Origin of the sequence: Acinetobacter thutiue (assembly GCF_030385805.1) — a bacterium.
Classification (GTDB): domain Bacteria; phylum Pseudomonadota; class Gammaproteobacteria; order Pseudomonadales; family Moraxellaceae; genus Acinetobacter; species Acinetobacter corruptisaponis.
In genome coordinates this window covers 1,155,904-1,201,175 of sequence record NZ_JAUDZE010000001.1, presented here as the reverse complement: position 1 = coordinate 1,201,175, position 45,272 = coordinate 1,155,904, and the positions used below count along the sequence as shown (strand labels likewise).

Below are 45,272 nucleotides of genomic sequence, written 5' to 3'. Positions count from 1 at the left end.
GTTGTCCATCATTTGTATGAAAGAAGTGGTTAACCACTTCCAACTTAAACTCAACAGTACGTTTCAACCTGCTCATGAGTTACACCCCTAGTAGTGGATTTATGTCCAACTTTCGGGGTGCAGTTCAACAAGCGGGTTTTTTTATTGTATTGTGCCTCTATATTTTATATAACGATATTTCTAATATATGAAACTTGAAACCCATAATAAGAATGCTGAATTTTATATCGCTTCATTAGCCCTAGGAATTTTAGAGGGAATGAAACAAGGTGTTCTTTCTTCTGAAGTTGGAATGTGGTCTTTAGCAAGGCCGAGCTTTTCTAATCAAGTCTTAAAATCCACAATGATTTCTGATGATCTGAAATATATAGTCGGATGTTTTGATGAGATTGATGTTTTATCAGGCTTTGATGGAGGAGAGGTAAAACAAAAGCAAATGATTGATGAATTGAAAGAGAAATGTCTAAGATGTTTACAGATGATTGATTATAAAAGTATTGATATTAAAATGACATCTTCAATAAATAATGAATAGAATTTTATAGATCATGTCGATTGTTCCACCTACGAAGAAAGTGAAACAATCATAAATTAAAAAATATTTTGGGTTTTTAGAATTAAATATTCTTTTATATCTTTTGGATAATCCCGAATTAAATCTAAAAATACATCTTTATTGCCTTGATATAAGGCACGGGTTGCTTCCTCATAATTCGGCATATTGCCTAACATGGCAGACATAAAACGATCTGTAGCCTGCTTTGCCAACATCTTGTTGCTTTCTGAGTTCGGATCATTCAGTTCCTTGTCAATCAGCTTACGGATCACAGCCGATGCGCTTGAGCTTTGCTGATCAAGCCAATCCCAATGCTTCTGTTGCAAGGTAATTTCGCGTGAGATCACGCCAAGTTTAGGTCGTCCAACTTTCTTGACCATTTCAGGTTCAGCATAACGTTGTTGAATATCCTGCTTCGAACCCGAAACATCAAGGTCAATTTGTTTTCCTGTTTGATCATTAAAAATCAACACGGTGGAGTTAGACTGGTTTGCATATTGTTGGATGGCTGTTGCAACGTCTACCAAGAGGCCGCTTGCCAAACATTGCTCATCCAGAAAAGCGGTATAGGTCATTTGAGTGTTCATTTCTTTCAGATAATTTTATATGGGTAAAATTATATTATCAGGGTAAAACTAATTTTGCAAATTACTCATTTAATGTTTTGATGGACGCTCAATTCTGTTAAGGGAAGTACCAAAATTTTCCCAGCAGATGACAGATGAATACTGAGGATGAATATCCATTTTTAATTTTTATTCTGTTTTGCTATGGCTTTTATGAGACAATACTTCTTTAAGTTTGTATATAAGGACTCCCATGATCGAGCAATCTTCTGAATCTTTAAGCGATATCGAAATTTTAGACATTTTACAGTCGATGAAAAAAGATGAGCTTGATGTAGAAGCAAAAGAGATGATCCGTAATGGGGGAAAAGCAGGACGTCAGGAAGCGCACAAACAGGCGTTGGTTGCACTAAACACCAGTTTTGAAGAAAAGTTTGTGGAAGCGGTGACATTGGCGTTGGGTTTGAATTCAGGTCAGGCTAAAAAAATCCGTTATAAAAAAGACCGTATCCGTATTTTAAAGGCGCGTGGGATTGATTATCTGGCGATTGATGGTGCAGAAACGGCTCAGGTTTTGGCTCAGGTCGCACAGGCAATTGGTCGTGAAGATGCGATTGTCACGCATGATTTGCACAATATTTTTCCATTCTGGAAAGAGGGCTGGCCGATGGTTCAGTTTGACAATGTCTACAAGATTCTGGCGGAAGATATTGCCATTCATTATCAGGCAATGCTCGATGAATTAATTTCACTGTATGGTGGAAATTAAAATATAGTGGTGGTATCAAATTCTTTGTACTGCTCTTTGTTATTATTGCTTTGCTATTTTGGTTTGTTGCAAAGTAAAAAAAGCCCATTTAGATGGGCTTTCTGTTTTTTAGGATTAATTTTCCTGTGTGGGAGACTCTGTCTCTAGATTCGGCATAATTTGAGTCACAAGCAGTTGGTCAATTTTATAATGATCAATATCGACCACTTCAAACTTAAAACCCGCATATTCTACAGCATCGGCTGGACGCGGAATCTTCCGCAAGCGATACATGATAAAACCCGCAATGGTTTCGTAGTTTTCATTTTCTGGAAACTCTTCAATGGCCAGCGCATGTTTCACATCTTCTATTGGCGTGCTGCCATCAATAAACCATGAGTGGTTGTCCCGTTTGATGATCTGCTGTTCTTCCTCCATTGGTGTCACCCAGTCACCCATCACGGTAATCATGATGTCACTGAGGGTAATTACACCCACCACCAAGGCATACTCATTGATCACGACTGCAAATTTTTCTTTGGTTGAACGAAAACGGTCCAGCAGTTCAGACAGGGTGAGGGTGTCAGGAATAATCAGGACAGTACGAATGGTTGATTCATTCAGTTGAAGCAATGACTGGTTGTTTAGAATCCGAACCAGAATATCTTTGGCATCCACATAGCCAATCACCTGATCAATATGTTCATTACAGACAAGGAATTTTGAATAAGGGTATTCCGCCAATTTTTGCCGAATACTGTTTTCATTTTCTTTCAGGGTAAAATACACCACATTTTCACGTGTGGTCATACTGGATGGAACCGTACGTTCCTCAAGCTCAAACACATTCTCAATAAAATGGTGTTCCTGTTTTTGTAGAACGCCTGCTTGTGCACCTGCATCCATAACTGCTGAAATATCATCAAAGGTGATATTGTCGTCACGTATGGTGTTTACCTTAAACAGGCGGAACAACAGGTTGGCAATTGCATTAATTCCCCAAGCCAGGGGTTTACAGATTTTGATGAAAATCTGAATTGGCTCAATCACACTAATCGAAATCTTTTCGGGTGCAATCATCGCCAGACGTTTTGGCATGAGGTCGGCAAACAGGATAAACAGCGAAGTGACCAAGGTAAATGAGAGGGCGAAACCAATCGTTTCCAGCCAGGGTCCTGTATAGAACCGTGCAACAAACTCCACAAAATAGGGGCGAAACGCCCCTTCACCTAAAATACCACCTAAAATGGCAATCGCATTTAAACCAATTTGTGAGGCGGCAAAGAAGTCGGCAGACTGTTCCTGCAAGTCCAGAACTTTCTGTGCACGGATTTCGCCTGATTCCGCTAAAATCTTTAGTTTAACCTTTCGTGCACCTGCAAGGGCAATTTCAGTAAGTGATAGAAAACCCGCCGCAGAAATAAGCAGAATAATGACAATAATATTTTGGAAGAGACTCACACATCACCTGTGGTGCATATTATTATGAATATGTTGTAACACAAAAAAGTAGTGAGGTAATCAGAACATTACCTCAGTGTAACAATAGCGTTCGGCAAGCATACTCGTAGAATGCCAAGTATTATTATAAAACAATATGTTAATATTGTGAAAATTGCGAATTATTTAAAAGAAATTCACGATTTTCTTCTTCAATCATTTGCCGTGCCACAAACAGGATTAACTGTCTTAACCAGCGATGCGCTGGATGATGATGCAATAAAGGACACCAAGCCATCTTTAATTCAAATTCAGGAATATAAAATGGAGGATCCTTTATAATCAGTTTTGGATTCTGTGCCTGTAGACGTGCCATACGTGTTGGGAGTGTGGCAATCAAATCAACATTCTGTGCCAGAAGAGCAGGCATTTGATAATGACGGGTAAATACCGAAATTTTACGGCGTTGACCAATCCGTTCCAAGGCCTGATCAATCCAGCCTAAACCAGCCTGTTTGTCTGGGTTGACACCAAAGCCGACACCCATACCTGTCTTGGATACCCAGATATGCTGGGCATCTAAATAACTTTTTAAATTAAGATGGGTTACGGCAGGGTGTTTGTCATTTAAAATACAGCTAAAGCTGTCACGCCAAACTAATACCTGATGAAAGCTTTGGGGAATTTCATTAAAACGGTTAATTGCCAGATCAACCTTGCCCTGTTCCATATCGCGGTAGGACACGTCACTTGGAGTCAGGAAGTCCAAAACAACATTCGGCGCTTCAGAACGCAAGGCTTTTACAAGGCGGGGAACCAAAGTGGCTTCAGCATAATCGGAGGTCATAATGCGGAACACACGATTGCTGGTATAGGGTCTGAACTCGGTACGGGGTTCCAGAATCATGGAAAGGTCTGACAGTGCGTCACGAATACGGGGTTGCAGTTCCAGTGCCCGTTCAGTCGGTGTCATCCCTTCGGAAGATCGGATCAGGAGAGGGTCATTAAATAAGTTACGCAAACGGCGTAAAATATTACTCATTGCAGGTTGGGTAACACCTAATTGTTCCGCTGCGCGTGTGACATTTTTTTCACGAAGAAGTACATCAAGATAAATTAATAAATTGAGATCAACCCGCTCCAGATTCATAAAAAAAATACCGAAAATAAAATCCTTAAATTATGTTGAATTATGCCATATTTAAAGCTGTTTGTGTAACTTAATCCTGCAAAAAGCCTTGGCTATCAGTCCAATCAGGGAATCATTCCCTCATGAGAAAATTTCACTTTCATAAAGGGATAAAATTTATCTAAAGAGTGGGCTGCAAATGGCAAAAAATGTCAGTTTTGGAGGGGGTGGCAAGTCTTAATATTGTATTCAAATAAGTCAAATGTAAGCAAAAAGAGAATTTCATAAAAAATTTTAATCATTAAAAGCTTATGAATAACAATGGTTTGATCCGGTTTTTAATCCAAATAAAATGACCTTTATTCCTATATTTCATAAGAAAATACCGAAAATTACCCAATAATATTGGATAAATTGATTGCCACAGACTAAGCTGTGCAAAATATTGAAGAAGTGCTTGAAATCTCGCCTATAAAAAAGCATGATTTTCAGCGTCCATTCGATGCCAATCCCTCTAAAGGAATATATCATGTCTACATATTTAACAGCGATTGATGCAATTCGCGAATTAAAAGCAAAATTCGGCGACACTTGGCGCGATATTAGCCCAGAAGATGCTGCACGTATGCAAATGCAAAACCAGTTCAAAACTGGTTTAGATATCGCTAAATACACAGCTGCTATCATGCGTAAAGATATGGCTGAATACGACGCTGACTCTAGCAAATACACTCAATCATTAGGTTGCTGGCACGGTTTTATCGCGCAACAAAAAATGATTGCGAACAAAAAATACTTCGGTACAACTTCTAAGCGTTACATCTACCTTTCTGGTTGGATGGTTGCTGCTCTTCGTTCAGAATTTGGTCCACTTCCTGACCAATCTATGCACGAAAAAACTTCAGTACCTGCTTTGATCGAAGAAATCTACACTTTCTTACGTCAAGCTGATGCGAAAGAATTAAACGATTTGTTCCGTGCATTGAAAAAAGCGCAAGAAGCTGGTGACACTGCTAAAGCTGCTGAAATTACTGCTCAAATCGATGGCTTCCAAACTCACGTTGTGCCAATTATTGCTGACATCGACGCTGGTTTCGGTAACGAAGAAGCGACTTATTTACTTGCTCGTAAAATGATCGAAGCTGGTGCTTGTGCGCTTCAAATTGAAAACCAGGTTTCTGATGCGAAACAATGTGGTCACCAAGCTGGTAAAGTAACTGTTCCACATGAAGACTTCATCGCTAAAATCCATGCATTGCGTTATGCATTCTTGGAAATGGGTCTTGATGACGGTATCATCGTTGCGCGTACTGACTCTGAAGGCGCTGACTTGACTCAAAAAATCCCAGTGGTTAAAGAGCCAGGCGACATCGCTTCTCAATACATCAGCTACTTAGACACAACTGAAATTGATATCTCTGAAGCTCAGGAAGATGAAATCCTGATCAAACGTAACGGTAAATTACACCGTCCTAAGCGTTTAGCTTCTGGTTTGTATCAATTCCGTGAAGGCACTCAAATTGACCGCGTAGTACTTGACTGTGTGTCTAGCCTTCAAAACGGTGCTGATCTTCTTTGGATCGAAACTGCGACTCCAAACGTAGAAGAAATCGCGCACATGGTTAACCGTGTTAAAGAAACGATTCCAAATGCTAAGCTTGTTTATAACAACAGCCCATCATTCAACTGGACGTTAAACTTCCGTCAACAAGCTTACGACCGTTGGGTTGCTGAAGGTAAAGACGTTTCTGCTTACGACCGTGCTAAATTAATGAGCGCTGAGTACGATGCAACTGAATTAGCTGCTGATGCTGATGACAAGATCCGTACATTCCAGGCAGATGCTTCTCGTGAAGCTGGTGTGTTCCATCACTTGATCACACTTCCGACTTACCACACTGCTGCTCTTTCTACACATGAGCTTGCACAAGGTTACTTCGGTACTGAAGGTATGTTGGCTTATGTTGCTGGCGTACAACGTAAAGAAATCCGTGGTGGTATCGCTTGTGTTAAACACCAAGCAATGGCGGGTTCTGACATCGGTGATGATCACAAAGAAATCTTCTCTGGTGACAACGCTCTTAAAGCGCATGATGATGCTAAAAACACAATGAACCAATTCGCTGCTCACTAAGCTTTGAATTGATTTAAAAAAACCCTGCGTAAGCAGGGTTTTTTATTGGTGAGATAATTGTTTTTAGAAGCTCACTGGATATTATTCAGCCTCTTTTTTTAGTTGATATTTGTCTGCCAAGGAGCCTGTAATTTCATTGCCCTCAAGGTCCAGAGCTTTAAGATAACCCTCAGCAACAAAATATTTACGGCTATCACCAGCCTTGTCTAACTCAATAACAGAGCCATTGTTGCTGTCAAACTGGAAGCTACCTTTCGTTTCAAATGCTTTGCCATCACCCTTGCCAAGATAGGTTTCTTTAAGCTCGTAAGTTTTATCCTGGCTTAGCTCAAGCTTGGTTTCAATGCCTTCACAGTCAGCACAAGGAAGCACACCTTTATATGTGCCATCCCAGTCCAGTGAGTTTTCTGCTGTATGTTCACTATCCATTACAGGTTTAGTAGTGGCTTCTGTTGTTGCAGGAGGGGTATGTTCTTCAGTTTTTGGTTTTTCTGCTTTGTTACACGCTACTAGAAAAATAGATGCAAGAGAAATGGCAATAATAGATTTCTTCATACCTAATACAACCTTATGAAAATGTTGTTATCCAAGTTATGAAATTTTATAAAGAAAGTGTAGTAGGGGAATGTAAGTGTTATTTAACCTTTGGTAAAGCAAGCAAGGATTAACCTTGTCTTGCCTTAAAGCGAGGATTTGATTTGCAGATCACGTACAGCTTGCCACGACGTTTAACAATTTGGCAGTCGCTACTACGTTGTTTCGCACTTTTGAGGGATGAACAAACTTTCATTTTAAAACCTATTTATTTCATGTAATGTTATAATATTACATTTAGGTGGCCTTGTAAAGAAAGCATAAGAATATAGTTGAAGTGTGATGATAGAAGAAAACCTTTTAGATGTATTAAAATACTCATCGTAAATTGTAGTCTATAAAGTTAAATATCTGATTCAATTATTATTTTTTAGGTGGCATATTTTGAGGGAATACTGACACCCTAAATCTTGCAAATTATCCTTTTTCGTTCCATCACCATATTAAACAGTCATTGCAAAGATTTTAAATCATTCCCAATAATGCTTTAACACTGTTTGATCACTTATTCCTACAGAATATTGACACTTCAAACCTTGCGCACTATCCTTTCCCTGCTGGCCTACATTGCCAGGCGGTTTTGACAGACCGCTTACAAAGGAGCATTTAAAGAACACGTTTCTTTAAGTGTTTATACCCTCGCGCCCCCTCTGCGGTGGAACGGGAGGGGGACACCTTCGGGTGTGCTGGTTCCTTTGTACCAGTCTGTCAACCCTCTTTCGTTTCGCCACCATTATTTGACAGTAATGTGGTGAAACTTCTTTATGCACAAAGGAGTTCGTTATGCCTACTATTTCTGTTTTTTCATCGGCAATCATTGCCAAAGCCTTTATTCCCATACATTCCAGCAGACCTTTAATACTGTTTGATCGCCTATAGGTTTTACAAACTTTAGATCAAACCGACTAAAAAATCATATCGACAATAAAGCATCTGAGATGAGCCAAGGCACAGTCGTGTGTGGCCGTGTCATGCCTATTTTTTGCTATTCCTAAAGAGGCAGTGGCATTCTGATCTCATGCATATACAACAAAAAAACTTATGTTCAGTGGTGTGTTTATGCCAAATTTACAAATTTCCTCGCGAGCCTTGTCCGTGCTTGATTACTCAAGAAATCTTTTTAACTTATATGGATTTCAGCAGGTAGGTGTGGATCGGATTATTCGTGAAACAAATGTAGCGAAAGCAACATTTTATCGTTATTTTCAGTCTAAAGAAAAACTTATAGAGCTGTGCCTTGTTTTTCAAAAAGATACGCTAAAAGAAAAAATCAGGAGAATCAGGACCTGTTGCCGTCATTCAAATGTGGTTGATAAGTTGAGGAAAATTTATCTGCTCCATGTCGATTTAAATGGCCCGTATCATTTGCTGTTTAAGGCTATTTTTGAGCTTGAAAAGTTATATCCCAAGGCTTATCGAATCGCTGTTGAATACAGAAAATGGCTAATCAGGCAAATTCGGTCTTTACTTTTAAGAATGAAAAGCACCGCGACAATAGAGGATGCCGCGATATTTTTATTTATTGTTGACGGTTCTGTTATTGATCTTTTAAGAATGAATTGGGGGGAGAGTCAAGATAACCTGCTGGATTACTTTCTAATGATGATTTGATTCTAGTGAATAAAAAAAACAGGCCATATATGACCTGTTTTTATTGAGTTTTGGGGAGTTGGATAACTTAAAGCTGTATTTTTAGGGTTCTTGTTTGAACCCTTAATAAGTATAAAAGTCTATATTTGAGATTTTAAATTTATTCACTCTCTATTTTTATGTATTATATAGTTCATTTGTGATCTTTTAAGTTGAATAAGGTTTCAGATATGGACTATAAGAATAAATTTTTTCCTCTTGATGCTGAAATATTTATCAAGAATTTGAGTCATTTGATTAAAAAAAATCGACTGGAGAAAAATCTAAGGCAAATTGACTTGGCAGAAGCGATAGAAGTCTCATTATCAACCATTAAGCGTATTGAAAATGCAGATACCTCAGTTGAAACAGGCGCATTGTTGAAAACAATTTGGTATTTGGGAATCTTGGACCAATTATCACACGCCTTGCCACTCGTTAAAGATGATGAATTAAAGAATAAGCGTATTCGATTGAGTCTAGTTAGAGATGAGGATTTCTAATGAAGCAAACTATTTATGTATATATTCAGATTCCAAATCGAAATGAATTTACTGTACTTGGCCGTTTATCAGTAGAAAATGGGAAAGGCGAGTTTACTTATAGTCCGAATTATCCAGTTGATTGGGTGCCTGACGAAATTCTCTACCCTTTAGTAAGAGGGAAAACATACCCTGTTCGTGAAAATAGAGGGGTGCCCAACTTCATCATGGATATTGTGCCTGATGCATGGGGACAGTCTGTCTTAAAAAGAATTTTTGCAAAAGAAAAGGATACAGATTGGTCAGTAATTGACTATTTACTGTATTCAAATAACTCTGATCGTTTTGGTGCGCTATGTGTTGGTTCAATTAGGAAAGTAACTCAAAAGGCTGTAACGGAGAATTTTCAAGACTTTGTGAAGCTTGATGAGTTTCTGGATTTTGCAAATGCTATTCGTACAGGAGAGGAAATAAAGAAAATTAACCTAGCTTTGGCACAAACCACATCTTTAGGTGGAGCACGCCCCAAAATAACATTATATGATGACAAGAAACTATATTTAGCAAAACCAAAAGATATTAACGACCCTGTAAATATTCCTCGGGTGGAATATGCCTGTCTGAGTTTTGCTAAAAAAAAGGGATTCAATGTTGTAAACCATGACCTTTTATCTATTCAACATCATGGTCATTTAAAAAATATTTTAGTGTTGGAACGGTTTGATCGAGAATATGATGAAACGGCAGGGAATTTTATACGTTATCCAATGTTGAGTGGGCTTACACTATTACATGCAGAATGGGGTACAACTGATCATGGGAGATGGTCATATCCCTTGCTTGCAAATGAAATGCTTAGGAAAAAGATTGCGATTAAAGATATACATGAGCTTTATAGAAGAATGCTTTTTAATGCATTGATTGGCAATGATGATGATCATTTAAAAAATCATGCATTTATTTATCGTAATAAGAATTGGCATTTGGCACCGTTATTTGATGTTGTTCCTCAGGTTGCTTATAAACCACAAACGCTGGCAATGACAATTGGAACCTATGGTAATAAAATTAGTCGTGACAATCTGCTTAGTAGTTCCGCACATTTTAAAATCGATCCTAGGGATGCCGAGAATATGCTGGATGAAGTACTCGGTTGGAAAGATGAATTAAAAGAACACTATAGAGAATATTTAAGCGAAAATGATTTTGAGCATATTTGGAATCTTATCCCAGAGATATCGTAATATTTATTTAATCTAGGATATAAAAAAGCCCTAATCTTTCGATTAAGGCTTTTTTGAATTTTGGAGCGGGAAACGAGACTCGAACTCGCGACCCCAACCTTGGCAAGGTTATGCTCTACCAACTGAGCTATTCCCGCAATAGGTCGCATTATAGAGAGTTTCATCAAACTGTCAACTCTCTATGTTGCTAAGTGTTGATTTAATCAGCACGTCGCCAAATCGTTCCCTGACGGGTATCCTCAAGCACAACACCCTGATCCAATAAAGACTGGCGAATGGCATCCGCCTGAGCAAAGTCTTTGGCTTTTTTAGCATCAACCCGTTGCTGGATAAAGTTTTCAATTTCTGTGTCAGAAAGGGAAAGCGCTTCCTGACCAATATCAGATTTTAAAAACTCATCCACATCATGCTGAACCAAGCCAAGAATATTGGTTAAATAGCGTAAGGTTGAATAGAGAATGGTGGCATGTTCAGCAATTTCTTCCTTAACAGCACGGTTTAACTCTTTATTTAGCTCAAATAAAACTGCCATTGTTTCCGCAGTATTAAAATCATCCCGCATTGCGGCATTAAAACGTTCAACAAAACCTTGCTCTAAAGTCTCAACTGTTTTTTGCCCATACACTTGCTGGTAGGCTTTAAATGAATGATAAAAACGGCTGAGTGCGGTTTTCGCCTCTTTCAAGGCAAAGTCAGAGAAGTTGACTGGACTACGGTAGTGTGATGACACAATAAAGTAACGGATCACTTCTGGATGGAATTTTTCCATTACATCACGAATGGTAAAGAAGTTGCCTAAGGACTTCGACATTTTCTCACCATCGACATTGATGAAACCCACATGCATCCAATAATTGACATACTGTTCACCTGTTGAGGCCTCACTTTGGGCAATTTCATTTTCATGGTGTGGGAACATCAAGTCTGAACCACCACCGTGAATGTCAAAATGATTGCCCAGGCAGCAGGTCGACATCGCAGAACATTCAATATGCCAGCCTGGACGACCATTGCCCCAAGGTGAAGCCCATGCAGGTTCATTTTCCTTGGCGTGTTTCCAAAGGACAAAATCAAAAGGATGTTTCTTTTCAACTTCAACATCGACACGTTCAGAGGCGCCCGCCTGCATATCCTCAAGCTTACGGCCTGACAAGCGACCGTATTTGTCAAACTTGGTCACTTCAAAATAAACATCACCGTTGGCAGCAGGGTAGGCTGTACCATTATCCACCAGCGTACCAATCATGCTTTGCATCTGGTCAATATATTCGGTCGCTTTGGGTGCTTCATCGGGTGGCACACAGCCAAGGTTGGCTGCATCCTCATTCATTGCATCAATAAAGCGTGCAGTGAGTTGCTGGATGGTTTCGCCATTTTCATTGGCACGGGCAATGATCTTGTCATCAATATCAGTAATGTTGCGGATATAGCGAACTTTCCAGCCCTGACTACGCAAAAAGCGGATGATGTAGTCAAATGCAACCATAACCCGAGCGTGTCCAATATGACAATAATCGTAAACCGTCATACCACAGACATACATATCGATTTGTCCCTCTTTGCGTGGCACAAATTCAACTTTTTTACGTTGCTCAGAATTATATAGAACAAAAGGTTGCATAAGGGTTTTCAAACACTCTACAAAAATCGTTATTCATCATAACGTATGCATTGTATTTCATAAAGTTATCGGGCAAAAAATAATGGGCCAGATCAATTTTAATGATTATGTTGTTTGGGATGGGATGTTATCCCTGTTCTTGAAACATGGGTTTTAGTGTGGAGCGATAAGCATCTGGATTTTGCGGTTCATTGATCTTTATTTTTCTCCATTTTCCCAAGAATCTTACACATTTTAGAAACGTGCATAACTTATAGTTATGCTAGAATCTCGATCATTCTTTTGATTACAATCATCTATCTCCAATAGATCGCATATTATTTTGAGTTAAACCTGCATGTCACAAACGATAAATTTCCAAAAAAGTGCGCTAGAAACTTTGCGCATTGAACAACAAGCGATAGAAGTGCTTGCAACACAAATTGATGAACGCTTTGACCGTGCATGTGAAGTCATTTTGCAATGCAAGGGGCGTGTGGTTGTTACAGGAATGGGTAAATCTGGTCATATTGGCCGCAAAATGGCGGCAACCTTTGCCTCCACAGGTACACCTTCATTCTTTATGCATCCTGGTGAGGCGGGACATGGCGATCTGGGCATGTTGGTACGTGGTGATGTACTGATTGCAATTTCAAACTCAGGCAAGAGTGATGAAATTATGATGCTGATGCCATTGATTAAACACTTGGAAGTACCCTTAATCACCATTAGCCGTGATGACAAGGGGCCAATGCCACAGAATGCCGATATTGCTCTGACGCTGGGCGCGGCAGATGAAGCATGCCCACTGGGTTTGGCGCCTACATCAAGTACCACCGCAACACTGGTTCTAGGCGATGCTTTAGCGGTTGCATTGCTGGAAGCACGAGGCTTTACCGCAGATGATTTTGCCCGTTCCCATCCTGCTGGTGCGCTGGGTAAGCGTTTGCTGCTGCATGTGAAACATTTAATGCACACAGGTGCAGAGTTGCCAAAGGTAACTCCTGATACGCCGATGAATAAAACCCTGTTTGAGATTACCGAAAAGCGTTTGGGTTTAACCACGGTGGTGGATGAAAATGACATTCTGTTGGGTATTTTTACCGATGGTGACTTACGTCGTATGATTGACCATCAACAGGGTTTTGACATTAACCTGCCTGTTTCGGCGGTGATGACCAAAAATCCGATGACAATTTCACAGGAAGTTCGTGCTGTCAAAGTGTTGGAAAAAATGCATGAGAAAAAGATTAACCAGTTCGTTGTTGTTGATGATGCCCATAAAGTGATTGGGGTGATTAGCATGCATGATCTGATTGAAGCAGGAGTGAATTAAGTCATGGCATCGTATGCACTTTTAGAGCAAGCTCGTCATTTACAGGCATTGGTGCTGGATGTGGATGGCATTCTAAGCGATGGTTTTGTGACTTTGACCAATTCAGGTGATGAAATCAAGTCATTCGATATCCGTGATGGCTTGGGAATGAAGCTGGTGCAGCAGGCAGGTATGAAAGTGATTATTATCACTGGACGTAAAAGCCAGATTGTTGAAAAGCGAATGTCTGACTTGGGCGTGGATTTGGTGTTTCAGGGACGTGAGGATAAGGGTGTGGCGTTGCGTGAAGCCTGCGCACAGCTTAATATCCTGCCTGAGGACTGTGTCTATATGGGCGATGACTGGCCTGACCTGTCAGCGTTTGCAATTGCAGGCATGAGCATTACCGTGCCCAATGGTCATGAGGAAGTGCGCCGCCGTGCAAATCTGGTCACCCAGGCGATGGGTGGACGTGGGGCAGTACGTGAAGCCTGTGATATGTTGCTGATGGCAAAAGGTGTTTACCAAGAGCTACTTGCAAAATACCTGGCTGTACCACATTAATATCAATATTGAACTCCCCCAAGGTTAGGTCACCCTGTTTATGGATACCAAGGTTTTATATGTTGTTGCTGTAATTGTTGCTGCGATCAGTGGCGGCTATTACTATTACAGCGGCAAGGCAAAAAAGCTGGAAGTTGATTCAGCTAAAAATATGACATATTCAGCACAGGGCGTTCATCTTACACAAACAGATGAGCAGGGGAATTTATATATTCGTGCGGAAATAAAGCAATTACAGCAGGATATGCAACAGAAAACATCGCAGCTTGATCAGCTCAATGCGGTGATGTACAAACAGGGCAAGCCTGATGCGACCTTTTTTGCCAAACAGGCAAATGGTTACGATGACAATAGCAAAGTGGTCCTGACTGGAGATGTGGTTGCGACACAATTATCTGAACAGGGTAAAATGGAGTTTCATACTGATGAACTTACAGGCTATCCGAAAACCAGACAACTGGAAACGCAGCATCAGGTCATTGTGCAGTCACCAACGGCTGAGTTCGTGAGTCAGGGACTAAAAGCAGACCTAAATCAGGGTCAATATGAATTTTTCAAAGTTCGAGGAAAGTATGCGCCAAAACCTTAATCCCCAATATCGTTCATCTTTCCTGAAACAGGTGGCTTGTGTTGTGATGGTTGCACTCTCTTCTGCCTCAAGTTTTGCTTTACCGTCAGACCGTAACCAACAGCTTTCTCTGGCGGCTGAAAACGCGACTTATAATAGTAAAACGGGTATTACCACCTATACGGGCAATGTGGTGATCGAACAGGGCACCATGAAGCTTCAGGCGGACTCACTGGTTGCCACACTGAGCAGTAAAAACGAGATTCAGACCATTACCGCCAAAGGCAAACCTGCCAAGTTCCAGCAGCAAATGGAAGCCAACAAGGGGTTGGCACGTGGTGAGGCGCAGAATATTGTCTACAACGCAGACACAGGGATTATCACCCTGACTGGCAATGCCTATCTCTATCAGGATGGCTCCAGTATTCGCGGTAACAGTTTGAAATATAGTATGAACAAGGGCGATGTTGAGGCGCAGGGCTCATCATCCAATCGTGTTCAGATTATCATTCCGCCATCAAGTTCAAAAAGCTTTCCAGGGGCACGTGATTAATGGAACAGTCAGGTCAGCAACCACAGACATTGTGCATTAAGCATTTAGCCAAGAACTATAGCAAGCGCTGGGTTGTGAAAGATGTTTCTTTTACCATGCAAAGTGGTCAGATTGTCGGACTGCTTGGGCCGAATGGTGCGGGGAAAACCACCAGTTTCTATATGGTTGTTGGTCTGGTGCGTATGGACAAGGGCGAGATTCACCTTGATGATCTTGACCTGTCCGATCTGGCTATGCATGAGCGGGCGCGTAAGGGAATTGGCTATTTACCTCAGGAAGCGTCTATCTTTAGAAAGCTGACCATTGCTGAAAACATTATGGCGATTCTAGAGACACGTAAGGACCTGAATAAGCAGCAGCGCCAGCAACGCCTGACTGAGCTTTTGAATGATTTCAAGATCAATCATATTAAGGATTCACTGGGTATGAGTGTGTCTGGTGGTGAACGCCGTCGGGCTGAAATTGCGCGCGCATTGGCTGCCGATCCGAAGTTTATGCTGCTGGATGAACCATTTGCAGGGGTTGACCCGATTTCCGTGGGTGATATTAAGGATATTATCCAAACCCTAAAAGAACGGGGGATTGGGGTGTTGATTACCGATCATAACGTGCGTGAAACTTTGGCCATTTGTGAAAAGGCTTATATCGTGAGTGAGGGATCGGTGATTGCTGAAGGCACTCCACAGGAAATTCTGGATAATGAACAGGTGCGTAAAGTGTATTTGGGCGACGATTTTGTGGTTTAAATTTGAACAGTTGTTTATATCCTAAAGAACCTGCGGGTTCTTTTTTTATAATAAAAAATAAATGACAGATCAGGTGCCTGTTATTTTAATTAAACATAATTTATTGTATTATATAGATAATTATTATTAACTTTACTTTAAATATGCTGTATTCATTTAAATACTATTCTGAGAAAAGTGTGAACTACTTTACAAAAATAAACAGTTATCCAAGGGGGATTTATGACTTAAAACATGGTGCTTTCTGCAAGAAAATGATTAAAATGAATGTGCTTAAATGATAACAATACGAAAAGAATATGAAATTAAAGAACGATATAAAACTAAATCATGGAACGTGTAAAACAAGTATGGATTATAAGTGGTTACTTTGTGTAGCAACGCTAATCGTACCCGTCACACATGCAGCAACCCCTAGCGAACAATATCATTCCTTAAAAAATAATTTATCAAAGCTTTTTGTACCTCAAAGCAATGATGAATATAAAGTTGCCCAGATGCAAAAGCTGAGCAACTTTTCAGTCGATTCTTCATTAGGAGGTGATCTTCCTACGGTTGGATCAGGTCGCCCACAAGTTCCGAATCCATCAGCCTTTTGGCAAAACCAGCGAAAAGGCATTAAAGAGGCGGTGCAAATTGCGGTAGAGAGAAATCCAGATATTTCCCAGACACTTGCCACGTTAGCGGCGCAGAACGCCAATATTGATGTCGCCAAAGCAGGTTATTATCCACAACTTTCTGGGGGTGTCAGTACAGGCAACCTGGGTAAGAAAGGCAGCCGTGGTGAGCAGTTGCTGACACTCAGTGCGGCACAAATGTTGTATGATTTTGGCAAGGTCAGGTCAGGCGTGGACACCGAGAAAGCCAAGGTGTTTGTGGAACAGGCCAATGTGTTGGTCAAGATTGATGACATTTCACTGGATGTGGCACAAACCATTATTAATATTCAACGCTATCAGAAGCTTATACAGATTGCCAACCAGCAGATCGCAGGTATTAAGCGTATTCAGGAAATGGCGAATCTCAGGGCAAGGGCTGGCATCAGCAGTCAGGCCGATCCTGTACAGGCTCAGTCCTATTTGCAGTCGGCCCAGTCGGCCTTGATTGCCCAGCAATCCCTACTGAGTCAATACCAGCAGCATTTATATACCCTGTTGGGTTTTGATACGAGAAACACACAGTGGGCCATTCCAGAGGATTTGGTGAGGGAGTCTGATTTATATGCTGAACCCCAATTCAACACCATTCCTCAAATGATTGCGGCTCAGGCAGGTATTGAGGTTGCGCGTAATCAAAAATTACAGACAAAGGTTGGTAATTACCCGACACTGTCTGTAAAGGGTGAACTTAGCCAGGCATTGCATGGCCGCAATCCGAATAATGATAAAGATGGCGGTTTTGATAGTGCTATTATGTTGGAAGCGAGTAGCCAATTTTACCAGGGTGGGGCAACCGCCTCAAAAGTGCGGGCGGCAAGTTTTGCGGAAGAGGCTGCCAGAGCACAGGTAAATGCGGTTTATTTAAAAGTGCTGGATCAGATCAGAACCAGTCGAGAACAAATTGAAAATAAGCAGCGTCAGATGCAGGTGTTGGCTGGACAACAGGCAATCACCATTCGCACACGTGAGCTTTATCAGGAACAATATAAGCTGGGGACACGTACACTGGTCGATTTGCTCAATGCTGAACAGGCAATTCATAGCGCTAATTCAGAAGCAGAAACGGCACGTTACGATATCTATAGTAGTATAGCCCAATATATTGCAGCCACAGGGCGTTCTCGCCAAGCCTATGACCTGAATAATATTAAAATTCAAGGGTTCGAGGTACAACAATGATTACAACAATAAATTATCAGCCGTGGCTACAGGCGATCCTGACCATTGCCAAACACTATCGAATAGAACCATCGGAAGAGCGGATTCGTCTACAACTGGACTGGAACCAAAACCAGAATCTTGATGAGGTACTGGTTTTAATCAGCCGTCAGGTGGGGTTGACCTTAAGACGGGTCAAGTTCAGCGATGATGTGGTGAACCCTTGGCGTTTACCTGTCTTGGTCGAACTTGCAGATGGGCAGGTCGGTGTTATTGATAAGGCCGATGCTTCTGGGCATGTCAGTATCCAGTTAAGTGGTGATCACGGTTTATCACAAAAGTTTGCGGTAGGCGCGCTAAAGCATATTGTTAAAAATGTGTATGTGTTGCGCCCTGAAAAATCGGTTCCTGATGCCCGTGTTGATGAATATATTAAGCCTTATAAGGCGAGCTGGTTCTGGTCAATTGTGCTTCAGGACTGGAAGCGCTACATTGACATTATGTTTGCTTCGATGATTGCAAACATTTTGGCGCTGGCGACCATTATTTTCTCCATGCAGGTATATGATCGTGTGGTTCCATCCCAGTCCATTCCAACACTCTGGGTATTGGCGGGTGGTGTACTGATTGCCGCAATTTTTGAGTTTGTACTGCGTATTTCACGGGTTTACTTATCTGACATTATTGGTAAGCGTGCTGACCTGCGTATTTCAGATCAGGTCTTTGGCCATGCGCTTAGAATCAAGAACAGTGAACGTTCCAAGTCTACAGGTACTTTCATTTCCCAGATTCGTGAGCTGGAGGGTGTTCGTGAGCTGGTCACCTCAACCACCATGGGCGCTATCGCAGACCTGCCATTCTTCTTCCTGTTTCTGGTTATTTTTGCGCTGATTGGTGGCAACCTGTTTTGGGTGATGTTGCTGGTTGTACCTTTAATGATTGTACCTGGTTTATTGGTGCAGAAGAAACTGGCTAAACTTGCGCAGGAGGGAATGCGGGAATCTTCAATCCGTAATGCCATTCTGGTTGAGGCTGTACAGGGCATTGAGGATATTAAGTTACTACGCGCAGAATCCCGTTTTCAGAACCAGTGGAACCACATGAATGAGGTGTCTGCTGACATCAGTATGCAGCAACGCAAAATTGTGGGCGTATTGACGGCTTGGACACAGAAAATCCAGGGGCTGACCTATGCAATTGTGGTACTGGTCGGTTGTTTTGCCGTCATGGCTGGAGAAATGACAACGGGTGCCTTAGTGGCCTGTTCAATTCTCTCATCACGTATGCTGGCTCCGATTTCTCAGGTGACAGGCATATTGGGTCGTTTCCAGCAGGCAAAAGTGGCCAAGAAAAGCCTTGATGAATTGATGAAGAAACCTGTTGATCAGGCTGACCATGCCCACTTGGTGCATAAGGAAGCTTTACATGGTGATTATGAACTCAAGAATGTGGTGTTTCAGTACTCAGAAGATGACCCACGACCAAGTTTGGCCATTCAGCAACTCAAGATACGTGCGGGTGAACGCATTGCAGTTTTAGGCCGTAACGGTGCGGGTAAATCCACCCTATTGCAGATTCTTTCCGCAATGCAGTTCCCCAACTCAGGTTCGGTCCATCTGGATGAACTGGATATTAGCCTGATTGATCCCGCCGATGTACGCCGTGACATGGGGCTGTTAAACCAGAATGCACATCTGTTCTATGGAACCATTCGTGAAAACCTGACTTTGGGTGCGCCACTGGCCCGTGACGAAGATATCTTAAAGGCATTGAAAGTTACGGGAGCACTGGGGTTTGTACATGAAAAGAAAGAGGGGCTTGACCATCTGGTATTAGAGGGTGGTGTTGGTTTTTCTGGTGGTCAACGGCAGGCACTGTTATTGGCGCGTTTATTGATCCGCCAGCCGAATATCCTGTTACTGGATGAACCAACTGCCGCGATTGATGATGTGGCTGAAAAACAACTGATTGATCATTTAAGAAGTTGGTTGGGCTACCGTACCCTGATTGTGGCAACACACCGCCGCGCCGTACTGGAACTGGTTGATCGTATTATTGTTATGAATGATGGCAAAATTGTCATGGATGGACCTGTTGATCAAGTCTTGAAGCAAACAGCAATAAAACAAAAAATAATTTAATAAATAATAAAGAGGAAAATTCATGAGTGAGCAACAACAAACGAATAGTCGTCCCATGAATGTGACTTATAAGGAACCCAAGTTGCCACGTTCAACTTTGGTGGTTTGGCTGGTTGGAATTGGTTTGGTGGCACTGTTCGTTTGGGCATGGTTATTTAATTTGGAAGAGGTTTCAACGGGTACGGGGAAAGTGATTCCATCTTCCAAGGAACAGATCATTCAATCTCTTGAGGGCGGTATTTTAACCAAGCTTGAGGTTAAGGAAGGAGATGTGGTTGAAAAGGGGCAGGTGCTTGCCCAGCTAGACCCAACACGCCTTGCCTCAAATGTGGGAGAGTCCCAATCCTTGCTGACCTCTGCACAGGCCACTGCTGCACGCCTACGTGCGGAAGTGAACGGAACCCCACTGGCTTTTCCTGAAGAGGTGCTGAAAGAAGCTAAACTGGTACAGGAAGAAACAGCACTTTATCGTTCACGCCGTGCCAATCTCGAAGAGTCGATTGCAGGTAACCAACAGGCACTGAAACTGGTACAGCAGGAGCTGGCAATGACAGCGCCTCTAGTTGCCAAAGGTGCGGCAAGTGAAGTTGAGGTTTTGCGTTTAAAACGTGAGGCGAATGATTTACAAAATAAAATCAATGACACCCGCAATGAATATTATGTAAAGGCACGTGAGGAACTTTCCAAGGCAAATACTGATATTCAAACCCAGCAACAGGTGGTGAAAGGCCGAAATGACAGTTTACAGCGGGCTGTTTTTAAAGCACCTGTAAGAGGTGTGGTAAAAGAAATTGATGTAACGACATTAGGTGGTGTCATTCCTCAAAATGGTAAGTTGATGACCATCGTGCCATTGGAGGACAAGCTGCTGATTGAGGCGCGTATTTCACCACGGGATATTGCCTTTATTCGTCCTGGACAGGAAGCACTGGTAAAGATCACTGCCTATGACTATGCAATTTATGGTGGTTTACATGGCAAGGTTACCGTGATTTCACCAGATACCATTCGTGATGAAGTGAAACAGGACCAGTTCTATTATCGTGTTTACATTCGTACCGAATCTGACCGCTTGTATAACAAGGCTGGTACAGCCTTTAGCATTACCCCAGGTATGGTGGCAACCGTGGATATTCGCACTGGACAGAAAACAGTTCTGGATTACCTGCTTAAACCATTTAACAAGGCCAAGGAAGCATTACGGGAGCGTTGATCGCTTCTGGTTTTAAATCCTCGCACACCGCGAGGATTTTTTATTTGGGCTGTAAAAAGCTATAATTTCTTTTTTGCTTTTATTTAGATTTTTATGCCATTCACCATTGCCCATGCGGTTACTTTTGAAGAAGAAATTAAAAAAAGTCGTTTTCAGGCGATTGCTGCGGTTGTTGAAAATGAACAACAGGTCAAGGTCTTTTTAGAGCAGACCAAGGATAGCTCAACCACTCATCAATGCTGGGCGTGGAAGATTGGACACCATGTACGCTTTAATGATGATGGCGAACCCTCTGGAACAGCGGGACGACCAATTCTAGCGACGATTGAGGGCAATGATTTAACCAATGTGATTGTCATGGTCAACCGCTGGTATGGCGGAATCAAGCTGGGCACAGGTGGACTGGTACGGGCTTATGGTGGCTGTGCTGGACAGTGTTTACTATTGGCTGAGAAAATTGAGCTAATTGAGAAAAAAATAATACAGTTTGCCTGCCTGTTTAATGAATGGGCGATTATCCAGTATGAGTTGATGCAGCAACAGATTGAATATCAGGAAAGTTATACTGAAAATGGTGTCATGATTGAGGCACGTGTACAAGTTCATCAAATTGAACCACTCGGGCATAAACTTCAGGACGTGACTAGAGGGCGTGAGCAATTACGTGTATTGGATGAATAGTGTTTGCACGCCCTCCCTTGCGAGTCTGCGGAACAGTGTTCCTTATTCTCAGGACGTGAGCAGGTCAAGATTGTTGAGGAATCTGTAGATGACTGATCCATTATTGAAGTATCGGGAGCAACATAAACATCGTTTAAATTATATGCCTTGGCTATATTGGTCATTGAAACCCAAACATCGGGAATGGGCGGAACAATGGCAGGCGGAATATCAAGCCTACCTGATGGAAATGGAAACGGTGGAGATTGGAAAGAACTGTTTTATTTCTCCTTTGGCGCATATTTTTGCAGAGCGTGGGCGAAAGATTAGCATTGGTGACAACACCTTTATTGCGGCGGATTGCACTTTGCATGGGCCGTTGCAGATTGGCAATGAGGTGGCAATCAATCACCACTGTATTTTAGATGGTGGACGTGCTGGCATTAAATTGCATGATCAGGTGCGTATCGCGGCCTATAGCCATTTATATGCCTTCGATCATGGCATGGATTTAGAGCGTCCGATTTACCAACAGGCGGTGACTTCAAAAGGCATTGAGATTGGGCAGGATGTTTGGCTGGGGGCGCATGTTGGGATTAAAGATGGTGTGACAATCGGCGATCATGCCGTCATTGGAATGAACAGTATGGTGACTAAAAACATTGAAAAGCAAGCCATTGTTGCAGGTAATCCAGCTCGCTTGATTCGATATCGAAAATAAGAAAATAGCATGAAAAAGTTCAGAAGATTCGATACATAAATTTAACCTATCCTGGTTTTATCTGTGTTAAGTTAAAAACAAGTACAAGACCTAAGGTGTTAAACCTAAAGAGAGGCGAACATGAACCGTGTCATTGCATGTATTGATTCTTCACCCTGTATTGAGGCTGTCGCTGAAGCAGCCGCATGGGTGGCGAAGCAAACGCAAAGAGAATTAGTACTGTTGCAAATCCTGGACTATTATCCAGCAAGCTATCATTTAGGTGAAATCAGCGGTGTCATTGGTTTTGAAAGTAATGCCATGCTGCTCAAGGAGTTGGCAGAGCTTGAGCAAAAGCAAAGTGAACTCGCGCTCGACTACAGCAATAATTTACTGAAACACATTTCTGAACTGATTGAAAAACAATATGGTTTAACCAGTACCAAGATTCAGGAAAAGGGTGATTTTCTTGAACAGAGCTTTAATATTTTAAAAGAGAATGATGTTGTCATTATCGGGCGTGTGGGTGAACGGGCGGCCGAGAAGAATAAGCCGATTGGCAGTAACGTGGAAAACTTTATTCGTGGTGCAAACTGTACAGTAATTACGGTAGGCGAGCATTTTGAAGCACCAAGACGCTTTATCTTCGCCTATGAATATTCACCGACCTGTCAAAAAATGCTGCAACGCATTGCCCAAAGTGATTTATTGAAAACACTGCAATGTCACTTACTTTATGTTGGTGATCATCCTGAAATGCTGACCGAACCTGAAAAGTATTTAAAGGATGCTGGTATAGAGGTTGTGCCTGTCTACCGTTATGGAGATGTGGCACAAAATATTCTGGAATATCAGGCAGAGCATAAGATTCAGTTGATTGTGCTGGGGGCTTTCAGCCACAGTAAAATCCATCAATTCTTTCTGGGTAGCATCACCACCACAATTTTCCGTAATGCCAATGTGCCTTTGCTCGTGGCTAAGTAATTCATTTTTCTCCATATAGTTATCCGCAAATACTGTGGATAACTATATGGAAAAGCATTGTGTATAAATATAAGTAATTGATATTAAATAATTAAAAATTTTAGGTTGTTTTTTAATCTCTATTCCACAATCGCAATTGCAAAACCATCATGGCCTTTTGAACCCACAGTTTGTAGTGCTGTACAGGATAAAAGCTTTGGGTGATCTTTTAATGCCGTAAATGCATCACGAATACCTTCAATGCTTGGTTTCTTATTATTTTCATCCAGAATTGCACCTGCACGAATGACATTATCCAGTACGATAATGGTGCCCGAATGGGACAGTTGTAAACTTAACTCCAGATATTCAGGATAACTTTGTTTGTCGGCATCAATAAAAATAAAATCAAAAGCTTCGCTGCCATCAGCAATAAGCTGCTTCATCACATCTGCACCACGACCTTTTTTTAGTTCGATCCTGGTGGGCATATTGGCATAATCAATGTTTTCCTGCGCCAGAATTACGTGGGTATCACGTCCTTCAACGGTCAGTAGATAACCATCTTCAGGTAAGGCCTTTGCCAGCCAAATGGTGCTATAAGCCGCAAAAGTTCCCAGTTCCAACACGCGCTTGCACTGATTCATCTGAATCAGCATTTGTAAAAACATACCTTGATTAGGTGCAACAGCCAAATGATTAGAAAAACCCTGCTGATCGGTATTGTCTAATGCATGTTGAAGTTTTGGATCAGTGGGAATTAAATGTGAATTGATATATTCATCAATGTCTGTCCACATCTGTTGCATAATCAGGTTTACCTATGAATCTGTTAGCTGCATTTTAAACATTTATATCCAGAGTGCAATTTGATTCGTTGTAAATGAAAAAAGTAAATTATTGGCTGTCAATGATTGAGCACATCAGTTGCCTTAAATGGCTTTGAATTTCTGGTGGGAGTTGAATAAATAACAAATCTATCGGCATATGTTGCCAGTTTGGTTGAACCTGTCCCTCATTTAAATACTCAGCCAGTAGGAAAATCTGTGATACGGAACAGTTAAATGCCTGTGCCAAATATTGGAGCAAGGCAGGACTATATCCTTGATTGCCATTCTCAAGATTGCAAATATTACTTTTTGAAGTGTTAGAGAAATCCGCAAGTTGTTGTTGTGACCAGCCCTTTTGTTTTCTCATATATCGTATTGCGTGACTTATATCCATAGGTTGATGTTATAAAAACCTATGGAATAGTAGGTATTGTAATACAATACAAATTAAGATTTTTGTATTGTTATACAATACTTTTGGCGTTTGAGATTTACTAAAATAATGAAATTACTATAAATAGCTTACTTTAAGTAATACCGAATAAAGCTTATGCATTAAGGATAATAAAGGGGAATAGGATGGTTAACCAAAAACTGGATAAAGAAGAATCAAGAGTATTGTTTGATGCTTTAGAAAAAACTTATCTGCAAGATTTATACGATTTAAAGGTAGAGCAAGTCAAAACAGATGAGCTGGATTGTTTCTGCTATTCTGTGGTGGTGGCCTGTATTTTTAAATATCAGTCTGCTGAACAGGCAAAAAAGATAGTGGGGTATTTTACTGAAATTATGTGGGAAAAATATCATCCCAGTTTTACCCTTAAGTTAAAGCAGCGATATGCCGCTTATCAAGAATATTTAAGCCTGTATTTTTCCCATCAGAAAACAGCGGCAGGTTTGGACCCAGCCATGACGATGGGATTTATCCTGATGAGTTTTGCGGTCGAAAAGATGCATCAAAATCATATCTATGTGGTGGAACTCACCACAATGATCCATAAAATGATCTTTGCATGTATCAATAAAATTAAAAGAAATAAAATGCTTGACCGAGGTAAGTTACAACTACAAACCGTCAATTAAATAAAAATGCTTCTTTAAAGGAAACATTTTTCTGGCTCTAAAAATTACACATTGAACTGTTGCGGGTTAGGTCAGGTCCCCAGGTACGATAACCCTGGGTATCAATATGGATTTGTCCAGAGCTGTATAATCCTACACCCAGATTTAAACTTTGACCATGCTGGGTCCAGAACTGGCATAGTTTAAATTTGGTTTGTTCAATAAATGCATAGTCTTGAGGTTGGGGAAATTCAGGGCCAATGCGGAAATCAATTGCCGAGTTGAATAAATGCTTGGAAGAGCTTGCTCCGCCAGCGCATTGATTCAGGGGAAGATCACGGTAAACCGAAGTCACTTCAAAATCTGTCAAAATTTTGGCTGCAATCAGGTACTTAAACACACGCAAGGTTGAAAGTGAGTTGTTCCATAACTCACGGTTAGGCACCATATATTCAGAGCGTCCACATTTTTGCCAGTCCCGTGCAGTACGCAGTAATTCAAAACTTGGAATAATATGCGCCACATTGTTGCGTGTTAAAAACTGCTCATATTCACGCACACGTGCATAGTTCTCGCCCTGATTGAGCCAGATGCGATAAGAGGTAGGTTCAACCTTATTGGGAATGGGGCGGGTAATGGTCACTTGTTCCTGGGGAATATAAATTCTTTTTCCGATGTTGTTATTCTGGGTCACTTTGGTGGTCGAGCTGACACAACCCACCATCATCACAGGGATGATAAAAAATGAAAAAAGGCCCTGTAATTTATTTTGCATCATAAAAAAGAAATTTCACAAACGATAGGTGTATCATTTTAATGCAAAATAGCGCATGAATAATGATGCAATTGCAAAGAAATGTGTGATTCAGGTATAAAAAAGACCAGTAGAAACTGGTCTTTTTGATTATTTTTCTAAATACTGAAGCTTGTCTGGCTTACCGTTCCATTCTTCACGGTCAGCGGGTTGTTCACCGATTTGAGTGATGTTGTTGCCTGCCCATTTTTCTGATAATTCAGCATTCAATTCAATAAACACTTCCTGACCTTCTGGCAGTTCATCTTCCGAGAAAATCGCATTTGCTGGACATTCAGGTTCACACAATGCACAGTCAATACATTCATCTGGATTGATCACAAGGAAGTTTGGACCTTCATAGAAGCAATCTACAGGACAAACTTCAACACAATCTTGATACTTACATTTAATACAATTTTCGGTGACAACAAATGTCATGGCGGCAGCTACCTAAAAAATATGGTTTTCATTTTGAATAGCGTATTTTAGGCAAAAAAGACCGATAGAAACAATTCCTTTTATTGATATTTATTATTCGTATCAATGAAATGGACTTATTTATATGACTTTTGTTGATAATAAGTCTCAACAACAGGGTCAATCGACTTATTTATGCTTTTTCTTTAGCCCACCACCATCTTGTTTGTTGACCGTTGCCCAGGCAATACGTTCAGCATCTTCCTGAGAGCGCCCTTGATCCAGTTCGCTTTCCTCAATATGCTTCGCCTGTCTTTTCTGTTTTGCTGTATAGGCAGATTTATCTCCACGTGACATAACGATTTCCTCTTTAACGGATAATAACTAAAAGAAATAGCATTGTTCTAGGAAATGGTGGGTGAGCAATTGTTAGGTTTTAGCAGGGCTGTGTAAATAAGCTCCATCATTACAGATAGAGCTTATTTTTGATGGATTAGCTCTCAACAGTTTGAGCTGTCTTGGATAATGCCTTTAATTGATAAAGATGTTCCAGTGCCTGACGTGGTGTTAATTCATCAACATCAATGTTTTGTAACAACTCCAGTGCAGGTGAATGGGCTTGCACTTCAATGATGCGCTCAACAACGTGGGTTTCGATTTCATTGTCAATTGTGCTGAATAAATCAGTCTGTACAGTATTTTGCAAATGCTGGTGCTGTTGCTTTTCCAGAATCTTTAAACGTTTTTGTGCTTCTTTAATCACATTGGCTGGAATACCCGCCAGTTTTGCCACCTGCAAACCGTGACTCTGACTTGCTGGGCCATGTTGAACCTTATGCAGCAAGATTAAATTGCCGTTTAATTCCTGCGCCGTAACATGATAGTTATCAATACCTGCTTCACCACCCAGTTCAGTCAATTCAAAATAATGGGTTGCAAACAGGCACAGGCATTTCACACGTTTGGTCAAGTCAAGTACACACGCCCAAGCCAGAGATAAACCATCGTAGGTACTGGTACCACGACCAACCTCATCCATTAATACCAGAGATTGGCTGGTGGCATGGTGCAGAATTTGAGAGGTTTCAGTCATTTCCACCATAAAGGTGGATTTACCTGTGGAAAGGTCATCGGCTGAACCAATACGGGTAAAGATACGGTCAATAGAACCCAGCTTCGCGGATTTTGCAGGTACGAAACTGCCGCAGTAGGCGAGTAGGCTAATCAGTGCTGTTTGACGCATGAACGTTGATTTACCGCCCATGTTTGGCCCTGTGATAATTGCCATACGATGCTGAGGATCAAGAAATGTATCATTTGGTGTAAAGGGTGCCTTATTTAAGGCTTCAACCACAGGATGGCGACCACCCTGAATCTTGATACTGGTTTCTGGGGTAAATTCAGGTCGAGCCCAGTTATTGAGGCGTGCCTGATGGGCAAAATTGGCGAGAACATCAATATGGGCAATCGCTGCACTCATCATTTGTAGATGGGCAATGTTTTGGCGCAACTCATCTAGCAATGATTCAAACAGGAGTTTTTCACGCGCTAATGCACGGGATTCGCTGGATAGGACTTTATCTTCAAAACTTTTCAGTTCTGGTGTAATATAACGCTCGGCATTTTTTAAGGTTTGACGGCGAATATAGTCGGCAGGTGCCTGCTCGGCCTGGGCGCGTGTCAATTCAATATAATAGCCACTAACACGGTTATAGCCGATTTTTAGGGTATTGATGCCTGTCCGTTGACGTTCCTTAATTTCCAGGTCAATCAGGAACTGCCCAGCATGATCACGAATTTTGCGTAACTCATCCAGCTCATCATCATAACCCTCGGCAATGACATTGCCATCACGCAACAGCACAGGTGGGTTCTCAACAATCGCCGCCATTAAATGCTGGTGTAGGCTCTTAAAATCGCCAAGTTCCTGATCAAGTTGAGTCAATAATCTGGATTGCTGTGTTTTTAAAACAGGTGCTAAAGCGTGACGTAAAAAAGGAATCTGCGCACATGCCTGACGAAGCTGAACTAAATCACGCGGACGCGCACTGCCAAGCGCAACACGGCTTAACACACGCTCAATATCTCCAATTTCTTTCAATACTAACCGCACAGGTGATTCATGATAGCCTTTTAATAGTTGTTCAGTGGCATCAAGACGGGCATCTAAAGCCGCTGTGTCACGAATTGGTTGCATCAGCGTTCGGCTCAGTAATCGTCCGCCCATTGCTGTTTGACAGTCATTAATCAATTGAAATAATGAGGTGCCATGATCAAACAGGGGTTCAATGATTTCCAGATTTCGGCGTGTAATTGGGTCAAGCGCAATAAAATCGGTACTTTGCTCAATCTGAATGGAACGGATATGTGGCAAGGCTGTTTTTTGGGTTTCTTTAGCATAATGGATTAATGCCGCCGCTGCTGCTTTTGCCAGTGGAATTGGGTCTAATCCAAAACCTGACAAGGTCGAAACTGCAAACTGGTCACATAGGGTCTTTTGTGCGTTATTTAAGTTAAAATCAACATTTGGACGTTTGGTGATTGGACATTCCAGATTTTTCTTAATTTGTTCAATGATGTTTTGGTCAATCAGGTCTTCATCAATCAGGATTTCACTCGGCATCAAACGCGCAAGTTCAATAGGAAGCTGTTCAGGTTTGTAGTCTTGTTGTTGAACCTTAAAAATACCCGCACTTAAATCGAGTAGGGCAAAACCAATCTTGTTTTGCTGAATACAGAGCGCCACAAGGTTTGACGACTGGTAACTGGTGAGCAGGGCATCGTCAGTCAATGTGCCTGGGGTGAGAATACGAACAACCTTACGTTCAACAGGACCTTTACCTGTCACCTCACCAACTTGTTCACAAATGGCAACTGTACGACCAGCTTTAACCAAACGGGCAAGATATCCCTCTGCAGCATGATAGGGTACGCCCGCCATTGGGATTGGTTCGCCGTTGGTTTTACCACGATGGGTCAGTGTAATGCCTAATAGTTTGGCAGCAAGATGAGCATCTTCAAAGAATAATTCGTAAAAGTCGCCCATACGGTAGAACAATAGCGCATGTGGATAATCCATTTTGACTTTTAGGTATTGCTGCATCATTGGGGTGAGACTGGAAAGGTCTGCTATGCTATTATTATCTTTCATTGCTATTAAGTCCTTTATTTTCAATGTTTTTGATAGTATCTAACATAAACAGAGTATCCGATGGTGTGGGATGAAATCTAATTGAATACAACCTAAGCTAAAACATTAGTGTAGGTTTTAGTATAGGTTGTTTTGGTTTAAACTAGCCATCATTCCTTATCAATATTGGAAAAAGTGAACTACTTGAAAGGATAACAAATAATTCGGTCTTTCTGTGAGGATTAAAATGGCTCGTTCAATAGAACAACAAACAACAATGAAAAAAGCACTTTCAGCGAAAGCTATTGAGAAGATGAAAGTGGGTGATCCTGACAAAGCTGATATTGGGGAATATGTAGGACTACGAGTACATTGCGGCAAAACAGGAATGAAGACTTTTTTCTACCGTTATCGTAGCCCTGTAGATGATTCAATTAAACAATATAAGATTGGAAATTTTCCTCAAGTGACATTGGCGGAAGCAAGGATGGAACTCATCCGTTTAAAGGCTGAACGTAATCAGGGAATTTGTCCAAAGCAGAAAAAAGAACAGGAGAAACTACAACAACAAGTTGAACAAGAAAATGTACAAAAAAATATCTCTCAACTCACTGTACATCAAATGATAGAGATGTATTTGACCGAGGTGATTGAAGATCACTGGACTACTGACCCTCGAACAGGTGAGAGGAAAAAGATATTGGGTGTACGAAAGCCTAAAGGTCAATCTGAAACACGGCGTACTTTGTATGGTGATGCTGTACGGGTTTTGGGAAATCGTGTTGCTTTGGAAGTGACCCGAAAAGATGTGGTGGCGTTAACCAAAGAAATTATTGATCGTGGTTCTAATGTGCAGGCTGGGCGGGTGTTGTCTGAATTGACGCTGGCTTATGAATACGCTATTGGATTAGAGCGATTTCCTGATAATTTTGCCAATCCTGCCTTATTGGCTAAGATGAGCATCAGACAGTCAAGATTAAAAGTGACACCTAAAAAAGGTACACGAGTTCTAAATGATCAGGAGTTAAGACGCGTATTGGCTTGGTTGCCAACATCTGGATTTACAAGGAATCAAAAACATATACTGTTTTTGACCCTGTGGACGGGATGTCGTACTGGAGAGCTATGTGATGCTCAATGGAGTGATTTTGATTTGGAGCAAGGAACATGGCATTTAAAAGCGTCAAAAAATGGTACTGAGCGTTATATTCAGCTTTCTAGACAGTGTGTTGGCTTTTTGCAAAATCTATATAAGCCAGATCAGAAGTATTTATTTGCTTCGTCTCGAACAGGGCTTGCTATTCAACAAAAGTCTCTAACAGTAATGAAGTGGAAAATGAGAAATCCAAGTAAAGGTCGGGATAAATTTCTCCCCGAACAACTTTGGTTAGAAAATATGGATGATTGGAATCCACATGATTTGCGTCGAACAGTGAGAACGGGTTTATCCAGATTAGGATGTCCTACAGATATTGCAGAAGCAGTTTTGGGACATTCCAAAAAAGGAATTGAGGGAACTTATAATCTGCATAATTATGAAGCCGAATGTGCGGAATGGTTGCAGAAGTGGGCGGATTATTTGGATGGAATCAAAAAAAGTTAGGCTAGATTTTAAGTATCTAGCCTTTATCTATTATCTATGAATTCGGTGGCAGTCGATATTTTTCTTCTCCCGTAGCAAGTTTACAATCCTTAACATAACGTTCTGATATTAGCTTTTCTAAAAGTTGTTCTTCTGTACATTTATTAACAAAACATAAAAGTTCTAATTCTTTTTTAGTTTTTTCTGATAAAACGTAATAATAACTTTTTTTACCTTTATTTTTTTCTCTATGTGTTTTTTGATTCCAAGCATTAGATAATTTATTTTTTAGATTTTCATATCTATCTATATTCTCATAGTATAAAAAGTCAAAAATAATTTCTACGGTATTTTTGAAGTCTGACTCATTAATAGGGGAGTAATTTTGACTTTTATAATCTGGGTTTTCTTTCATGTAATTAATAGCCCATTTATAAAATTCGCTATCTTTATTTTTGAAATGACTGCCTTGGTTTAATATTAAGTCGCTAAACTCAGTTTTTATTTTATCTAGTTTTTTTGGGATTTTATTATTAAGCTCTATATAACATATGTATAAGAATTTAATAAAATCATCCCTGATTTTTGATTTTACTATTTTTTCATTTTCTATTATATTTAGAGAAAAATTTAATAACCTTTTATTTTCTTCGTAATCTTGGAAATTTATACTTCTTATGGTATTTAAGTTAGTATAGTCAGTTATATATTCTTTGAACTCAATTAAATCTTCATTATTAAATTTTGAAGTAATTTCTAATATGATGTTTTTTATCTCCTCTAATTTTATTATATTATTTAGCTTTGTTAGAGTATTTAACTCCCTATTGTATCTTCTTTCAACTCTTATAGCTGCTTCTAATAAAAAAATATAATCGTATTTGTTATAATTTTTTATTAAAGACTTAACATCTTTTTGTTCATCATAATAGGTTGATCCATTCACTTCTAAAGCCATACATCCTCGCAATGCCTAATTTTTAGGCTGAATTAGGGTAATATTACGTAATTTTAACATGGAAAAAAGTAAGATTCCAGTAACATTCTAGAAATATTTTGATTATATTTCACCTATATTTTAGAAGTATTTTCATTACATTTTAGTTATATATGTAGTGTTTTTCGGCTTTGCCAAGGGGATGCCAATCGCCAGTAATTTAAATTTAGCTTCTAGTAAGAAATCCTCTAAGTTGGAAAAAGCTTACTTTAATAAATATTTGTTTGTAGTTTCATAATAACTAATTTTTTAAGATAATTATATATTTTTAGTAGAGAGTGGGAATTAATTAAAACAAAATTATTGTAGGGGTAGGATAGTAATAGGTTTAAATATTCTAATTTTTAGGGGTGGTAGTATTTAACTTTAGCTTCCATTTCGACCTATAAATCATGCCAATCGGTATGATTTTAGCTGTTTGCTATAGAAGTAGAGAAAATTGATTTTAAGTCTTTTGATGGTCATATCTATGCAAGATTTTTGCTAGGATTATTATTTAATTATATTATTATTTATTAGTTACTTAAATCTAAATACCATCATCATAACCAAGATGATGGTGATGGATTGTCATTAGAAGAATAATCAATCAATTGATCTAAATTATAAAAATACAGAACTAACACTCCTATGAAATTTACCATAGGAGTATCTCCACATGAACCAAGCACAAACCCTACTTGATATTGAAAAATTCATGTCATTAGTATGTAAACGAGATTATCACTGGGAAGACTTTGCACCCGATTATGATCAGTGGCTGGACGATGCAAGGGCTATCTATGATGAAGAGCTTGAATACAGTCCCTTGATTCAAGCCTATTTTGATTTAATGCCTGAACGGATTGATTGGGAAGATCAAGATATATTTGAGGATGATCAAGCATTTCGATCCTTTCAACGTCGTCTCAAATACCAGCAGCAAGATTTTATAGAAGATTTGGCAAATCAAAGTGATGACTATCACAACCGTTTGGATGACTATTTTACCAGTCTGATTGAACGTCATCGTAAATTATTATTGGTCAGGGTCGATTTATCCTATCGCTTTGAGCGTAGTCCCTGTATCCAACAGTTTGGCAACAACATCAGGAAGTTACTTAGTCGTATCCAAAACAAGGATACCATCTTTAAAGATCAAGTTGGCTATGCCTATCGACTGGAACAGGGTGGCAAGAGCAAAGGCTATCATTGTCATTTACTGGTGATCTACAACGGTTCTGAGCGTTGCCGTGATGCTTATCTGGGACAATCTATCGGTGAGCTATGGCAGGATAAGATCACTCAGGGTAACGGTCTATTCTATAACTGCAATCAAAAAGAGCATAAACGCTATTATGAGGATGAAGGGAAATGGGGCTTAGGCTTGGTGGAACGGCGTAATAAAACAGCAGTTACCAATGCCTATCACACCATTCATTACTTGACTCGCCATAAGCCTGACCAGTATTTAAGGGTAAAACTCAGTCGTAGAGTGAATGTATTTCAAACTGGGCAGACTAGATGGAAAAAATAAGACTTAATATTTTGATCATTGATTGATCATGCCTTTGGGCAGTTTATTACAGAGTCGTGTCTCTTATGGTTATAACCCATAGGAGACATACATGAACCACATCAATTGTAATGAAACCCTTTTTCAGATCGAAGATTTAATGCTGAATATTTGTTTAAACCGATACTATTGGCGAGATGCGATTGTTGAACTGCAAAGAAACCGAGAAGCAGCGACCAATATTTATGATCCTGAACTTGAATATTCACCACTGTTACAAGGCTATTTTGACTTGATGTCGATGAGTCACGCATCAGATTCGGGTAGAACAATAAATCCACGTAGATCACCATTACAATCCAGAACGGCTTTTCAGAATTTCTGTGATGGACTCATGGATGAGCAGGATCATTTCATTCTGAGACATAAACGGCAACGTAAGCGTAACTACACCGCCATCAAAAATTACATTGAAGACCTACTGGATAGCGATTGTGAGTTTCAAGTGATACATGGAAACTTTAATAAACTGAACCATGAGGCTCAGGGTGTTTATCAGTTTCATCAAACCCTGACAGAATTTCGTAGTCGAATCTTGAAACGTGATACCTGTTGCGAAGATCTACTGGATTATTCATGGGTCATTGAACAAGACCGAGAGGAAGGTTTGATTTGTCGTTATATTTTCATCTATGTTGGGTCATCTGACATAGAGCTTGATAATTATGCTACAGATCGTACGGATAAGAATTATGAGTTAATCGAGGAAGAAAACCTCTTGAACATTATTCACACGCTATCAAACCACGATGTTGAAGATCAGTATCTACGGGCAAGGATTAAAAGGATGCGTTGCTTTGGATAAATGTTGATCCCAAAAAATTGAATCTACACACTATAAACATGAATGTTTATTTCATATATTCATTTTTTGGCTTGAGTCATGTGGGGATGTTGGGTCAATTCATCTCATTGGGTGCAGTAAAAAAATACGGTATGCCGATTTGTATTGAGGAAGACCCCTCTCAACTACAATTACTGGGAGTACCCACATGACCAATCTCGTTGAATACCAATATCGTATCCTGAACATCAAAGCAGTGATTGAAATTACTGCACTGAGTCGTTCAACCATCTATGAAATGATCAATCCGAAATCGAATTATTACGATGCCAATTTTCCCAAACCAATTCATTTAACCCAGAATCGGATTGGCTGGGTATCTCAGGAAATCTATGATTGGCTTGAATCTAAAATCGCCCAACGATCAGAGACATACTGAGCAACCCTGATACGGCTACATGGTTGAATCGCAACGAACTGGCATGATCCCAAAAAATCACAGATATATATCATTAACATGAAGATTGAATGTTTTCTTTTATCCCTTACATTCAAAAACATAGGCTTGCCGATTGGTAAGCCTTTTTTCATTTAATGAGGATTATCCTATGAATATTACATGTCCATATTGCTATTCAGCTAATGTTAGCCGTGCAACCGCACAGCCTACTGGCAATAACAGTTTTTCTTCAATGGCAGGTGCAGGGATTGGTGCAAGCCTTGCCAAAAGCTTGCCTATACCGATGTCACCATTATTGGGTGGGCTAGCTGGTGCAGTGGTAGGTGGCTTGATTGATAGTTTGGTTCAACCATCCCAACCACAGCAGCCTACCGCTTATTTCCATTGCAACAATTGCCAGCACAATTTCAACTAAGGATGGGAGGAAATCATCATGGCACATCAACTTGAACAAATGGCGTATGTCGGTGAAACCCCGTGGCATGGTCTGGGTAATCAACTCAGTCCACATCAACCGATTGAAGTCTGGGCACAGCAGGCAGGCATGGATTGGCGTATTGAATCATCCAATGTCAGTTACATGGCAAAGAATGATCGGGGACAAAGCATCATCCTGCCTTATGAGGAACAGCGTGTTTTATACCGTTCTGATACCCATGCACCTTTATCGGTGGTCAGCCAACGCTTTCAGGAAGTTCAACCCAAAGAAATCCTTGAGTTTTATCGTGATCTGACCGAGCAATCAGGCTTTGAACTGGAAACCGCAGGGGTACTCAAAGGTGGTAAAAAGTTCTGGGCTTTGGCACGTACAGGACAGAGTACAGCACTCAAGGGCAAGGATGTCAGCAATGGCTATATTCTTCTCGCTACAGCCTGTGATGGTACGCTTGCCACAACAGCACAATTTACTTCAATCCGTGTGGTGTGTAATAACACTTTGGCAATCGCCTTACGCAATGGCAGTACCAGTGCAGGCGTAGTTAAAGTTCCACATAGCACCCGATTTGATGCGGAAAAGGTCAAGCAGCAACTTGGCATCTCAGTTCGTGCATGGGATGAGCATATGTATGAAATGAAGCAACTGAGTCAGCGTAAAGTCACCCAACAGGAAGCAGCAGCCTATTTTGATGCGGTATTTAACAATACCAGTCTCAGCATTGCTGAACAGGATGACAGCATTATCCAGTTCTACCGCAATGTGGCAAATGAAGCCCAAAACGCTGCAACCAATAAGACCGAACCGAATGGACGAGCCATGTCGAAAGTCATGGATATGTTTAATGGTCAGGGACGGGGTGCAGAACTCAGTTCAGCCCAAGGGACAGCCTATGGCTTGCTGTGTAGCATCACAGAGTTTGTCGATCACGAACGTCGAGCCATGAGTACTGATCACCGACTGGATTCAGCATGGTTTGGTACGGGTGCAGCCATGAAACAGCGAGGATTGGAACAGGCACTCAGAATGGTGGTCTAACTTGAATTGGATTTGAGCTAATCAAATTAGCCTAAGGAATATACCCATTGCTTAAATCCTCTATTTCCCTCTACCCAAAACTCCCTTTTGCCACATCGCCCTGATGTGGCTTTTTTTATGCCGCAATTTTAATTTTTACAGACATGGAGTATCTCATGAACCATATCGTTGAACCACAAAGCAGTAAATCCATACCACATTTACCGTTAGCTAAACCTAATCCCAGTCGTGCCAAACGGCTTGCTAAAACCAAAGGCATGAGCCGTGAACAATGGTTACAGGTACGCAAACAAGGCATTGGCAGTAGTGATGCAGCCGCAGCCTGTGGGCTTAATCCCCACATGAGCATGCTGGAACTATGGATGATTAAAACAGGACGGATGCAGACACAGCCTGATCAACCCACACAAAACAGTTATTCACCCTTATACTGGGGCAATCAGCTTGAACCTCTGATTGCCAATTATTACCAGCACAAGACAGGTCATAAAGTGCGTAAGGTCAATGCAGTGTTACAGCATCCTGATCCTGACAAACACTTTATGCTGGCGAATCTGGACTATGCCGTTGTAGGCTGTGATGAAGTACAGATATTGGAGTGTAAATCAGTGGGGGAATGGGGAACCAAACTCTGGCGTGATGGTGTGCCTTTATACGTGATTATTCAGGTACAGCACCAACTGGCAGTGACAGGCAAACAGGCAGCGCATATTTGTGCCTTGATCTGTGGACATGAAGCCAAAATCTTTAAGGTTGAACGCAATGAAATTGTGATAGACCAAATCATGACTTCTGAACGGATATTCTGGAGCTGTGTGGAAAATGACATACCACCGAGTGTTGATGCCAGTGAATCAGCCGCCAAAGCCCTGCAACTACTTTACCCTCAACATATCCCTTTACAGTCCGTTGATTTCTCCACATTGGAGGGTGTTGATCAACTGTTTACTGATCTGTTGCATGAGGAAAAACAACTGACTGACCATCAAACCAAGTATGACTATCTCAAGCATCGGATTCAGGCACTCATGAAAGATGCAGAGAAAGCCATCTTTTCCAATGGTACTGTGACATGGAAAAAATCAAAGGACAGTGTGGTACTGGATCAAAAGGCATTATTACAGGCACAGCCTGAGCTCCTGCAACAGTATCCACAATCCCGACAAGGGAGCAGACGCTTTAATATTTATTCTGCAACAACCTAAATCATCTGACTAAACAAGTTTTAGACCTATTTCCATCACACACCACATCAAACGATTTTATTTCCCTAAATTTAAAATTTGTGCAAAGCCGCCCCTCTTGTCCTTTCCCTAATACTAAGGAAAGGACGGTGGAGCAGCTTTGCATTTTTTATGTTCGCACAATGTTTTCTCCCATGACCGAATATTCAACAGGTTTTTTTATTTCATCAATCTTGAGGTGAGGGAGCGGTGCATTCAATGGATTTGGGGAATCCGTAAATAAATGCAATAAAGGATAATCACTATGATTAAAGGTTTAGCAATTACCCCACCTGTGTTGGGGCGCATCAGTATTGGCAAGATTGTCGAAAAGAATGGCAAGCGACTACCTGAAAAGGATGACCAATTTACCATTACCAGTCAGATTCAAACTAAGGATGGCTGGGTTAAACATCCACTGGATGAGCAGCTTCGGGAAAAGGCACAAAATGGAAAACTCCGTACAATTCCTGTACGGATGATCTTTAATGAGCCTGAACTCAATCTTCGGGCAGAGTACAGTTTATTTGATCGACAGACTGGACGTTTAATTTGCTCAGGCAATGGGGAAACCTGTCAGCGACTCGGACAGAATGGCATTGAGCAACATCCATGTCCATCACCTGATTTATGCCCACTGGCACAGGGTGGGCTGTGTAAACCTTATGGCAGGCTGTATGTCAATCTGGATGAGTCGGATGAGTTTGGCACATTCATTTTTAGAACCACGGGTTTTAACAGTATTCGGACACTGGCAGCACGACTCAGCTATTACCATGCAGCATCAGGTAACTTATTGTCATGTCTACCCTTGCAACTGACCTTACGAGGTAAAAGCACCACCCAAAGCTATCGTACTCCGATCTACTATGTGGACTTGACCTTACGTGATGGTGTCAATTTACAGGATGCGATTAGCTCAGCCAAACAGATAGATGAACAAAGCAAGGCAGCAGGCTTTTATCAAGAGGCTTTGGATTTCGTGGCACGGCAGGGCTATGGCAATGCCAGCTTTGAGGTGGGCGGTGATGAGGGGCTGGATATTGTGGAGGAGTTTTATAGTGACCAGCAAAATGCTGTTGAGGTACAGCCTGATTCAGCGTCTGTTCATCAGGCGATGGATGATGCCACAGGTATAAAACAGGGACTTCGGCAAAGTGTAAGGGCTGTAAATTAGGTCAGGACGATTGGCAGAAAAATACAGAACTCAGGTTTGTATTGAGAGAAACGCCTCTCAATCACAAACTGGGAGCAATAACATCATGTCAACTATTGAATATCAATATCAGGTTCTTAATATCACTGCTGTGATTGGAATTACGGCTTTAAGTCGTTCAACCATCTATGCTCTCATTAATCCCAAATCTGATTACTACGACCCAAGTTTTCCGAAACCTCTCCATTTGACAAAAAATCGGATTGGTTGGTTGTCACAGGAAATCAACGATTGGCTGGAGTTAAAAATCGCTCAGCGAGAAGGGTAAGGGGAAAATGATCCCCTTATTTTTTTGTCTTAAATAGATTGGGTTGAGGAAGTTAATAGAGTATTTAAGCTGACAAATAACTCAGATAAATCAAATCTGATTGCTCTGGCTTGGATGTGGCATTACAGCTATAAAAAATTTCCCCATCAAACTTTTCCCCTAAGTGTTCAATAATGATCTCAGTTAAATCCTGAATCTTATCAAGTGAGAATGAAGATTGGTGCAGATTGAAATTGAGTATCACCGTACCGTCTCTCCCAATCGGGCTAAATAACGGTTTCACATTTTCATTCATTAACTGTTGTTCTTGTAACGAATGAATATTGATATAGCGTTGTCCTTTTTCAAAAGCATCCGACTGGTAAAGATCTGCTGGTTCGAGAAATAATTCTGTTGAGAAATAGGTTTTAATTAATGCATTAAAAACCTTTTCCAATGCCTGCTGATGGTTTTCATTGGATGTTTGCTGATAAATAAGGGCATTAGATAAATATTCAGGTAAAGGAGTTAGGTTATTTTTGGCTGTAATCACGATGCTATGTTCACAGCTAATAGGAATTTCGGTTAATTCTGCCAATTCGTTTACAACGATAACGGCAACTTTATCAGTCTGAGAGTGGGCTAAGGCAGATAGGGGTTCTTGCACCATGTTTAAAGGGCGAAGATGTTCCATTGCAGGATTAAAAAAATCAAGATTAATCTTGGTATGGGTATAAATGACAAGGTTTTCATTTAAGTCTACTTCATTATTTTGCATGGTGTTGATCCAATTTTAATTAGGGCTAACAAAGATTATTTTTGCTCTTTGATTGCCTGAGCCAGTTCGTGCATTTCATGACTTTCTAAAATGACTGCGAGTTGTTCCAATACAGGTTTGGCTTCTTTTTCATCAAGGTTTAAAACATCCCGATACACGTCATTGACGCTGTCACCAATATGATTAATCAGTTGCCCGACAATTGAAGGACGCATTGCACCCAAATGATCATCTGAATTGAAAATATCCAGAATACTTTTTTCTGGGTTCTGCATGGCTTTATTGGCAGTGATGAGTTTTGCTTTTTCAAATAAAGGATTGAGTTCAATCAGAATATGTTCAGGTAACACATCCCGAAGCTCTTTATTGACTAGATGTAGAATCACCGCTTGGGAAAGGCTGAGACCTTTTATTGTGGTTTCTACTTTTTTCCAACGCCAGTTATGCGGCATACAGTCACGGCGACACTCTAAAGCTAAGGGGAATATTTTTTCCAACAGGTTAAGGTCACGCTGAATGGTACGCTGAGCAGTTTCAAGTCCCTGCTCATATAAGTGTTCTTCAATCTCTGTGGTGGTCACATAACCATGATTGAGTAGAAATTGAATGATTTTCCATTGTCGGATGATAATTTTTGATGATGACTGACTCATAAGGGACTCAAACAGCTTTTTGCCGAGTGTAATCATTTTCTTATGCAAAATTAAGAGAATAAAGTTATGAGTAGGTCATAGTTTGACGTACTCGATTTATTTATTTCTATTATACTTTATCGAACGTTTTGGCTTTTATTAAAAACGCCTGAGATGTTAAGAAATGTCTTGCTTTTGGCTAGGATAGTTTACATGGTCAAGTACCACTTCTATTCCTATTCGAGGGTCAATGTTTAGAGCAATACAGTACCAAATGTATTCGGCTACATCTAAACGACGTTCGCCTTGCTCTACTTTTGCAATAAACGAGTTTGGTCGTGCCATGCGATCGGCAAGACTTTGCATAGTAAGATTTTGTGACTTACGCTGATTTTTAAGCCAGCCCTGTAAGGCGAGCATTTCATCAGTATTGATACTTCTTGTCATCGTATCTATTTATGATATATTGCTTTTACTCCCAAAATAGGAGTAATTATTTTTGTGTGAATTTCAACCAAATGGGTTAAAAAGGGACATAACCTGTCCCTAGCGTAATAAATAATAAGTGCAATATAGTAAAGGAAAGTCGTGGGTTGCCATGCAGCAGGATTCGCAAAATAAAAATGAAACTTTAGCTAATCGTTTGATTGATATTCTTACAAGGCTAAATTCAGGGGAAAAACTAACCATCAATATGCTTGCAGAAAGCTATGATGCCCACCCAAAAACCATTCGACGTGATTTAGTACGGTTGGAAAGCTGTAATTTGCCTATTCAAAGAGAGGGCAAATATTTTTATTTAGACTCGACGTACTTAGGTAAGTTAAAACTAAAAGATATTCAGTCTTTTGCTCGTATATCTGGGATTCGTCATTTATATCCAAATCTTGATGTTTCCTTTATTCGGGAGCTTTTGGATAGTCGTGTTTATGATGCCAAAGGTTATTTCGTTGAAGATGCTGCACAGTTTAAAACCTTATTTGAAGTATTTGGTGAAGCCATTCGTAAACATCAACAAATAGGTTTCCTTTATAAAGGTGAACCTCGTGTCGTTGAACCTTATAAATTAGTTCATCATCATGGCTGTTGGTATTTGGCAGCAGTGCGTAAAGGTGTGTTGCGAGCCTATCGTTTAAGTCGGATTGAATTATCGCCACATCCACATGAGCTTTTAGGCTTTAAACCTGATGTAGCAATTTTGACTCAATTGGAAGATGAAGAAAGTATCTGGTTTGGTCAGGAGAAGCAGGAAGTAATTTTAACTGTTCATGCTGATGTCGCTTTGCACTTTCAGCAAAGGCAACTTTTGCCTGAACAACAGGTGATTAAAAAGCTAGATGACGGTGGCTTATTACTGTCTAGTCGGATTACTCATATTACCCAGATTTTGCCTTTGGTTCGTTATTGGATTCCTCATCTTAAAATTGTGAATCCAGAGGGGTTGCAGGATGAGATGGAACATGAGTTAAAGGAATATTTGGATGTTTGAAGTATAGGTTATTAAAAAATTTAATTTTTTATAGGAGGTGTTTATAGCTATATAAATTGTGACAAAAATTGTCTTAATATCTAATATATTTTTAAACTTTAAATTAAGAGGTTGTTATGGAAATAAAAGATGAAAAAATAAGCATTGAAGAAGTGCAAAAAGTAACTTCAATGTTGGCATGTCCAAGTATTTCTCAAATAGATTCTTCTGAGCGTGAGAAATTGGAAGGGACGTTAAATGCAATGTTTGGTCAATGGTTTGAGGCTGACTAAGTAGGCTTTACTAGGTAAGTCAGTATTAATGCTGACTTGCCTATTTGCAGGAATTGTAATGATCTTCTATTGTGACACATCACGGACAGCTTATTCTGTTAGTCAGGGTTTAGCTCAATATTTTAATGTCGATTATATCAAAATTGATGAAATATTTGATATTTCAATAAATATATCAGACCTCTTTATATTGCTTATTCCGGTGTTTGGTGAAGAGGAGTTAAATAGTAGTTGGCTATCTTTTTTAGAAAATTACAAGAGTATTTTTAAAGAAAAGAATATTATTATTTTTTCATTTGGTGTTTATGATGAATTTATTAATTTAGATTCAGTATTTGTAAAACAAATTAAATTTATCTTAGGTTTGAGTTGTAATGACATAAATTTTTATCCTTTAAAAATATCAAGATATAGTTTGGATTTGGATTTAATTAAGCAATATATTGCCGAATATCACGTTTTAGAACAATCTCAAATAGATTTTCAAAAAATTATTATGAAATTGGAAAGTAAAGCTAAATGCTCGGTTTTATTAAATGATAAAGAAAACTTGGATTTGACATCATCCTATAATGGCTTTACTAATTTATTAGATGAATGGGAATTTGATGAAAAAGCTGTAATGTTAGAATCATTGCTAAGTTTAAGTTCTCGTATAAATTTTACTTGTAATAGAACAAATTTAGAACACTTTAAATTTGATCATATTTTTTCCAATCTACAAAAGATGTATTTCAAATCTTGTCAGCTTTTTGATACTCCAAATTTACAAGGATTTAAAGAACTAGATGTTATTAATTTTTCTGCAAATCTAATCTCAACTTTAGATTTTTGTAAATTTCCTAAACGATTGAAGCGTGTAAATTTTTCAAAAAATAAAATCCATAGTCTGGTGGTTGAGCAGAGTTCAACCTATAGGGATTTGGAAAGTTTGGCTTTATTTAATAATAAAATTTCAGAGTTTTCATGGTTATCTAATATGAAAAATTTAAAATATCTAAATTTAGGAATGAATCCAATCAATGTATTTCCAAGAGAAATATTAAAGTTGAAAAGCCTAGAATATATTAACCTTGCTTTGACAGAAATTCATGATATTCCAAGTGAAATATTGGATATGAAAAGTTTGAAAGTGTTGGATGTAAAGTATTGCTCACATATAGACTTGGATGATTCTATTTTTCAAAGATTAAAAGATAAAGGAGTAGAAATAATATGTTAAACCATCAGGATTTAGACTCTCTCGCTGAACTTATCAATTTACGTCAAGTTGGTAAATTTACACCAAATTTAGATTATCAAGAAATTTTTTCTTTAGAAAGATTAAATCAAAACTTGAATTATCAACATTTAATTTATCCTTATGTTCGCTTAAATAATTATAAAAATACAACATCTAAACTTGATTTGATTGAGAAATCAGATAATAAACATTTAAATCATTTGGAAACAAGATTATCCAAAAAAGGGATTATCTATCGTTTAGCTAAAGGTGATACTCTCATGATAGATTCAGTTGATATTTTTGATAAAAATGTAAGAGAATTAACAAAATTTTTGGCAGATTCATTTACTACACAAGTGACATCAAATCTTTACTATACATTTAAAAATAATGTTGGAATTAATCTACATTTCGATCAACATGATGTGCTTGCTTTACAGGTTCATGGTAAAAAGAAATGGAATTTTGTAAAAAATATAATAGGTAATACTGCTAATAGAGTTGATTTATCACAAAAACCAATTCTCAATTCGGATTTTGTAGAGGTTTATTCTGTAGATTTGGAGGAGGGGGAATTTTTATTTATACCCAAAGGAATCTGGCATTATACAGAAACAGACCATGAGCATAGTTCTTTACATCTTGCATTCGGATTACAACCACCTAAAAAAATAGACCTAATTGTTTTTTTTATAAAAAGTTACTTGGGTTCTATTGGTGAAGAAAACATTTATAACATGAAACCAAGTGATTTTGAGAGTGTATTTTCTGAATTTGTTGAACAGCTTAATAATGGAAAGATAAATTTTGATAAAGAAGATTTTTCTAAATTTTTGATTCAGTACAGAAATCAATATACGGAAATTGAATTAACTTAATTCAAGGAAAGAAAATGCAGCAGGTTTATCTAATCATTACAAAAAAATGCAATTTATCTTGCAGTTTTTGTATCAGGGATTACAACTATAATGTTGATGGAAATTTATCTATAAGTGACTTTGATCTTATCATTGAACGCTTTAAATCTTATGGAAAAGTATCTAATTTTATTATTTCTGGTGGAGAACCAACAGTACATAAAAATTTTAATTATTTCTTAGAGAAAGCATGTGAAAATTTTAATACTGTTACGATTAATAGCAATGGTACAAATAAATACTGGGCTACACAAAAGTTTTTAGATATTGTGAAAAAACATAAAGTCAGAATACAGTTTTCCATAGATGGAGCAGAAGAAGTACATGATGCAATCCGTGGTAAAGGCAGCTATCAAAAAACCTTAAATAATATTAGGTTATGTAGTGAATACCCAAATGCAACATTAATTATCTCTACGACTGTTGCAAGTTCTGACTTTATAAAAAAATTTAATATTTTATATACGGAATTAAATCCATATATTTCAAAATGGGATGTTAAAAGAGTATCTTATTCGGGTGAAGCAAGTGCAGAAAATTTTGATTATTTAACAAATGAAAAATGGAATGAAATTGTCGATTATGTAAAGCAACATGATGATAAAAATCTTGTAAATATTCACAAGATGTATGATTTTGATATTTTATATCATGTTAGTGATGAACAAATTAACATCATGCAATCACGAGTTGTTAAAAATTGTGGTAGTGGTACATCCAAAATATATATTTATCCAAATTTAGATGTCTTAGCTTGTACATGCTATGAAAAACATCCATCAGGTAACTTAAAAGATATGGATATAAAAAGTATTTTGTCTTCG

Annotated in this window: 48 protein-coding genes and 1 tRNA gene (1 of these 49 running past the window's edge); 32 read left to right on the top strand and 17 right to left on the bottom strand. The window is 39.6% G+C overall.

The genetic code is table 11. The features are described 5' to 3' along the window. Positions 1–187 precede the first annotated feature (187 nt). A complete protein-coding gene (locus QTA56_RS05880) occupies positions 188–535 on the top strand; it encodes a hypothetical protein (RefSeq protein WP_267980001.1) in 348 nt (115 codons plus the stop codon). 56 nt (positions 536–591) lie between these two features. Here QTA56_RS05880 and QTA56_RS05875 read toward each other — a convergent pair whose 3' ends face one another. Next, positions 592–1,143, bottom strand: a complete 552-nt coding sequence (locus tag QTA56_RS05875) for a DUF2239 family protein (protein ID WP_267980000.1) — start codon at positions 1,141–1,143, stop codon at positions 592–594. A 232-nt stretch (positions 1,144–1,375) separates the two neighbouring features. Here QTA56_RS05875 and QTA56_RS05870 point away from each other — a divergent pair, with 232 nt between their 5' ends. Then, on the top strand, positions 1,376–1,891 hold the full coding sequence (locus tag QTA56_RS05870) for a hypothetical protein (RefSeq protein WP_267979999.1): 516 nt from the start codon (positions 1,376–1,378) through the stop codon (positions 1,889–1,891). Between the two features lie 114 nt (positions 1,892–2,005). On the opposite strand, the gene paeA is transcribed toward QTA56_RS05870, so the two are convergent. Further along, on the bottom strand, positions 2,006–3,331 hold the full coding sequence (paeA, locus tag QTA56_RS05865; protein ID WP_267979998.1) for a polyamine export protein PaeA: 1,326 nt from the start codon (positions 3,329–3,331) through the stop codon (positions 2,006–2,008). A gap of 139 nt (positions 3,332–3,470) precedes the next feature. Next, positions 3,471–4,460: a LysR family transcriptional regulator gene (locus QTA56_RS05860; protein WP_267979997.1), complete on the bottom strand. Its 990-nt coding sequence runs from the start codon at positions 4,458–4,460 to the stop codon at positions 3,471–3,473. Between the two features lie 508 nt (positions 4,461–4,968). On the opposite strand from QTA56_RS05860, the gene QTA56_RS05855 reads away from it, so the two are divergent. Next, positions 4,969–6,573, top strand: a complete 1,605-nt coding sequence (locus QTA56_RS05855) for an isocitrate lyase (RefSeq protein ID WP_267979996.1) — start codon at positions 4,969–4,971, stop codon at positions 6,571–6,573. A gap of 81 nt (positions 6,574–6,654) precedes the next feature. Here the strand turns inward: QTA56_RS05855 and QTA56_RS05850 are convergent, their stop codons facing one another. Both QTA56_RS05850 and ykgO read right to left on the bottom strand, forming a co-directional pair. After that, on the bottom strand, positions 6,655–7,128 hold the full coding sequence (locus tag QTA56_RS05850) for a copper resistance protein NlpE (RefSeq protein WP_267979995.1): 474 nt from the start codon (positions 7,126–7,128) through the stop codon (positions 6,655–6,657). Positions 7,129–7,237: 109 nt separating this feature from the next. Continuing rightward, positions 7,238–7,363, bottom strand: coding sequence for a type B 50S ribosomal protein L36 (ykgO, locus tag QTA56_RS05845; RefSeq protein WP_267979994.1), 126 nt, complete (start codon positions 7,361–7,363; stop codon positions 7,238–7,240). Positions 7,364–8,226: 863 nt separating this feature from the next. Between ykgO and QTA56_RS05840 the strand changes: the two genes are divergently transcribed. The 3 genes from QTA56_RS05840 to QTA56_RS05830 all read left to right on the top strand — a co-directional run bounded on the left by QTA56_RS05840 (position 8,227) and on the right by QTA56_RS05830 (position 10,522). Continuing rightward, positions 8,227–8,778 carry a TetR/AcrR family transcriptional regulator gene (locus QTA56_RS05840; RefSeq protein WP_267979993.1) on the top strand — a complete coding sequence of 184 codons (552 nt, stop codon included), beginning with the start codon at positions 8,227–8,229 and terminating at the stop codon, positions 8,776–8,778. A gap of 209 nt (positions 8,779–8,987) precedes the next feature. Continuing rightward, entirely contained in the window at positions 8,988–9,299 is a 312-nt protein-coding gene (locus tag QTA56_RS05835; protein ID WP_267979992.1) for a helix-turn-helix domain-containing protein, read from the top strand. Then, positions 9,299–10,522, top strand: a complete 1,224-nt coding sequence (locus QTA56_RS05830; RefSeq protein ID WP_267979991.1) for a type II toxin-antitoxin system HipA family toxin — start codon at positions 9,299–9,301, stop codon at positions 10,520–10,522. The genes QTA56_RS05835 and QTA56_RS05830 overlap by 1 nt, the downstream gene beginning before the upstream one ends. Positions 10,523–10,583: 61 nt before the next feature. On the opposite strand, the gene QTA56_RS05825 is transcribed toward QTA56_RS05830, so the two are convergent. After that, positions 10,584–10,659 (bottom strand) — tRNA-Gly (locus QTA56_RS05825). A gap of 62 nt (positions 10,660–10,721) precedes the next feature. Further along, positions 10,722–12,143: a cysteine--tRNA ligase gene (gene cysS / locus QTA56_RS05820; RefSeq protein ID WP_267979990.1), complete on the bottom strand. Its 1,422-nt coding sequence runs from the start codon at positions 12,141–12,143 to the stop codon at positions 10,722–10,724. A gap of 337 nt (positions 12,144–12,480) precedes the next feature. Between cysS and QTA56_RS05815 the strand changes: the two genes are divergently transcribed. The 11 genes from QTA56_RS05815 to QTA56_RS05765 all read left to right on the top strand — a co-directional run bounded on the left by QTA56_RS05815 (position 12,481) and on the right by QTA56_RS05765 (position 23,383). Next, positions 12,481–13,458, top strand: coding sequence for a KpsF/GutQ family sugar-phosphate isomerase (locus QTA56_RS05815; protein WP_267979989.1), 978 nt, complete (start codon positions 12,481–12,483; stop codon positions 13,456–13,458). 3 nt (positions 13,459–13,461) lie between these two features. Then, complete coding sequence (locus tag QTA56_RS05810; RefSeq protein ID WP_004759691.1) at positions 13,462–14,001, top strand: KdsC family phosphatase; 540 nt, start codon at positions 13,462–13,464, stop codon at positions 13,999–14,001. Between the two features lie 40 nt (positions 14,002–14,041). Then, a complete protein-coding gene (gene lptC, locus QTA56_RS05805; protein WP_004677979.1) occupies positions 14,042–14,590 on the top strand; it encodes an LPS export ABC transporter periplasmic protein LptC in 549 nt (182 codons plus the stop codon). Next, on the top strand, positions 14,574–15,122 hold the full coding sequence (gene lptA / locus QTA56_RS05800; protein ID WP_267979988.1) for a lipopolysaccharide transport periplasmic protein LptA: 549 nt from the start codon (positions 14,574–14,576) through the stop codon (positions 15,120–15,122). The genes lptC and lptA overlap by 17 nt, the downstream gene beginning before the upstream one ends. Next, complete coding sequence (gene lptB, locus QTA56_RS05795) at positions 15,122–15,868, top strand: LPS export ABC transporter ATP-binding protein (RefSeq protein WP_004677973.1); 747 nt, start codon at positions 15,122–15,124, stop codon at positions 15,866–15,868. Before lptA ends, lptB begins: the two co-directional genes overlap by 1 nt. Positions 15,869–16,218: 350 nt before the next feature. After that, a complete protein-coding gene (locus QTA56_RS05790) occupies positions 16,219–17,706 on the top strand; it encodes a TolC family protein (protein WP_267980040.1) in 1,488 nt (495 codons plus the stop codon). Further along, a complete protein-coding gene (locus tag QTA56_RS05785; RefSeq protein ID WP_267979987.1) occupies positions 17,703–19,826 on the top strand; it encodes a type I secretion system permease/ATPase in 2,124 nt (707 codons plus the stop codon). The genes QTA56_RS05790 and QTA56_RS05785 overlap by 4 nt, the downstream gene beginning before the upstream one ends. 22 nt (positions 19,827–19,848) lie before the next feature. Continuing rightward, positions 19,849–21,039, top strand: a complete 1,191-nt coding sequence (locus tag QTA56_RS05780) for an HlyD family type I secretion periplasmic adaptor subunit (RefSeq protein WP_267979986.1) — start codon at positions 19,849–19,851, stop codon at positions 21,037–21,039. A 93-nt stretch (positions 21,040–21,132) separates the two neighbouring features. Continuing rightward, positions 21,133–21,720, top strand: coding sequence for an IMPACT family protein (locus QTA56_RS05775; protein WP_267979985.1), 588 nt, complete (start codon positions 21,133–21,135; stop codon positions 21,718–21,720). Positions 21,721–21,808: 88 nt separating this feature from the next. Further along, entirely contained in the window at positions 21,809–22,420 is a 612-nt protein-coding gene (locus tag QTA56_RS05770) for an acyltransferase (protein ID WP_267979984.1), read from the top strand. 120 nt (positions 22,421–22,540) lie between these two features. Further along, complete coding sequence (locus QTA56_RS05765; RefSeq protein WP_267979983.1) at positions 22,541–23,383, top strand: universal stress protein; 843 nt, start codon at positions 22,541–22,543, stop codon at positions 23,381–23,383. 119 nt (positions 23,384–23,502) lie between these two features. On the opposite strand, the gene QTA56_RS05760 is transcribed toward QTA56_RS05765, so the two are convergent. Both QTA56_RS05760 and QTA56_RS05755 read right to left on the bottom strand, forming a co-directional pair. Continuing rightward, positions 23,503–24,171, bottom strand: a complete 669-nt coding sequence (locus tag QTA56_RS05760) for an O-methyltransferase (protein WP_267979982.1) — start codon at positions 24,169–24,171, stop codon at positions 23,503–23,505. An 88-nt stretch (positions 24,172–24,259) separates the two neighbouring features. Beyond that, positions 24,260–24,586: a helix-turn-helix domain-containing protein gene (locus tag QTA56_RS05755; protein WP_267979981.1), complete on the bottom strand. Its 327-nt coding sequence runs from the start codon at positions 24,584–24,586 to the stop codon at positions 24,260–24,262. A 185-nt stretch (positions 24,587–24,771) separates the two neighbouring features. Between QTA56_RS05755 and QTA56_RS05750 the strand changes: the two genes are divergently transcribed. Further along, entirely contained in the window at positions 24,772–25,275 is a 504-nt protein-coding gene (locus tag QTA56_RS05750) for a hypothetical protein (protein ID WP_267979980.1), read from the top strand. Positions 25,276–25,312: 37 nt separating this feature from the next. On the opposite strand, the gene QTA56_RS05745 is transcribed toward QTA56_RS05750, so the two are convergent. The 4 genes from QTA56_RS05745 to mutS form a co-directional block, all read right to left on the bottom strand. Continuing rightward, complete coding sequence (locus tag QTA56_RS05745; RefSeq protein ID WP_267979979.1) at positions 25,313–26,032, bottom strand: D-Ala-D-Ala carboxypeptidase family metallohydrolase; 720 nt, start codon at positions 26,030–26,032, stop codon at positions 25,313–25,315. 126 nt (positions 26,033–26,158) lie between these two features. Beyond that, positions 26,159–26,488 (bottom strand): ferredoxin FdxA, encoded by a 330-nt coding sequence (gene fdxA, locus QTA56_RS05740; protein ID WP_004652744.1) that lies wholly within the window; start codon positions 26,486–26,488, stop codon positions 26,159–26,161. Between the two features lie 168 nt (positions 26,489–26,656). Further along, positions 26,657–26,824, bottom strand: coding sequence for a hypothetical protein (locus QTA56_RS05735; RefSeq protein WP_267979978.1), 168 nt, complete (start codon positions 26,822–26,824; stop codon positions 26,657–26,659). 136 nt (positions 26,825–26,960) lie between these two features. Continuing rightward, entirely contained in the window at positions 26,961–29,618 is a 2,658-nt protein-coding gene (mutS, locus tag QTA56_RS05730; protein WP_267979977.1) for a DNA mismatch repair protein MutS, read from the bottom strand. Positions 29,619–29,844: 226 nt separating this feature from the next. Between mutS and QTA56_RS05725 the strand changes: the two genes are divergently transcribed. Then, positions 29,845–31,200, top strand: a complete 1,356-nt coding sequence (locus tag QTA56_RS05725; RefSeq protein WP_267979975.1) for a tyrosine-type recombinase/integrase — start codon at positions 29,845–29,847, stop codon at positions 31,198–31,200. 34 nt (positions 31,201–31,234) lie between these two features. Here QTA56_RS05725 and QTA56_RS05720 read toward each other — a convergent pair whose 3' ends face one another. Then, positions 31,235–32,137: a hypothetical protein gene (locus QTA56_RS05720; RefSeq protein ID WP_267979974.1), complete on the bottom strand. Its 903-nt coding sequence runs from the start codon at positions 32,135–32,137 to the stop codon at positions 31,235–31,237. A gap of 697 nt (positions 32,138–32,834) precedes the next feature. Between QTA56_RS05720 and QTA56_RS05715 the strand changes: the two genes are divergently transcribed. The 8 genes from QTA56_RS05715 to QTA56_RS05680 all read left to right on the top strand — a co-directional run bounded on the left by QTA56_RS05715 (position 32,835) and on the right by QTA56_RS05680 (position 39,156). After that, positions 32,835–33,692 carry a YagK/YfjJ domain-containing protein gene (locus QTA56_RS05715; protein ID WP_267979973.1) on the top strand — a complete coding sequence of 286 codons (858 nt, stop codon included), beginning with the start codon at positions 32,835–32,837 and terminating at the stop codon, positions 33,690–33,692. A gap of 91 nt (positions 33,693–33,783) precedes the next feature. Then, positions 33,784–34,536, top strand: coding sequence for a hypothetical protein (locus QTA56_RS05710; RefSeq protein WP_267979972.1), 753 nt, complete (start codon positions 33,784–33,786; stop codon positions 34,534–34,536). 187 nt (positions 34,537–34,723) lie between these two features. Further along, complete coding sequence (locus QTA56_RS05705) at positions 34,724–34,954, top strand: helix-turn-helix transcriptional regulator (protein WP_267979971.1); 231 nt, start codon at positions 34,724–34,726, stop codon at positions 34,952–34,954. Between the two features lie 169 nt (positions 34,955–35,123). After that, positions 35,124–35,390: a hypothetical protein gene (locus tag QTA56_RS05700; RefSeq protein WP_267979970.1), complete on the top strand. Its 267-nt coding sequence runs from the start codon at positions 35,124–35,126 to the stop codon at positions 35,388–35,390. 18 nt (positions 35,391–35,408) lie between these two features. Then, complete coding sequence (locus tag QTA56_RS05695) at positions 35,409–36,449, top strand: DUF932 domain-containing protein (protein ID WP_267979969.1); 1,041 nt, start codon at positions 35,409–35,411, stop codon at positions 36,447–36,449. A gap of 155 nt (positions 36,450–36,604) precedes the next feature. Next, positions 36,605–37,654 (top strand): YqaJ viral recombinase family nuclease, encoded by a 1,050-nt coding sequence (locus tag QTA56_RS05690; RefSeq protein WP_267979968.1) that lies wholly within the window; start codon positions 36,605–36,607, stop codon positions 37,652–37,654. Positions 37,655–37,937: 283 nt separating this feature from the next. Further along, on the top strand, positions 37,938–38,849 hold the full coding sequence (locus QTA56_RS05685) for a recombination directionality factor (protein ID WP_267979967.1): 912 nt from the start codon (positions 37,938–37,940) through the stop codon (positions 38,847–38,849). Between the two features lie 85 nt (positions 38,850–38,934). Further along, positions 38,935–39,156 carry a helix-turn-helix transcriptional regulator gene (locus tag QTA56_RS05680; RefSeq protein ID WP_178883147.1) on the top strand — a complete coding sequence of 74 codons (222 nt, stop codon included), beginning with the start codon at positions 38,935–38,937 and terminating at the stop codon, positions 39,154–39,156. 64 nt (positions 39,157–39,220) lie between these two features. On the opposite strand, the gene QTA56_RS05675 is transcribed toward QTA56_RS05680, so the two are convergent. The 3 genes from QTA56_RS05675 to QTA56_RS05665 form a co-directional block, all read right to left on the bottom strand. Further along, entirely contained in the window at positions 39,221–39,913 is a 693-nt protein-coding gene (locus QTA56_RS05675; protein ID WP_267979966.1) for a hypothetical protein, read from the bottom strand. Positions 39,914–39,948: 35 nt separating this feature from the next. Then, on the bottom strand, positions 39,949–40,566 hold the full coding sequence (locus QTA56_RS05670) for a DeoR family transcriptional regulator (RefSeq protein WP_267979965.1): 618 nt from the start codon (positions 40,564–40,566) through the stop codon (positions 39,949–39,951). A 156-nt stretch (positions 40,567–40,722) separates the two neighbouring features. Continuing rightward, positions 40,723–40,992: a helix-turn-helix domain-containing protein gene (locus tag QTA56_RS05665; protein WP_267979964.1), complete on the bottom strand. Its 270-nt coding sequence runs from the start codon at positions 40,990–40,992 to the stop codon at positions 40,723–40,725. A gap of 151 nt (positions 40,993–41,143) precedes the next feature. Between QTA56_RS05665 and QTA56_RS05660 the strand changes: the two genes are divergently transcribed. The 5 genes from QTA56_RS05660 to QTA56_RS05640 form a co-directional block, all read left to right on the top strand. Then, a complete protein-coding gene (locus QTA56_RS05660; protein ID WP_267980039.1) occupies positions 41,144–42,034 on the top strand; it encodes a helix-turn-helix transcriptional regulator in 891 nt (296 codons plus the stop codon). A gap of 116 nt (positions 42,035–42,150) precedes the next feature. Next, entirely contained in the window at positions 42,151–42,306 is a 156-nt protein-coding gene (locus QTA56_RS05655; protein ID WP_267979962.1) for a hypothetical protein, read from the top strand. A 58-nt stretch (positions 42,307–42,364) separates the two neighbouring features. Further along, the gene (locus QTA56_RS05650; RefSeq protein ID WP_267979961.1) at positions 42,365–43,528 is read left to right on the top strand and encodes a leucine-rich repeat domain-containing protein; all 1,164 of its coding nucleotides are present in this window, start codon (positions 42,365–42,367) and stop codon (positions 43,526–43,528) included. Beyond that, positions 43,522–44,409 (top strand): JmjC domain-containing protein, encoded by an 888-nt coding sequence (locus QTA56_RS05645; protein ID WP_267979960.1) that lies wholly within the window; start codon positions 43,522–43,524, stop codon positions 44,407–44,409. Before QTA56_RS05650 ends, QTA56_RS05645 begins: the two co-directional genes overlap by 7 nt. A 14-nt stretch (positions 44,410–44,423) precedes the next feature. Further along, a protein-coding gene (locus tag QTA56_RS05640; RefSeq protein WP_267979959.1) for a radical SAM/SPASM domain-containing protein crosses the window boundary here: on the top strand, positions 44,424–45,272 show its 5' portion. Its footprint extends 210 nt past the window's final position; only the first 849 of its 1,059 coding nucleotides appear in the window; it begins with the start codon at positions 44,424–44,426; the stop codon falls past the right edge of the window.

What these genes read in the sequence shown, in the direction of transcription:
- QTA56_RS05880 (WP_267980001.1), top strand. Translation starts at nt 188, where the DNA reads ATGAAACTTGAAACCCATAATAAGAATGCTGAATTTTATATCGCTTCA.
- QTA56_RS05875 (WP_267980000.1), bottom strand. Translation starts at nt 1,143, where the DNA reads ATGAACACTCAAATGACCTATACCGCTTTTCTGGATGAGCAATGTTTG.
- QTA56_RS05870 (WP_267979999.1), top strand. Translation starts at nt 1,376, where the DNA reads ATGATCGAGCAATCTTCTGAATCTTTAAGCGATATCGAAATTTTAGAC.
- QTA56_RS05860 (WP_267979997.1), bottom strand. Translation starts at nt 4,460, where the DNA reads ATGAATCTGGAGCGGGTTGATCTCAATTTATTAATTTATCTTGATGTA.
- QTA56_RS05855 (WP_267979996.1), top strand. Translation starts at nt 4,969, where the DNA reads ATGTCTACATATTTAACAGCGATTGATGCAATTCGCGAATTAAAAGCA.
- QTA56_RS05850 (WP_267979995.1), bottom strand. Translation starts at nt 7,128, where the DNA reads ATGAAGAAATCTATTATTGCCATTTCTCTTGCATCTATTTTTCTAGTA.
- ykgO (WP_267979994.1), bottom strand. Translation starts at nt 7,363, where the DNA reads ATGAAAGTTTGTTCATCCCTCAAAAGTGCGAAACAACGTAGTAGCGAC.
- QTA56_RS05840 (WP_267979993.1), top strand. Translation starts at nt 8,227, where the DNA reads ATGCCAAATTTACAAATTTCCTCGCGAGCCTTGTCCGTGCTTGATTAC.
- QTA56_RS05835 (WP_267979992.1), top strand. Translation starts at nt 8,988, where the DNA reads ATGGACTATAAGAATAAATTTTTTCCTCTTGATGCTGAAATATTTATC.
- QTA56_RS05830 (WP_267979991.1), top strand. Translation starts at nt 9,299, where the DNA reads ATGAAGCAAACTATTTATGTATATATTCAGATTCCAAATCGAAATGAA.
- cysS (WP_267979990.1), bottom strand. Translation starts at nt 12,143, where the DNA reads ATGCAACCTTTTGTTCTATATAATTCTGAGCAACGTAAAAAAGTTGAA.
- QTA56_RS05815 (WP_267979989.1), top strand. Translation starts at nt 12,481, where the DNA reads ATGTCACAAACGATAAATTTCCAAAAAAGTGCGCTAGAAACTTTGCGC.
- QTA56_RS05810 (WP_004759691.1), top strand. Translation starts at nt 13,462, where the DNA reads ATGGCATCGTATGCACTTTTAGAGCAAGCTCGTCATTTACAGGCATTG.
- lptC (WP_004677979.1), top strand. Translation starts at nt 14,042, where the DNA reads ATGGATACCAAGGTTTTATATGTTGTTGCTGTAATTGTTGCTGCGATC.
- lptA (WP_267979988.1), top strand. Translation starts at nt 14,574, where the DNA reads ATGCGCCAAAACCTTAATCCCCAATATCGTTCATCTTTCCTGAAACAG.
- lptB (WP_004677973.1), top strand. Translation starts at nt 15,122, where the DNA reads ATGGAACAGTCAGGTCAGCAACCACAGACATTGTGCATTAAGCATTTA.
- QTA56_RS05790 (WP_267980040.1), top strand. Translation starts at nt 16,219, where the DNA reads ATGGATTATAAGTGGTTACTTTGTGTAGCAACGCTAATCGTACCCGTC.
- QTA56_RS05785 (WP_267979987.1), top strand. Translation starts at nt 17,703, where the DNA reads ATGATTACAACAATAAATTATCAGCCGTGGCTACAGGCGATCCTGACC.
- QTA56_RS05780 (WP_267979986.1), top strand. Translation starts at nt 19,849, where the DNA reads ATGAGTGAGCAACAACAAACGAATAGTCGTCCCATGAATGTGACTTAT.
- QTA56_RS05775 (WP_267979985.1), top strand. Translation starts at nt 21,133, where the DNA reads ATGCCATTCACCATTGCCCATGCGGTTACTTTTGAAGAAGAAATTAAA.
- QTA56_RS05770 (WP_267979984.1), top strand. Translation starts at nt 21,809, where the DNA reads ATGACTGATCCATTATTGAAGTATCGGGAGCAACATAAACATCGTTTA.
- QTA56_RS05765 (WP_267979983.1), top strand. Translation starts at nt 22,541, where the DNA reads ATGAACCGTGTCATTGCATGTATTGATTCTTCACCCTGTATTGAGGCT.
- QTA56_RS05760 (WP_267979982.1), bottom strand. Translation starts at nt 24,171, where the DNA reads ATGCAACAGATGTGGACAGACATTGATGAATATATCAATTCACATTTA.
- QTA56_RS05755 (WP_267979981.1), bottom strand. Translation starts at nt 24,586, where the DNA reads ATGGATATAAGTCACGCAATACGATATATGAGAAAACAAAAGGGCTGG.
- QTA56_RS05750 (WP_267979980.1), top strand. Translation starts at nt 24,772, where the DNA reads ATGGTTAACCAAAAACTGGATAAAGAAGAATCAAGAGTATTGTTTGAT.
- QTA56_RS05745 (WP_267979979.1), bottom strand. Translation starts at nt 26,032, where the DNA reads ATGATGCAAAATAAATTACAGGGCCTTTTTTCATTTTTTATCATCCCT.
- fdxA (WP_004652744.1), bottom strand. Translation starts at nt 26,488, where the DNA reads ATGACATTTGTTGTCACCGAAAATTGTATTAAATGTAAGTATCAAGAT.
- QTA56_RS05735 (WP_267979978.1), bottom strand. Translation starts at nt 26,824, where the DNA reads ATGTCACGTGGAGATAAATCTGCCTATACAGCAAAACAGAAAAGACAG.
- mutS (WP_267979977.1), bottom strand. Translation starts at nt 29,618, where the DNA reads ATGAAAGATAATAATAGCATAGCAGACCTTTCCAGTCTCACCCCAATG.
- QTA56_RS05725 (WP_267979975.1), top strand. Translation starts at nt 29,845, where the DNA reads ATGGCTCGTTCAATAGAACAACAAACAACAATGAAAAAAGCACTTTCA.
- QTA56_RS05720 (WP_267979974.1), bottom strand. Translation starts at nt 32,137, where the DNA reads ATGGCTTTAGAAGTGAATGGATCAACCTATTATGATGAACAAAAAGAT.
- QTA56_RS05715 (WP_267979973.1), top strand. Translation starts at nt 32,835, where the DNA reads ATGAACCAAGCACAAACCCTACTTGATATTGAAAAATTCATGTCATTA.
- QTA56_RS05710 (WP_267979972.1), top strand. Translation starts at nt 33,784, where the DNA reads ATGAACCACATCAATTGTAATGAAACCCTTTTTCAGATCGAAGATTTA.
- QTA56_RS05705 (WP_267979971.1), top strand. Translation starts at nt 34,724, where the DNA reads ATGACCAATCTCGTTGAATACCAATATCGTATCCTGAACATCAAAGCA.
- QTA56_RS05700 (WP_267979970.1), top strand. Translation starts at nt 35,124, where the DNA reads ATGAATATTACATGTCCATATTGCTATTCAGCTAATGTTAGCCGTGCA.
- QTA56_RS05695 (WP_267979969.1), top strand. Translation starts at nt 35,409, where the DNA reads ATGGCACATCAACTTGAACAAATGGCGTATGTCGGTGAAACCCCGTGG.
- QTA56_RS05690 (WP_267979968.1), top strand. Translation starts at nt 36,605, where the DNA reads ATGAACCATATCGTTGAACCACAAAGCAGTAAATCCATACCACATTTA.
- QTA56_RS05685 (WP_267979967.1), top strand. Translation starts at nt 37,938, where the DNA reads ATGATTAAAGGTTTAGCAATTACCCCACCTGTGTTGGGGCGCATCAGT.
- QTA56_RS05680 (WP_178883147.1), top strand. Translation starts at nt 38,935, where the DNA reads ATGTCAACTATTGAATATCAATATCAGGTTCTTAATATCACTGCTGTG.
- QTA56_RS05675 (WP_267979966.1), bottom strand. Translation starts at nt 39,913, where the DNA reads ATGCAAAATAATGAAGTAGACTTAAATGAAAACCTTGTCATTTATACC.
- QTA56_RS05670 (WP_267979965.1), bottom strand. Translation starts at nt 40,566, where the DNA reads ATGAGTCAGTCATCATCAAAAATTATCATCCGACAATGGAAAATCATT.
- QTA56_RS05665 (WP_267979964.1), bottom strand. Translation starts at nt 40,992, where the DNA reads ATGACAAGAAGTATCAATACTGATGAAATGCTCGCCTTACAGGGCTGG.
- QTA56_RS05660 (WP_267980039.1), top strand. Translation starts at nt 41,144, where the DNA reads ATGCAGCAGGATTCGCAAAATAAAAATGAAACTTTAGCTAATCGTTTG.
- QTA56_RS05655 (WP_267979962.1), top strand. Translation starts at nt 42,151, where the DNA reads ATGGAAATAAAAGATGAAAAAATAAGCATTGAAGAAGTGCAAAAAGTA.
- QTA56_RS05650 (WP_267979961.1), top strand. Translation starts at nt 42,365, where the DNA reads ATGATCTTCTATTGTGACACATCACGGACAGCTTATTCTGTTAGTCAG.
- QTA56_RS05645 (WP_267979960.1), top strand. Translation starts at nt 43,522, where the DNA reads ATGTTAAACCATCAGGATTTAGACTCTCTCGCTGAACTTATCAATTTA.